Source organism: Epibacterium sp. Ofav1-8, assembly GCF_022348185.1.
Lineage (GTDB): Bacteria > Pseudomonadota > Alphaproteobacteria > Rhodobacterales > Rhodobacteraceae > Epibacterium.
This window is the reverse complement of sequence record NZ_JAKRFD010000003.1, coordinates 168528-224393: the sequence shown is the minus strand read 5'-3', so window position 1 is coordinate 224393 and position 55866 is coordinate 168528. Positions and strand designations below refer to the sequence as shown.

Annotated in this window: 56 protein-coding genes; 27 read left to right on the top strand and 29 right to left on the bottom strand. The window is 63.4% G+C overall.

Features of this window, described 5'->3' with window-relative positions; genetic code table 11:
- Positions 1–184: 184 nt before the first annotated feature.
- The 4 genes from MHM97_RS06325 to gor all read right to left on the bottom strand — a co-directional run bounded on the left by MHM97_RS06325 (position 185) and on the right by gor (position 4924).
- Entirely contained in the window at positions 185–1093 is a 909-nt protein-coding gene (locus MHM97_RS06325; protein ID WP_239320849.1) for a hypothetical protein, read from the bottom strand.
- 330 nt (positions 1094–1423) lie between these two features.
- On the bottom strand, positions 1424–2305 hold the full coding sequence (gene hflC / locus MHM97_RS06320; protein WP_239320846.1) for a protease modulator HflC: 882 nt from the start codon (positions 2303–2305) through the stop codon (positions 1424–1426).
- On the bottom strand, positions 2305–3459 hold the full coding sequence (gene hflK, locus MHM97_RS06315; protein WP_239320843.1) for an FtsH protease activity modulator HflK: 1155 nt from the start codon (positions 3457–3459) through the stop codon (positions 2305–2307). Before hflK ends, hflC begins: the two co-directional genes overlap by 1 nt.
- A gap of 109 nt (positions 3460–3568) precedes the next feature.
- Positions 3569–4924 carry a glutathione-disulfide reductase gene (gor, locus tag MHM97_RS06310; protein WP_239320840.1) on the bottom strand — a complete coding sequence of 452 codons (1356 nt, stop codon included), beginning with the start codon at positions 4922–4924 and terminating at the stop codon, positions 3569–3571.
- Between the two features lie 914 nt (positions 4925–5838).
- Here gor and MHM97_RS06305 point away from each other — a divergent pair.
- The gene (locus MHM97_RS06305) at positions 5839–6276 is read left to right on the top strand and encodes a PACE efflux transporter (protein ID WP_239320837.1); all 438 of its coding nucleotides are present in this window, start codon (positions 5839–5841) and stop codon (positions 6274–6276) included.
- A gap of 114 nt (positions 6277–6390) precedes the next feature.
- Here MHM97_RS06305 and rpiA read toward each other — a convergent pair whose 3' ends face one another.
- Entirely contained in the window at positions 6391–7179 is a 789-nt protein-coding gene (gene rpiA, locus MHM97_RS06300) for a ribose-5-phosphate isomerase RpiA (protein ID WP_239320834.1), read from the bottom strand.
- Positions 7180–7519: 340 nt separating this feature from the next.
- On the opposite strand from rpiA, the gene MHM97_RS06295 reads away from it, so the two are divergent.
- Together MHM97_RS06295 and MHM97_RS06290 are read left to right on the top strand one after the other, a co-directional pair.
- Positions 7520–8227, top strand: coding sequence for a glutathione S-transferase family protein (locus tag MHM97_RS06295; protein ID WP_239320831.1), 708 nt, complete (start codon positions 7520–7522; stop codon positions 8225–8227).
- The gene (locus tag MHM97_RS06290; protein ID WP_065322654.1) at positions 8228–9601 is read left to right on the top strand and encodes an L-serine ammonia-lyase; all 1374 of its coding nucleotides are present in this window, start codon (positions 8228–8230) and stop codon (positions 9599–9601) included.
- 60 nt (positions 9602–9661) lie between these two features.
- Here the strand turns inward: MHM97_RS06290 and MHM97_RS06285 are convergent, their stop codons facing one another.
- Positions 9662–10216 carry a TetR/AcrR family transcriptional regulator gene (locus tag MHM97_RS06285; RefSeq protein ID WP_239320828.1) on the bottom strand — a complete coding sequence of 185 codons (555 nt, stop codon included), beginning with the start codon at positions 10214–10216 and terminating at the stop codon, positions 9662–9664.
- Between the two features lie 99 nt (positions 10217–10315).
- On the opposite strand from MHM97_RS06285, the gene MHM97_RS06280 reads away from it, so the two are divergent.
- Positions 10316–11227, top strand: coding sequence for an alpha/beta hydrolase family protein (locus MHM97_RS06280; protein WP_239320825.1), 912 nt, complete (start codon positions 10316–10318; stop codon positions 11225–11227).
- 71 nt (positions 11228–11298) lie between these two features.
- Positions 11299–12282 (top strand): DMT family transporter, encoded by a 984-nt coding sequence (locus tag MHM97_RS06275; protein WP_239320823.1) that lies wholly within the window; start codon positions 11299–11301, stop codon positions 12280–12282.
- On the opposite strand, the gene MHM97_RS06270 is transcribed toward MHM97_RS06275, so the two are convergent.
- Positions 12254–12919, bottom strand: a complete 666-nt coding sequence (locus tag MHM97_RS06270; RefSeq protein WP_239320820.1) for a thiamine diphosphokinase — start codon at positions 12917–12919, stop codon at positions 12254–12256. The genes MHM97_RS06275 and MHM97_RS06270 overlap by 29 nt on opposite strands.
- A 138-nt stretch (positions 12920–13057) precedes the next feature.
- On the opposite strand from MHM97_RS06270, the gene MHM97_RS06265 reads away from it, so the two are divergent.
- Positions 13058–15280, top strand: coding sequence for a chemotaxis protein CheA (locus tag MHM97_RS06265; protein ID WP_239320817.1), 2223 nt, complete (start codon positions 13058–13060; stop codon positions 15278–15280).
- A 305-nt stretch (positions 15281–15585) separates the two neighbouring features.
- Here MHM97_RS06265 and MHM97_RS06260 read toward each other — a convergent pair whose 3' ends face one another.
- The 5 genes from MHM97_RS06260 to nthA form a co-directional block, all read right to left on the bottom strand.
- On the bottom strand, positions 15586–15831 hold the full coding sequence (locus MHM97_RS06260; RefSeq protein WP_239320815.1) for a DUF2842 domain-containing protein: 246 nt from the start codon (positions 15829–15831) through the stop codon (positions 15586–15588).
- Complete coding sequence (locus tag MHM97_RS06255) at positions 15831–17144, bottom strand: adenylosuccinate synthase (protein WP_239320812.1); 1314 nt, start codon at positions 17142–17144, stop codon at positions 15831–15833. Before MHM97_RS06255 ends, MHM97_RS06260 begins: the two co-directional genes overlap by 1 nt.
- Positions 17145–17283: 139 nt before the next feature.
- Positions 17284–17616 (bottom strand): nitrile hydratase accessory protein, encoded by a 333-nt coding sequence (locus tag MHM97_RS06250; protein WP_239320810.1) that lies wholly within the window; start codon positions 17614–17616, stop codon positions 17284–17286.
- Between the two features lie 2 nt (positions 17617–17618).
- The gene (gene nthB, locus MHM97_RS06245; protein ID WP_239320808.1) at positions 17619–18311 is read right to left on the bottom strand and encodes a nitrile hydratase subunit beta; all 693 of its coding nucleotides are present in this window, start codon (positions 18309–18311) and stop codon (positions 17619–17621) included.
- Positions 18308–18964: a nitrile hydratase subunit alpha gene (nthA, locus tag MHM97_RS06240; RefSeq protein ID WP_239320805.1), complete on the bottom strand. Its 657-nt coding sequence runs from the start codon at positions 18962–18964 to the stop codon at positions 18308–18310. Before nthA ends, nthB begins: the two co-directional genes overlap by 4 nt.
- Positions 18965–19125: 161 nt before the next feature.
- Between nthA and secG the strand changes: the two genes are divergently transcribed.
- From secG to MHM97_RS06215, 5 genes are all read left to right on the top strand, one after another.
- On the top strand, positions 19126–19491 hold the full coding sequence (secG, locus tag MHM97_RS06235; RefSeq protein WP_239320802.1) for a preprotein translocase subunit SecG: 366 nt from the start codon (positions 19126–19128) through the stop codon (positions 19489–19491).
- A gap of 223 nt (positions 19492–19714) precedes the next feature.
- Positions 19715–21358, top strand: coding sequence for a CTP synthase (locus tag MHM97_RS06230; RefSeq protein ID WP_005620851.1), 1644 nt, complete (start codon positions 19715–19717; stop codon positions 21356–21358).
- Between the two features lie 136 nt (positions 21359–21494).
- Positions 21495–21863 (top strand): VOC family protein, encoded by a 369-nt coding sequence (locus tag MHM97_RS06225; protein WP_239320799.1) that lies wholly within the window; start codon positions 21495–21497, stop codon positions 21861–21863.
- A 92-nt stretch (positions 21864–21955) separates the two neighbouring features.
- The gene (locus tag MHM97_RS06220) at positions 21956–22387 is read left to right on the top strand and encodes a hypothetical protein (RefSeq protein WP_239320796.1); all 432 of its coding nucleotides are present in this window, start codon (positions 21956–21958) and stop codon (positions 22385–22387) included.
- Positions 22388–22581: 194 nt separating this feature from the next.
- A complete protein-coding gene (locus tag MHM97_RS06215) occupies positions 22582–23484 on the top strand; it encodes a fructose bisphosphate aldolase (protein WP_239320793.1) in 903 nt (300 codons plus the stop codon).
- An 82-nt stretch (positions 23485–23566) separates the two neighbouring features.
- Here the strand turns inward: MHM97_RS06215 and MHM97_RS06210 are convergent, their stop codons facing one another.
- The 3 genes from MHM97_RS06210 to MHM97_RS06200 form a co-directional block, all read right to left on the bottom strand.
- Positions 23567–25033: a methyl-accepting chemotaxis protein gene (locus MHM97_RS06210; RefSeq protein ID WP_239320790.1), complete on the bottom strand. Its 1467-nt coding sequence runs from the start codon at positions 25031–25033 to the stop codon at positions 23567–23569.
- A 412-nt stretch (positions 25034–25445) separates the two neighbouring features.
- Positions 25446–26171 carry a sterol desaturase family protein gene (locus MHM97_RS06205; protein ID WP_239320787.1) on the bottom strand — a complete coding sequence of 242 codons (726 nt, stop codon included), beginning with the start codon at positions 26169–26171 and terminating at the stop codon, positions 25446–25448.
- A 49-nt stretch (positions 26172–26220) separates the two neighbouring features.
- Positions 26221–27018, bottom strand: coding sequence for a crotonase/enoyl-CoA hydratase family protein (locus MHM97_RS06200; RefSeq protein WP_239320785.1), 798 nt, complete (start codon positions 27016–27018; stop codon positions 26221–26223).
- 162 nt (positions 27019–27180) lie between these two features.
- Here MHM97_RS06200 and MHM97_RS06195 point away from each other — a divergent pair, with 162 nt between their 5' ends.
- Together MHM97_RS06195 and MHM97_RS06190 are read left to right on the top strand one after the other, a co-directional pair.
- A complete protein-coding gene (locus tag MHM97_RS06195) occupies positions 27181–28296 on the top strand; it encodes a pyridoxal phosphate-dependent aminotransferase (protein WP_239320783.1) in 1116 nt (371 codons plus the stop codon).
- A 126-nt stretch (positions 28297–28422) separates the two neighbouring features.
- Positions 28423–28659, top strand: coding sequence for a hypothetical protein (locus MHM97_RS06190; RefSeq protein WP_239320780.1), 237 nt, complete (start codon positions 28423–28425; stop codon positions 28657–28659).
- A gap of 39 nt (positions 28660–28698) precedes the next feature.
- On the opposite strand, the gene MHM97_RS06185 is transcribed toward MHM97_RS06190, so the two are convergent.
- On the bottom strand, positions 28699–29916 hold the full coding sequence (locus tag MHM97_RS06185) for a pyridoxal-phosphate-dependent aminotransferase family protein (RefSeq protein ID WP_239320777.1): 1218 nt from the start codon (positions 29914–29916) through the stop codon (positions 28699–28701).
- A 262-nt stretch (positions 29917–30178) separates the two neighbouring features.
- On the opposite strand from MHM97_RS06185, the gene MHM97_RS06180 reads away from it, so the two are divergent.
- The 3 genes from MHM97_RS06180 (at position 30179) to MHM97_RS06170 (ending at position 33200) form a co-directional block, all read left to right on the top strand.
- Positions 30179–32038: an ABC transporter ATP-binding protein gene (locus tag MHM97_RS06180; RefSeq protein WP_239320774.1), complete on the top strand. Its 1860-nt coding sequence runs from the start codon at positions 30179–30181 to the stop codon at positions 32036–32038.
- Positions 32039–32126: 88 nt separating this feature from the next.
- On the top strand, positions 32127–32873 hold the full coding sequence (gene ygfZ / locus MHM97_RS06175) for a CAF17-like 4Fe-4S cluster assembly/insertion protein YgfZ (RefSeq protein ID WP_239320771.1): 747 nt from the start codon (positions 32127–32129) through the stop codon (positions 32871–32873).
- A 180-nt stretch (positions 32874–33053) separates the two neighbouring features.
- Entirely contained in the window at positions 33054–33200 is a 147-nt protein-coding gene (locus MHM97_RS06170; RefSeq protein ID WP_239320768.1) for a hypothetical protein, read from the top strand.
- Between the two features lie 166 nt (positions 33201–33366).
- Here MHM97_RS06170 and efp read toward each other — a convergent pair whose 3' ends face one another.
- Positions 33367–33930 (bottom strand): elongation factor P, encoded by a 564-nt coding sequence (gene efp, locus MHM97_RS06165; protein WP_239320765.1) that lies wholly within the window; start codon positions 33928–33930, stop codon positions 33367–33369.
- Positions 33931–34157: 227 nt separating this feature from the next.
- Between efp and MHM97_RS06160 the strand changes: the two genes are divergently transcribed.
- Together MHM97_RS06160 and MHM97_RS06155 are read left to right on the top strand one after the other, a co-directional pair.
- Complete coding sequence (locus MHM97_RS06160) at positions 34158–34475, top strand: DUF6280 family protein (protein WP_011539313.1); 318 nt, start codon at positions 34158–34160, stop codon at positions 34473–34475.
- 194 nt (positions 34476–34669) lie between these two features.
- A complete protein-coding gene (locus tag MHM97_RS06155) occupies positions 34670–36136 on the top strand; it encodes a cobyric acid synthase (protein ID WP_239320762.1) in 1467 nt (488 codons plus the stop codon).
- Between the two features lie 184 nt (positions 36137–36320).
- Here the strand turns inward: MHM97_RS06155 and MHM97_RS06150 are convergent, their stop codons facing one another.
- The 4 genes from MHM97_RS06150 to MHM97_RS06135 form a co-directional block, all read right to left on the bottom strand.
- On the bottom strand, positions 36321–37502 hold the full coding sequence (locus MHM97_RS06150; RefSeq protein ID WP_239320759.1) for a hypothetical protein: 1182 nt from the start codon (positions 37500–37502) through the stop codon (positions 36321–36323).
- Positions 37503–37577: 75 nt separating this feature from the next.
- The gene (locus tag MHM97_RS06145) at positions 37578–38999 is read right to left on the bottom strand and encodes a TolC family outer membrane protein (RefSeq protein WP_239320756.1); all 1422 of its coding nucleotides are present in this window, start codon (positions 38997–38999) and stop codon (positions 37578–37580) included.
- 167 nt (positions 39000–39166) lie between these two features.
- A complete protein-coding gene (locus tag MHM97_RS06140) occupies positions 39167–39820 on the bottom strand; it encodes a protein-L-isoaspartate O-methyltransferase family protein (protein ID WP_239320753.1) in 654 nt (217 codons plus the stop codon).
- A 248-nt stretch (positions 39821–40068) separates the two neighbouring features.
- Entirely contained in the window at positions 40069–40353 is a 285-nt protein-coding gene (locus MHM97_RS06135) for a TraR/DksA family transcriptional regulator (RefSeq protein WP_239320751.1), read from the bottom strand.
- 318 nt (positions 40354–40671) lie between these two features.
- On the opposite strand from MHM97_RS06135, the gene MHM97_RS06130 reads away from it, so the two are divergent.
- Complete coding sequence (locus tag MHM97_RS06130) at positions 40672–40809, top strand: entericidin A/B family lipoprotein (protein WP_239320748.1); 138 nt, start codon at positions 40672–40674, stop codon at positions 40807–40809.
- A gap of 58 nt (positions 40810–40867) precedes the next feature.
- Here MHM97_RS06130 and MHM97_RS06125 read toward each other — a convergent pair whose 3' ends face one another.
- Together MHM97_RS06125 and lepA are read right to left on the bottom strand one after the other, a co-directional pair.
- Positions 40868–41050, bottom strand: a complete 183-nt coding sequence (locus MHM97_RS06125) for a CTP synthetase (RefSeq protein ID WP_239320745.1) — start codon at positions 41048–41050, stop codon at positions 40868–40870.
- 365 nt (positions 41051–41415) lie between these two features.
- Positions 41416–43215: a translation elongation factor 4 gene (gene lepA / locus MHM97_RS06120; protein WP_239320742.1), complete on the bottom strand. Its 1800-nt coding sequence runs from the start codon at positions 43213–43215 to the stop codon at positions 41416–41418.
- An 11-nt stretch (positions 43216–43226) separates the two neighbouring features.
- On the opposite strand from lepA, the gene MHM97_RS06115 reads away from it, so the two are divergent.
- The 3 genes from MHM97_RS06115 to MHM97_RS06105 all read left to right on the top strand — a co-directional run bounded on the left by MHM97_RS06115 (position 43227) and on the right by MHM97_RS06105 (position 44969).
- Positions 43227–43421: a hypothetical protein gene (locus MHM97_RS06115; protein WP_239320739.1), complete on the top strand. Its 195-nt coding sequence runs from the start codon at positions 43227–43229 to the stop codon at positions 43419–43421.
- Between the two features lie 5 nt (positions 43422–43426).
- A complete protein-coding gene (locus MHM97_RS06110; protein WP_370645679.1) occupies positions 43427–43744 on the top strand; it encodes a hypothetical protein in 318 nt (105 codons plus the stop codon).
- Positions 43745–44003: 259 nt separating this feature from the next.
- On the top strand, positions 44004–44969 hold the full coding sequence (locus tag MHM97_RS06105) for a LysR family transcriptional regulator (protein ID WP_239320735.1): 966 nt from the start codon (positions 44004–44006) through the stop codon (positions 44967–44969).
- 55 nt (positions 44970–45024) lie between these two features.
- On the opposite strand, the gene MHM97_RS06100 is transcribed toward MHM97_RS06105, so the two are convergent.
- Entirely contained in the window at positions 45025–45471 is a 447-nt protein-coding gene (locus MHM97_RS06100; RefSeq protein ID WP_239320732.1) for a low molecular weight protein-tyrosine-phosphatase, read from the bottom strand.
- Between the two features lie 126 nt (positions 45472–45597).
- Between MHM97_RS06100 and MHM97_RS06095 the strand changes: the two genes are divergently transcribed.
- Positions 45598–46299 (top strand): NAD-dependent deacylase, encoded by a 702-nt coding sequence (locus tag MHM97_RS06095; RefSeq protein WP_239320730.1) that lies wholly within the window; start codon positions 45598–45600, stop codon positions 46297–46299.
- Between the two features lie 51 nt (positions 46300–46350).
- Here the strand turns inward: MHM97_RS06095 and MHM97_RS06090 are convergent, their stop codons facing one another.
- From MHM97_RS06090 to meaB, 4 genes are all read right to left on the bottom strand, one after another.
- Positions 46351–46863, bottom strand: a complete 513-nt coding sequence (locus MHM97_RS06090; RefSeq protein ID WP_239320728.1) for a copper chaperone PCu(A)C — start codon at positions 46861–46863, stop codon at positions 46351–46353.
- A gap of 80 nt (positions 46864–46943) precedes the next feature.
- A complete protein-coding gene (locus MHM97_RS06085) occupies positions 46944–47288 on the bottom strand; it encodes a hypothetical protein (RefSeq protein ID WP_239320725.1) in 345 nt (114 codons plus the stop codon).
- A gap of 164 nt (positions 47289–47452) precedes the next feature.
- Positions 47453–47743, bottom strand: a complete 291-nt coding sequence (rpmB, locus tag MHM97_RS06080; protein WP_239320722.1) for a 50S ribosomal protein L28 — start codon at positions 47741–47743, stop codon at positions 47453–47455.
- A 297-nt stretch (positions 47744–48040) separates the two neighbouring features.
- Positions 48041–49042 carry a methylmalonyl Co-A mutase-associated GTPase MeaB gene (meaB, locus tag MHM97_RS06075; RefSeq protein WP_239320719.1) on the bottom strand — a complete coding sequence of 334 codons (1002 nt, stop codon included), beginning with the start codon at positions 49040–49042 and terminating at the stop codon, positions 48041–48043.
- Positions 49043–49166: 124 nt separating this feature from the next.
- Here meaB and MHM97_RS06070 point away from each other — a divergent pair, with 124 nt between their 5' ends.
- The 4 genes from MHM97_RS06070 (at position 49167) to MHM97_RS06055 (ending at position 54675) form a co-directional block, all read left to right on the top strand.
- Complete coding sequence (locus MHM97_RS06070) at positions 49167–49937, top strand: DUF3108 domain-containing protein (protein WP_239320716.1); 771 nt, start codon at positions 49167–49169, stop codon at positions 49935–49937.
- A gap of 26 nt (positions 49938–49963) precedes the next feature.
- Positions 49964–52459: an ATP-dependent helicase HrpB gene (hrpB, locus tag MHM97_RS06065; RefSeq protein ID WP_239320714.1), complete on the top strand. Its 2496-nt coding sequence runs from the start codon at positions 49964–49966 to the stop codon at positions 52457–52459.
- Between the two features lie 163 nt (positions 52460–52622).
- Complete coding sequence (locus tag MHM97_RS06060; RefSeq protein WP_239320712.1) at positions 52623–53081, top strand: NUDIX hydrolase; 459 nt, start codon at positions 52623–52625, stop codon at positions 53079–53081.
- A gap of 100 nt (positions 53082–53181) precedes the next feature.
- A complete protein-coding gene (locus MHM97_RS06055; protein ID WP_239320709.1) occupies positions 53182–54675 on the top strand; it encodes an inorganic phosphate transporter in 1494 nt (497 codons plus the stop codon).
- 97 nt (positions 54676–54772) lie between these two features.
- Here the strand turns inward: MHM97_RS06055 and MHM97_RS06050 are convergent, their stop codons facing one another.
- Positions 54773–55738 (bottom strand): hypothetical protein, encoded by a 966-nt coding sequence (locus MHM97_RS06050; RefSeq protein WP_239320706.1) that lies wholly within the window; start codon positions 55736–55738, stop codon positions 54773–54775.
- Between the last annotated feature and the right edge of the window lie 128 nt (positions 55739–55866).

The window sequence follows — 55866 nt, the reverse complement described above, 5'->3', positions numbered from 1 at the left end:
TCTTGGGCGTCGAAGGTGCGGACCAAACGGCCTTTCGCTGCGTCCATCCGCTATGACCGCTTTTGCTGTCGTGTCAAAGCGGATTGCTCTCACCGTCGAGAGAAAAGTGTCGTTTTTCAAAGGTATAAGTCAATGAAGCACAGCTATTTGTCGTCCCAAGAAATCACGGTCCTTAGGTATTCCGTTACATCTCTTCGAGGAGTTTTCGGGCTCGCTCTTCGAAAAGGGTGGATCGACGCGAACTGTCCAACCACATTGTGTACACAAGATCGAAACTCTCGTGTTTTGACAAGACTTCGACCGCTCGAGCCAAAACACCTTCGGCCCATTTTGGAGTCAAGGTTGAACGAATGAACTCAGTATTGGCTGATGGGGCTGTCTCCTTAGACAAGTGATCAATCCCGTTAGACAAGTGATCAATCCTGGTTAGGTTCGGCGCCCCCCCTCCTTCTAGCGAGTTCCAGGGTTCGAAGAACGGATTTTCATCTTCCTCGTAAAGCAGTGCTGACAACCATTGAACCGCGCACACAGCCATTCCAGGTGTTTTGAAGCTCCACCATTCGTCCCAGATTTGCTCTGCTACAGGAAACAGCCAGATTAATTCGTCATGCAATCTAATCCACTCGTAGGGGCTGGCTTCGCTTCCTCGAAACGACAAAAATTCCTCGCGTCCCATACGTACCAGCAGCACATGAACGAAGAAATCTGTCATTGCTCGATATTGCTGCTTGTTAAAAAATTCGGGATAGATCGGGCGATATGCTAGTGCATCCCACATACCCTCAAAATGCCAAGTGCCTTTGAAGCGCCTGGGGTCGGGGTGACTGAGCTCCTGTCGTGCCCAAGCTTCAAGCGCTTTAGGAAAACCAAACGCTAGTAGGTCTTCCTGAACCTCCATGTACTGGTAGTCGAGAAAGAAATCGCAGAAGTCAAAGAGGTCAGTCGGCTCCGTAGTGTTGGCTATCCGTTCACAGTGACCTCGAATGCGGTCAAATGGCTCCTGCCATATCTCGGAAGGAGCCTTGGGCCAGTTCAGCGTCTCGAGCAGTTTTTCGGGTTCGCACATTGCTAGCGCCACTTGATTTCCGCCCATAACCTTTCGCGCCTCGCTCTCAAATGAATTGTTACAACCTTTCCAGTTCTTGAACACGAAGGGAAGGCAGGCGCTTCAACCTCCACACAAACCGCTAGGTCGTGCGGTAGCCGTAATAGAGCAGAAGCAGACCTTCAAGCATGCTGCAGCATCCGGATCAATGCGCTCAAAGCCGACTATGACGGCAAAACGCAGTTTCTCTGATCGTGATCACATGGGAAAATGCGCCACAACCCTGATCGCAGCCACAGTGGCCTGCGCAAATAGCCGCTACAGAATGAAAAAGGCCACCTCCAGGGGTGGCCTTTTCGGGTCGGTTCGTTGCCGGAATTACTCTGCTGCGTTCGCGCCTTCGGAGGACTTCAGGTAGTTGAAGAACTCGTTATCGGGCGACAGCACCAGCGAGGAGTTCCCGCCTTGCAGCGAGCGCGCATAGGCGGTCAGGCTGCGGTAGAATTCAAAGAACTCCGGGTCCGCACCGTAAGCTTCGGCAAAGATGTTGTTGCGCTCGGCATCCGCTTCACCGCGGATAACCTCGGCTTCACGCTCGGCCTCGGAGACCAGCTCGACCTCGGTCCGGTCCGCCTGCGCACGCACGCGCTGCGCGGCTTCTTCACCGCGGGCGATCTCGTCTGCAGCTTCGCGTTCGCGCTCGGCCCGCATCCGGGCAAAGGTCGCCTCGAGGTTGGCCTGCGGCAGGTCGGTGCGCTTCAGACGCACGTCGATCACCTCAAGACCCAGCGCCTGCGCCTGGGCGATCGCCCCGTTGCGGATCCGCAGCATCAGCGCGGCCCGGTCCGACGACAGAATGTCGTTGGAGCTGACGGTACCCAGAACCTCGCGGGTCTGGTCGCGCATGATGTTGTCGAGACGGCTTTCGGCGGCGCCGATATTGCCAATACCCACCGCCTCGCGGAAGCGACGCACATCGGTGATGCGGTAGCGGGCAAAGGCGTCGACCACCAGACGGCGGTCATCCAGCGGGGTGACTTCGAGCGGCCCGACCTCAAGGCTGAGGATCCGGTCGTCGTATTTCACCACATCGTCGACAAAGGGCAGCTTGAACGCCAGGCCCGGGTCTTCCTGCACGTTGACGACACGGCCAAACCGCATCACCAGCGCCTTTTCACGTTCGTCCACGATGAAGAAGGCCGACAGTGCACTGACGCCGAGAATGCCGAGAACAACCAGAAGAATGATAGAGCGGTTCATCAGTTATTCCCTCCCGAGCGACGGATTTCATTGAGCGGCAGATAGGGCACGACACCCTGTGCATTCTGGCCACCGGCGTTGTCGTCGAGGATGATCTTGTCGACGCGGCTCAGCACGTCCTCCATGGTTTCCAGATAGAGACGCTTGCGCGTGACCTCCGGCGCCTTCTCGTATTCTGCAAGCACGGCGCTGAAGCGCGACGCCTCACCCTGCGCCTGGTTCACCACCTGCGCGCGGTAGGCTTCGGCTTCTTCCAGCGTCTGGGCCGCCTGCCCCCGGGCGGAGGCCAGCTTGCGGTTGGCATAGGCGTCAGCCTGTTTTTCCAGACGGTCGCGTTCCTGACCGGCAGACTGAACCTCGCGGAAGGCGTCCTTGACCGGCTCCGGCGGGTCGGCCCCGTCAAAGTTGATCCGGACGATGTTCACGCCCGCGTCGTAGCTGTCCAGCGTCGCCTGGATCAGTTCTTCGAGGCGCTGCGAAATGATACCACGGTCGCGGTTCAGGATCGGCGCCAGTTGCGACTGGGCGATGATCTCGCGCATCGCAGATTCCGACACCGCCTGGATGGTCGCCTTGGGATCACGCAGGTTGAACAGATACTTGTCGGGTTCGTTGATGTTCCAGACCACCTGGAAATCGACGTCGATGATGTTCTCATCCCCCGTCAGCATCAGCCCGGCATCAGAACCGCGGGCGCCTGCACCGATGCTCTCGGTCTGTTCGACACTGACCGGGACCACCTCATAGGTGACCACGGGCCAGGGCGCGAAGTTCAGGCCCGGATTGCCGACAGAGGAGAACTCGCCGAGAAACAGCTCGACGGATTTTTCCTCGGTCTTCACGGTGTAGAAGCTGTTGTAGCCCCACAGGAAAACCGCGGCGACCGCGCCGATCATGATGCCGGCCTTGGAAAACAGCGGGCTGCCGCCAGAGCCGCCACCGCGTGGCCCCTGACCGCCGCCTGAACCGCCGCGCCCGCCCATGAGCACGCGCAACTGTTCCTGACCCTTTTTCACCAGCTCGTCGATCTCGGGGATCTGGTTATCCTCGGGACGGCGACCACCGCCGCCTCCGCCACCACCATTGTTTCCCCGGTTGCCTCCGCCGCCGGAGGAACCGCCGCCCCCCCAGGGGCCACCACTGTTCCCAGCCATAAGTCTCCTATCCATCTCTCCCCGCCGAACTGGCGGATATTGCCCTCTAACCTGTGCGCGCGGCGCGGAAATTCAAGCTCCCGCCCGCCACTCAGGCGTACCGGTCGCCTCAGACCGTCCGTACCGGGGTTTTCAGCGTTACCAATTCTTCCGACATGGTCGGGTGAACTGCAACAGTACGATCAAAATCTTCTTTGGTTGCCCCCATTTTTACGGCAATCCCGGCCAGCTGGATCATCTCGCCCGCGCCGGGTGCGACAATATGACAACCCAGCACCTTGCGGCTGGCCTGGCTGACCACAAGCTTCATCAGCACCTTTTGCGCACGTCCGGCAAAGCTTTGCTGCATCGGCTTGAAGGAGGTCGAATAGATCTCGACCGTTTCTTGCTTGGCGGCGTCTTCCTCGCTGAGGCCAACTGTGCCCATTTCCGGCTGCGTAAAGATCGCGGTCGGGATCAGGTCGTGATCGGGGCTGGTGGGATTGCCGTTGAACACGGTTTCCACAAAGGCCATGCCCTCACGGATCGCCACCGGCGTCAGGTTCACCCGGTCGGTGACATCGCCGATCGCATAGACCGAGGGCACGCCGGTCTGGCTGTAGTGATCCACCTTGATCTCGCCGCCCTTGCCACGCGCGATGCCCAGCTCCTCGAGCCCGAGGTTGTCGGCATTGGGCTTGCGACCGGTGGCAAACATCACCTGATCAAACAGGGTCTCATCGCCATTGGTGGCGGTCACGCGGATCTTGTCGCCCTCGCGGCGCATCTCGGCCACGTTGTTGCCGAGCTGCAAGTCGATGCCCGACTGGATCATCTCCTCAGCCACCAAACCGCGCGCCTCATTGTCAAAGCCGCGCAGGATCTGCTCGCCGCGATAGTACTGCGTGGTTTTGACGCCGAGCCCGTTCATGATGCCCGCAAACTCGGAGGCGATGTAACCGCCGCCCACGATCAGGATGCTCTCGGGGAGCTTGTCCAGATGGAACATCTCGTTCGAGGTGATCGCAAGTTCCGAGCCCGGAATTTCCGGCACCCAAGGGCGGCCACCGGTGGCGATCAGGATGTGTTTTGCGGTTTTTGTGGTGCCATCCGAGAGCGCAACCGTGTGGGCATCCGCCAGTTTCGCCCGCGCATCAAAGCTCTCAACGCCGGAGTTTTTCAACAGGTTGCGATAGATCCCTTCCAACCGGTCCAGCTCCGCATTGAGCTTGCCCTTGAAGTGGTCCCAGCTGAACCCCTTGTTGTCCAGATCCCAGCCGTAGGCGCGGCCATCTTCGACCATGCCGGAATACTCGGAGGCAAAGACCATCAGCTTTTTCGGCACGCAGCCCCGGATGACGCAGGTCCCGCCATAGCGGTCCTCTTCGGCGAGCGCCACCGATGCCCCGCCTGCCGCTGCAACACGCGCCGCGCGCACCCCGCCGGAGCCACCTCCGATGACAAATAGATCGTAGTCAAAGCTCATATTCGTCGCCCTTCTTATGACTTGCGCGAGGTATCCCACAGCGCGCGGTGAATTGCCAGACTCGCAAGTGGGGGTGCAAGGCGGCATTTCAAACACATACGGGCGTTCTTGTCGCGAAACCGTGAAAGAGGCGTGAACGCGCGCCCGCCTGCTATGTCCCCCTGCGCCACTCTGGCCAATAGCGATCCAGAGCCGCCTGCGCCCGTGCGACCTCAGGGTCGGCAGGGTTTGAACACTTCGGATCAAGGGACACAGTTTTGAACGTCAGATCGTAGCGCGCCCCCAGCGGCACCTGTGCCCGGACACGCAGCCGCGCATAGCCGGTGAGCACACGCTTTGGGATATACGCGACAGACACAACATCCGCCCAACGCAGTGCGTTGATTGTCCCTTTCTTCCTCCCGTAATGTAGGCCCCAGGCGTTCACCCGCAAAAAGCGATCGTCCCGCATGGTGTGAATACTCAGCGCCAAGACCGCCACAACGCTGCAGGCTTTCCAGATATCAAGCAGGTATTCAGGTCCGGAGAACCGCGCCAGGATACTCTCGGGCAGAAGGAAGGTCACAACCGGCGGAGATGTGAGCACCAAAAACAGCGTGGCCCAATAGGGGAGCCGATCCCTCACCGGGACATCTGCGGTGGGTGATCCATCGTACCGATCAGGCTTCGCAGAAAACATCGGCGTCAAATCCACATTGCAAACAGTATCAATTCAATAAGCACCCCCTGCGAGTTTTCCCATCACCCTGTTAAGACGCATAGCTGACATGCAACGTCACAGCGGGGCTTGAAAATTACCCGCCGCTCTCCCAGATTGCGGCTCGTTGGGGACGACCCCGCCAATGGCGCAGCCACGCAGGCCACGCCGTTGCCTATCCCTCGGGACGACCCGACTGCAAAGTATGAGGTTGCCCATGCGCTCCCCCCTTGATCGTATCCGTCACGCTCTGAGTTTCGAGATCATAGCGCTGCTGTTGGTTATACCGCTTGGCGCATTGGTGTTTCACTTTCCGATGCACGATATCGGTGCGGTTGGCGTCGTCAGTGCCACCCTCGCCACCCTGTGGAACCTGATCTACAATTACGGCTTTGACGCGCTGTTGCAGCACTGGCGCGGCAGCACGCTAAAGACCCCCAAACTCCGCGTCCTGCATGCGGTTCTATTCGAGGGCGGGCTGCTCATTGTGCTGATGCCCTTCATCGCGTGGTATCTGCAGATCTCGCTCTGGCAGGCCTTTGTGATGGATGTGTCTTTTGCCCTGTTTTACATGGTCTACGCCTATGGCTTTAATTGGGCCTATGATCGGCTGTTCCCTCTGCCGGAATGGCAAAAGGCGGCGCAAAGCCACTGACCTAATGACGCCTCGACCTATGCCTCCCGGCATCTGGGTCGGATAGGCTCAGAAATTCTCATACAAAAGCCGCCCCAAACAGGGCGGCTGTTACGAAAGTGCCGTAAGTGGGGGTTACTCCCCCAAATCCGCAAACAGATTGTCCGTCTCGACAAAATCAATCCGGTCGGTCTCGATTGTGCCTTCATTGATGTCGCGCACCTCGACCTTGCCGTCACCATAGCCGATCACCACCGTGTCGCAGATGTCGATGAACAGCCCGTTCTCAACAACTCCCGGTATCTGATTGAGAACCAACGCCAATTGCCGCGGATTCCCAATGCGGTTGAGGTGCAGATCAAGGATATGGTTGCCTTCATCGGTCACATAGGGGCTGGCCCCATTCATCCGAAGCGTCGAGCTGCGCCCCATCACATCCATCGAGATCAGCGTCTCCTCGACCAGGGCCTGCGAGGTCTGCCAGCCAAAGGGGATCACCTCGATGGGCAGCGGAAACGCCCCGAGCATCTCCACTTCCTTGGCCTTATCGGCAATCACCACCATCTGATCGGACGCGGTGGCAACGATCTTTTCCTGCAACAGCGCGCCGCCGCCGCCTTTAATGAGGTTCAGATCACCGTCGAACTCATCCGCACCGTCGATGGTCAGATCCAGCCAACGCGCCTCGTCGAGGGTAATCACCTCGATCCCCACTTCGCGCGCCAGTTCCGCCGTGCGGGCAGAGGTGGGCACGCCGGTGATCTTCAACCCGTCCTCGCGCACCATCTCACCCAGACAGCGCACCAGCCATGCGGCGGTGGACCCGGTGCCAAGCCCGACCCGCATCCCGTCCTCGACCATTTCGGCCGCCCGTTTTGCCGCGACAAACTTGGCCTTGTCTATGGGGGATAGCTCTCCGGTCATAGGGCATGGACCTCCGCATCTGTAGTGGTGTTGCGGGCCATGGATCACGCAGCGCCGCCCGCTCCTTATAGGCGGTTTATGCCGCCCGCGCGAGGGGCGATCTGTGCGCGCCCTGTGCGCGCCGCGCCTGCCGACAGGCAGGCGCGGCGCTGGTCGCTTCGGAGAATCCGAAGCGAAACACCTCGCGCCCCAACACTGCCCTGCAAAATCGGTGACGTCCCCCATCACAACTCATCAATTGCATCCGGTCGCCAAATTCATAGCTTGCACGAGCGCGTTTCCTATCGGAAACGTCGGTTTCAATCGCTCCAACCCTCCGAAGCAGACCTAGGATCGCCTCATGACCACACCGCTTCGCCTTCACTATGCGCCCGACAATGCCTCGCTCATCGTGCGACTGGCGCTGGAAGAGCTTGGCCTGCCCTATGAGACACTCCTGGTGGACCGCAGCCAACAGGCCCAGCGCGCACCGGAGTATCTGCGCCTCAACCCCAATGGCACCATCCCGGTTCTGGAAACACCGGATGGAGCGCTGTTTGAAACCGCGGCCATCCTGCTGTGGCTCTCGGATCAGGCCGCGCGTCTCGCCCCCGGACCCGGATCTGCCGAACGCGGGCGCTTTTTGACGTGGCTGTTTTGGTGCTCGAACACCTTGCACGTCGATTTGCGCCAGTATTTCTACCCGGAGAAATATGTCGGCCCCGATCCGTCGCATCACGCGCAGCTGCGTCAGATGCTCCGTCTGCGCTTGCAGGATCACCTGCGCATGGTTGACGCCGCGCTGGCAGTTACCCCGGCCCTTACCGGCAAAGACCAGCCGACGCTCCTTGACCTTTACCTGCCCTGTCTGTTGCGGTGGACCAAGCTCTACGCAGAGACCGCGCAAACCCCATGGTTTGACCTCTCCGCCTACCCAGCGCTTTCTGAGATGTGCCGCCGGGCCGAGGCGCGCAACAGCACAAAGGCCGCACAAATCGCCGAAGGGCTCGGACCGACGCCCTTCACCGCCCCAACATTCGCCATCCCTCCAGAAGGATCAGCCACCTAAATGTTCCTCTCCGTTTTTGACATGTTCAAGGTCGGCATCGGCCCGTCCTCCTCGCACACCATGGGCCCGATGGTGGCCGCCGCGCGCTTTCTTGACATGATGCGCGCCTCGCCGTTTGAGTTTCGCGGCCTGCGCGCCTCGCTGCACGGCTCGCTCGCCTTCACCGGGGTGGGTCACGCCACGGACCGCGCCACCATTCTCGGGCTCGCGGGCTTTCTGCCCGACACCTATGATAACGACAAAGCCGAAGACACGCTTGCGGCAATCAATGCCACCAAGACCATTGTGCTTGATGATCTTGGCACCCTGCAGTTTGATCCCAAGGCGGACATGATCTTTGATTATGATCACGCGTTGCCCGGCCACGCCAATGGCATGGTGCTGATGGCGACCGACGCGCAGGGTGATGTGACACTGCGGCAGGTGTATTACTCGGTCGGCGGAGGCTTTGTGCTCACCGAGGAAGAACTGGCCCAGGGCAAGGCCACGGATGAGGGCGACCCGATCCCCTACCCGTTCAAATCCGCCGTCGAGATGCTTGAGATGGCGAAAACCTCCCGCCTCACGATCGCCCAGATGAAACGCGCCAACGAGGTCTCGCGCGGCTGCGAGGAAAGTCTCGCAAAGGGCACCCAGCGCCTGTGGCAGGTGATGAACGATTGCATCAACCGCGGGCTGGAACGCGACGGCATCCTGCCCGGTGGCCTGAGCGTGCGTCGCCGCGCCAAGGGCATCTATGATTCCCTGATGGCCGAGCGTGGCATGAACCTGACCGCGCCCCACACCATCAACGACTGGATGAGCGTCTACGCCATGGCGGTGAACGAGGAAAACGCCGCCGGGGGTCAGGTGGTGACCGCCCCCACCAATGGCGCGGCGGGTGTGCTGCCTGCGGTGCTGCGCTACTACCTCGATCATGTCCCCGGCGCGTCGGAAAAACACATCGAGGATTTCCTGCTGACCGCCGCCGCCATCGGCGGGCTGGTCAAATACAACGCCTCGATTTCCGGGGCCGAGGCGGGCTGTCAGGCCGAGGTCGGATCCGCCTCTGCCATGGCGGCGGCGGGGCTCTGCGCGGTGATGGGCGGCACGCCGGAACAGGTGGAAAACGCGGCCGAAATTGCGCTCGAACACCATCTCGGCATGACCTGCGATCCGGTCAAAGGTCTGGTGCAGGTGCCCTGCATCGAGCGCAACGGCCTTGGCGCGATCAAGGCGGTTTCGGCGGCCTCCCTGGCGCTGCGCGGCGACGGGCAGCACTTTGTGCCGCTGGATGCGGTGATTGAGACCATGCGCCAGACCGGGGCCGACATGCATGAAAAGTACAAGGAAACCTCGCTCGGTGGCCTTGCAGTGAACGTGCCCAACTGCTGAACCCGCAAACAGGCGCGCCATCCGTCCGGCGGGTGGCGCAGCCCCTTTGCTGGCGTTCACTCAGCCAATGCCCGCGCCGATCTCATCCGCCAGTCGCAACAGCGGCTGCTGTGATTGCTGCGCATAGGCCATCACCCACGCCCCTTGCAGGCGGATATGCAGCGCATAGGCCGCCGAATCCGGATCTGTTCGATTGAGCCGCCGCGCCTCGCGCGCCAGACCCTCCGTCCAGCTGGCATAGACCTCCTGCACCGCTTCCTGCAGCAAAGGCGTGTCCGAGGCCGCCTGCAACACGCTCAGCACCGGGCAGGCCTCGATGTGGTCGACCTGCGCCAATGTGGCCGCCAGATCCCGGCAGGCCGCCTGTGCGCCCTCTTCGAACGTCTTTGCCCCTTCAAAGGACCGCTGCACCAACGCCTCGATCCAGGCCCCTGCCCAGCGCGTGGCCGCCGCCGCCAATTCGGGTTTGCCGCCGGGAAAGTGATAATAAAGCGACCCTTTGGGCAGACCGGCCTCGGTCAGGATCTCGGTCAGCCCCACCCCGGAATAGCCCTTCCTGCGAAAGAGCCGTGAGGCGGTCTTGATCAGTGTGATGCGGGTGTCTGGCGCGGTCATAAAAAAGCAATAGCCTCATTGGACCGATTGGTCTACACATGTGATTAGACCGACTGGTCTACACACAGTCAGACTACACACAGTCAGAGGTGATCCCCCATGTCCCCCACGCCCGAAACGATTTCCTTTGGCCCCAGTAGCAACCCTCTTGTGGGCCAGTGGTATCCGGCGCAGGGGCACATGCAGGCGGCCATGGTTCTGCATGGGGCAACCGGTGTGCCGCAGCGGTTTTACCGTCATTTTGCGACATGGGCCGCAGAGCGGGGCATTGGCACCCTGACCTATGACTACCGGGATTTTGGCGACTCGTTGCGTGGCCCGATCCGCAACAGCCCCGCCTCCATGGCGGATTGGGCGGTTGCCGATCAGGACGCGGCACAACGTAAATTGGCCGAGCTTGCCCCCACCGGGCCGCTTTGGGTGCTTGGGCATTCGCTGGGCGGGTTGGGCGTTGCGTTTCACACCTATCCCGCGCGGGTCTCACGCATCATCACGCTGGGGTCCGGGATGACACATCACTGGGATCACCCCTGGAGCTACCTGCCCAAGGTTCTGGCGTTCTGGTTCCTGCTTGGCCCGCTTGCAACGGCGGCGACGGGATATCTGCCGGGACGGCGGCTCGGGCTTGGCGCGGATCTGCCTGCCGGGGTCTACTGGCAATGGCGCCGCTGGTGCACACGACGGGATTTCTTTGCCAGCGACATTGGCCGGTCTCTGCCACAGCCCGATTTCGACGTGCCCCATCCGCCACTGGAGCTGTGCGTGGCGACGGATGATGTCGTCGTGCCCCCCGTCGCGGTTCAGCGGTATGCGGCGCATTTTGCGCCCAGCCGCACCCAATTGCGCATGTTTGATCCCGGCCCCTATGGGCTGAAGCACCTGGGCCATGTGAGCTTTCTCGGTGCAGGTCTCGGAGCGGGTCTCGGTGCGGGCAACGAGGCCGCCTGGGACGACCTCCTGCTGCACCAGACCGCGCAGGTCGACGCAACGCCTATCCGGCAGGCGTTATAGCGTCTGTGGCCCACAACTCCTGAACATATTCACCACTTGCCAAGCCCCGCCGCCGCCCCTAGCGTCGCCGGATGAGCCAAACAACATCTGCCACGCCTGACACAATGGATCGCCCGCTACTGGGCATTGCCCTGATGCTGGGCTTTTGCGCCGTCATTCCATTGGGCGATGCGGTGGCAAAGATTCTGTCAACGCGCATTCCGGTGGGGCAGATCGTCTTTGTCCGCTTTGCGGCACAGGGGATCATCCTCGCACCGGTGGCGTTGATGCTGGGGATCTCTCTGCGCCTGCCTGCGCGCATCATGCCCATCGTGCTGCTGCGCACGGTGCTACAGATGGCGGGCATCACGGCCATGTTCATGGCGCTGCGGTTCCTGCCACTTGCGGATGCGGTGGCGATCGCCTTTGTGATGCCCTTCATCATGTTGCTCTTGGGCAAATACGTCCTCAAGGAAGAGGTCGGCCTGCGCCGGCTCGCCGCCTGCGTCGTCGGCTTCTGCGGCACGCTTCTGGTGATCCAGCCCAGCTTTGCCGAAGTCGGCCTCAATGCCTGCTGGCCACTGGCCGTTGCGCTGATCTTCTCTCTCTTCATGATGGTCACCCGCCGCATCGCGCGGGAAACCGATCCGATCGCCATCCAGGCGGTCTCTGGCGGTATTGCCTGCGGGCTGATGGCTGTGCTGTTTCTGCTTGGTCGCGTGTTCGAGGTGGCGGAGCTGGACATCACCCTGCCCGCCCGGCCTGAGATCAATCTGCTGCTGCTCGCAGGCGTGCTTGGTACCATCGCACACCTCATGATGACCTGGTCGCTGCGCTATGCGCCAACCAGCACGCTGGCTTCCATGCAATATCTCGAAATCCCGATGGCGGTCCTGGTGGGATGGCTGTTCTTTGCCGAGTTGCCAAACGCCATGGCCGCCTGCGGCATCCTCCTGACCATGGCGGCGGGGCTTTATGCGGTGATGCGGGAAAGAAAGGTCAGCCGAGCGGCGCGCCTCAGTGCCGCGCAGCAGGCGCAATCAGCCGCTACCGGGTTGCCGGCATCGCCGGAATAACCGCCCCGAGAGAGCCCCGCGGCAGGATCGCAAGCAAGCCCGGCCCATCGGCCTCGATACGTACCGGTCCGGTGGCGCGGTTCGACGTGCCGATACGGGTCATCGGCGACAGCTGCAATCCGTCCAGCGGCCATTCCAGCCCGACAGACCGCGCCGTGACCGGTGCCAGCGGGAACAGCGACACCACATCCCCCGCCGTCAGCGCCATATCCAGAGGCGCCGTGATATGCAGGACGATCTCATGAGCCCCGATCAGAATGCATCGTGCCGCATGCGGTTGCGTCAGAACATGCAGCGCTGCCAGTTGATGATCGACGCGCGCCCCCAGGAACCCGACCGCCAGCACCAGCGGTGCGCTGACCGCGCGCAGGGCCTTGTCAAAATCCGTGGTCTCCTGCTCCGCGACAAGATGCAGTAGACTGTCGGAGAGAGCCGCCCGGGCGGCCTCGGAGACCGAGTCGAAATCTCCGATCACCGCGCTAGGCTTATATCCAAGAGCAAGTGCGGTGTCCGCGCCCCCATCCGCGGCGACGAGCACCGGCGCCAGCGCAAGGGCCGCCTCCAGGTCAGCCGCCGTGACCTCCCCGCCGCCGATCAGGGTCACCGGGGCAGCCTGATGAACAATCACCTCTGTCATGCGGGTATCTCTCGCAGAAATGGAAACAAGCCACAATCTAAACACAAAATTATACGAACAATTGCTAGGATTCGGGCCGAATTTGACCCGAGCATGAATAGGGTGGACGATGCGACTTTGCTGAGGACGAACCGACCGATGGTACAGAATAACAAAGTATTGACCGTTTCCTACGGAACGTTTTCATGCACGCTCGAAGGGTTCGAGGACTCGTTCGACACCATGAAGGCGATTGCCGAGTATTTTCGCGACCTCGCCGCAGACGACCGCTATTTCGGGGCGGAACCACCGCAGCCGGACGCGGATATGCTGGCCCGGATTGCCCAACGGGAAATTGCCCGCCAGGTCGAAGCCCGCAGCAGCGAAGGCGGCATCCACCTGCGTGCCGCAACGGCCGAAACCACCGCATCCGCGCTGTCGCCTGCCGTGGACACGCCTGCGCCTGCCGCGCACCGGGCGCCAGAGGAATCCCGAGCGCCAGAGGAGCCCCGAGCGCCAGAGGAAACCGCCGCTGATCCGAAAACGCCGTCGCGTCCGCTCATTGCAACGTCTGGATCGGTCGAGGAGACCGCACCCGCACAGGATCATACCGCTGCGGAAGACGATCCTGCTGATCTGTCCGCCGACACCGCCGACGCGGTTGCGGAAACAGCAGCGGAGGATCACCCCGATGCGTCCTCGGATTCCGACGCAGTTCTGTGGGGCGTGAATACCACGCTCACCGCCTCCGACGACGAAGAAGAAGATCAGGACGCGGAGATGAGCGCCCCGCAGCGTCGTGACGAGGACACCGTCCCCGCCCATGACAGCATCGCCGCAAAATTGCAGCGCATTCGTGCGGTGGTCGCCAAGGCGCCGGCAGAAGAAGATTTCACCGAAGACGAGCACGCAGAGAGCCTTCAGGCGGATCAGCACAACGAACTGGAGCATGTGCTCTCCCATGTGGAGCCCTCTGAAGAGGCGTCCGAGGGGCAGGCACGGGACGTAACTGCGGACCTGGACCTGGACGCCTTCACCGAGGAGGAGGAATCCGTCAGCGATGTCCTCGACCGTCTGAACCTGACCGGTTCGGATCAGGATGAGGATGCCGATGAGGACCCGATCCAGCCGGCCGCCTCTGATGCCGATGAGGAACCGGCTGAACCAACTGCAGCGCCGCCTGCACAATCGGATGCAGCGGAGCAAGCGGCACCGTCCGAGGTGGCCGACGCCCCTGCGGCCGACACCCCGTCCGCGCAGCCCGCGCCCGGCCCGGTCACGCCACGCCGCCCGGCGCGCGGACGTGTGATCCGCGTCAAACGCGCGCAGGTGGATGCAAACCTGATCGATTCCACCGCAGAGGACCTCTCGGACGCGCCGGCGCCCGCCGCAGCTGCCCCGGCTGAAACACCGTCGCGACCTGCCGCCCTCCCCGCAAGCAGCCTTTCGGATGACGATGAAGCGGAGCTGATGGCGGAACTCGCTGCCGTCGAAGCGGAACTGGTCGCCTCCTCCGGCGACGAGACCGACGCAAATGCGGCACACGAGGACGACGACGCAGATGATCCGCGGTCTGGTGATGCGCAGGCAGCGTCGGAGTCCCCAGCCTCCCCCGCACGCCCCGCGCGCGACATTCTCACCGCAAGCGACCGGTCGCCGGACGGTGATGTGTCACGGCTGATGGCTGCGGCCGATGACCGCCTGAGCCATGAGGACGCCACGACATCGCGGGAAACCTACAATCAGCTGCGTGCAGCGGTTGCGGCCGCGCAAGCCGATAGTGACGGATCGGACGACGCCCGCCGCGAGGCGCGCACGCAAGCGTTCCGCGCTGATCTGGCCAGTGTCGTGCGGCCGTCCCGCGGTGGCACCGGCGCGGACGGCCGCCCTCAGGAGAGCGCGCGCCCTGCGCCGCTGAAACTGGTGGCGGAACAACGCATCGATGCCGCCTCCGCCCCGGAGCAGCCTGCCACCGACGCCACCCGCCCCGCAGAGCGCAAACCGACGGCCGCAGCCGCCCCCGTCCGCCCGCGTCGCGTCTCCAGCGCGCTGCTGCAGGCCGATGACGAGGACACACCGCCCCGTGCCGAAGACAGCGCCTTTGCCACCTTCGCGGCAGAGAAGGGCGCGGTGGAACTGCACGAATTGCTGGAAGCCGCAGCCTCCTATATGAGCTTTGTCGAAGGCCGCGAGAGCTTCTCGCGCCCGCAGCTGATCAACAAGGTGCGCATGCTCGATGGTCAGGACGACTTCAACCGCGAGGACAGCCTGCGCTCCTTCGGGCAGCTTTTGCGCGAGGGCAAGCTGAAGAAGGCCTCGAACGGGCGGTTCTCCGTGTCGTCGCAAATCGGCTTTCGTCCAGGAGATCGCGCTGCCGGTTGAGCAAGCCTGCTTCTGGTACGAGACACCCCAAACACCGCCCAACCCGGGCGGTGTTTTTGTATCTGCGGAACGGTCTCGCGTGCCGCGCTTTCTTCTCGATCAAACGGCGCGACGTACAAGTGGAGTCAATATCACCGGACTGGAGAAAGCTGTTTCGCTTCGGGCAAAGCCCGAAGCGACCGGCGCCGCGCTCCCCTGCGGGGAGCGCGGCGCCGGGCCCAACTGGGCGATGGGTCCCGCAAGGGGCACGGAGCACGGGCGGGAGCTCCCCGCCCTCACATCATGTGCGCCGATACGGAGCGGTGTTACTTTGGATGTTCGTCGTGGAGCGCGTCGGGGTCTTCCTTGCCGACACCTTTGAAGACGAACTTGAACGGCAGAACCCAGGCCACGCCCAGCGCGACATAGACCAGCAGTTCCAGCCAGAGCGGCGGACGATCCAGCAGATTGAGGATCGTCACCGCCAGCACGATATAGACCGGCATCCCCACAAGCAGGATCACCAGCGCCCAGATCCTCCGGGCGCGATAGCTGAGACCATCCTTTGCCATCAGTCAGCGAAGGGATCGGTCACCAGGATGGTGTCGTCCCGCTCCGGGCTGGTGGACAGCAACGCGACGGGGCATTGGATCAGCTCCTCAACCCGGCGCACGTATTTGATCGCGTTGGCGGGCAGATCCGCCCAGCTGCGCGCGCCCTCGGTGGACTCGCTCCAGCCGTCCATCTCCTCATAGATTGGCGTGCAGCGCGCCTGCTGATCGGCGGCGGTCGGCAGATAATCCAGACGGGTGCCGTCCAGATCATAGCCCACACAGATCTTCAGCGTCTCAAACCCGTCCAGAACATCAAGCTTGGTGAGGGAGATCCCGTTAATGCCGGAGGTTGCGCAGGTCTGGCGCACGAGACAGGCATCAAACCAGCCGCAGCGGCGCTGACGGCCGGTGGTGGTGCCGAACTCATGGCCACGGGTGCCGAGCCGGTCGCCATCTGCGTCGGGCTTGCCGTCCGCGCCCAGCAGTTCCGTCGGGAACGGACCTTCGCCGACGCGGGTGGTATAGGCTTTGACGATGCCCAGCACATAGTCGATGGAATTGGGGCCAATGCCAACACCGGTTGCCGCCTGACCGGCGATCACATTCGATGAGGTCACAAAGGGATAGGTGCCGAAATCAATGTCCAGAAGCGCGCCCTGAGCACCCTCAAACAGGATGCGTTTGCCCGCTTTGCGCTTCTCGTTCATCACCTTCCAGACCGGCGCCGCGAAAGGCAGAATCTCGCCCGCGATCTCTTTCAGCAAGTCGACCAATGCGTCACGGTCGATCGGCTCCACGCCGAGGCCCTTGCGCAGTGGGTCATGGTGCTGAAGTGCCCGGTCCACGCGCGCCTCAAGCGTCGCATGATCGGCCAGATCGGCCACGCGAATGGCGCGGCGGCCCACTTTGTCCTCATAGGCCGGGCCGATACCGCGACCGGTGGTGCCGATCTTGGTGCCCTTGGAGGCCGCCTCTTCGCGGGCGCGGTCCAATTCACCGTGGAAAGGCATGATCAGCGGCGTGTTTTCCGCGATCATCAGCGTCTCCGGCGTGATGTCCACACCCTGGGCGCGCACGGTCTCGATCTCTTTGATCAGGTGCCACGGGTCGAGCACGACGCCATTGCCGATGACAGAGAGCTTGCCACCGCGCACCACGCCCGAAGGCAGCGCGTGCAGCTTGTAGACCTTCTTGTCGATGACCAGCGTGTGACCGGCATTGTGACCGCCCTGAAAACGCGCGATCACATCGGCGCGTTCGCTGAGCCAGTCAACGATCTTGCCCTTCCCTTCATCGCCCCACTGGGCGCCGACTACCACGACATTGGCCATCTCAGGTCCTTTGCATGCTGGTTGAAACCGACGCCCCGTATAGCGAGGCAGCGCGGGCGAGGAAACCGGAATCTCGTCGCAGCGCCGTTACAAAGCCCCGTCCGCATCGCTATCCGCCCCCGAAACGCCTTCAAGGACCTCAGGACGGGTCCTCAAGATGCACGGGGTCGCCATGCGGCGTCTGCACATAGGCCCGCTCCCAGGCGCGTTTCATGTCGGTGAGGTCCTCCACCCCGGCGAGACCCTGCTCAAGCATCACCTGCTCCAGCGTGTCCAGCCAGACGGCAAAATAATCATCGCCACCATTCAGGGCCTGCGACAGTCCCGCCTGCCGCAGCGCCGAGGAAAACCGCGCCACCCAGTCCGGCCAGGTGAACAGACCGCGCTCGTTGAGGTGCACGACAAGGGCAAAGACCTGCGCGTGCCAGGGGCTGTCAAACACGGGGTCCGGACGGTGCGAGGGGTCTTCCATGGTCAGGCAGGCTCCAGATAACTTTGCCAGAGATCAAGGACCACCTCGTCGCGCGGATGTTCGGCATGCGCCCAGAGGCTCTGCGCAGCAAAAGACACCGCATAGAGCGGCTCCGGGGCCTCGCCGCGGTCGTGGGCGTTGCTGTCGGGAAAGACATGGCTGCCATGCAGGCGCAGAACCTGCCCCTCGGCGCAGCCGGCATAGGCCGGAAGACGGGTATGCCCGCCGTTTACAAGGGTATTGGCCGGGCGCCGGGTGCGCACCCTGTCGCCGGGTCTGAACTGCGGGGCAACCTGGCTGTCGCGCACAGCGGGTCCCCCCGCGGCCAGAACCTGCGCGACGGCCTCCGGGTGCAGACAGCGCGCCGCCAGCGGATGCTGGGGCAGCGCCGGGGTTTCCTCAGTGGCGAAAGGCTGGGCGAGATCTTCTTCGCGCAGGACACCCTGTTCAACGAGGAGATTGGCCAGCGCCGCCATCCATTTCTCGTAGTAGGACAACCGGGTGTAATCCGCCGCACTCAGCCGCTCACGCGCGTGGCGCGACCCGTCGATGTTCCATTGCCCCAGCGCACCGCAGGCCAACGTGACCGCCAGCGCCCGGGCATGCCAGTCCGTGGAAAACACCGGTGCGCCCTCGGCCTCGGGCGTGATCCGGCCCTCGCCGAAACGTCCGCCCATGTCATGCACTCGAGTCATTCAGCCCCCTCCTGCCCCGCCACGCCCCCTGTATCCGGCCGACGCGCCAGGGCTGTTCCGATCATCGAATCGCGGCTGACCAATCGCATCAGCTGATCCTCGCTCCAGTGGTCGGTGCCCGCAGGGCGCATGGGCAAAACCAGATAGCGGACCTCGGCCGTGGAATCCCACACCCGGACAGCGGTGCCCTCTGGCAGCGCCACGCCGAACTCAGACAGAACTTTGCGCGGCTCTCGCACCGCGCGGGCCCGATAGGCATCGGATTTGTACCACCCCGGCGGAATCCCCAGCAGCGGCCACGGGTAGCAACTGCACAGGGTGCACACGACCATATTGTGCCGCTCCGGGGTGTTTTCGACCACAACCACATGTTCGCCCTGACGTCCGTTGAACCCCATCTGCGCCAGGACGGGATCGGCGTCTTCCAGCAAGGCGGTCCGAAACGCCGCATCGGCCCAGGCGCGGGCCACCACGCGCGCGCCGTTCTGCGGACCGATCCTGTTTTCATAGGTGTCGATGATTTCATCCAGCGCCGCCGGGTCGATCAGCCCCTTGCGAGTCAGAATCGTTTCCAGCGCCTTGACCCGCAGGGACGGATCGGAGGGCAAATGCGAATGCGGCGGCTGTTGCGGATCGGAGGTATCATGCGGCATGCCCCGAGAGTGCCTGCCCCACCCGCCCCTGTCCAGCCTGAGCGACCGCTGCGGCGCAGTAATCCGGCCCAACGGCGGAACCGGCTGGAACTCGCCCCTTGCCCCGACCGGCAATCTTCCCTATGAACCGCCCGATACTCAGCCAACAGCCGCAGGGTCCTATGGAAAACGTCGTTCTCATCATCCATCTTCTTCTGGCGCTCGGCCTCATTGCCGTTGTTCTTCTGCAACGGTCGGAGGGCGGTGGCCTTGGCATGGGTGGCGGTGGTGGCGGTGGCGCCATGACCGGCCGCGCGGCAGCAACGGCGCTGAGCAAGATCACCTGGGTGCTCGCGATCGCGTTCATCGCCACGTCGATCACCCTGACCGTGCTTGCAGCACAGAAATCCGCAGGCAGCTCGATCACCGACAGCCTGAGCGCACCGGCCGATGGTGAGGCACCTTCCGCACCCGCCACGCCGCTGGGCAACGACCTGTTGCCACCCACCCAGGGTGAAAACGCGCCGCTGGTGCCAAGCGCCGACTGACATACAAAACCTAGACAGACTTAAGGGAACCGTAACAGCATCTTGCGGTTCCCTTGCGCATGCTTTGCGAATCTGATAACTGTTAAGTCCCGTGATGCTGCGGTTTTTGAGGCGTGAACGTCGCGCTTAAATCACCGCCGGGCAGCAAGAGATGCGGGGTCTTCCCCGGATCACGACTGAACCGATTTGGACCTGACACGATCTCACGGGGGCAGCCGAAAACATGGCGCGTTTCATCTTTATTACTGGCGGTGTCGTCTCTTCTCTGGGCAAGGGACTGGCCTCTGCTGCGCTGGGTGCGCTGCTGCAAGCGCGGGGCTATTCCGTCCGCCTGCGCAAACTCGACCCCTATCTGAACGTCGATCCGGGCACCATGAGCCCGTTTGAACACGGCGAGGTCTTTGTGACCGACGACGGGGCCGAAACCGACCTCGATCTGGGCCATTACGAGCGGTTCACGGGTGTACCCGCCCGCAAGACCGACTCGATCTCCTCCGGGCGGATCTACACCAACGTGCTCGAGAAAGAGCGCCGCGGCGACTACCTCGGCAAGACCATTCAGGTGATTCCGCATGTCACCAACGAGATCAAGGACTTCATCTCCATCGGAGAGGATGAGGTTGATTTCATGCTCTGCGAGATTGGCGGCACCGTAGGCGACATCGAAGGGCTGCCCTTCTTTGAGGCCATCCGCCAGTTCAGCCAGGATAAGCCGCGCGGTCAGTGTATCTTCATGCACCTGACGCTGCTGCCCTACATCAAGGCCTCTGGCGAGTTGAAAACCAAACCGACCCAGCACTCCGTGAAGGAGCTGCGCTCCATCGGTCTGGCCCCCGATATTCTGGTCTGCCGTTCCGAGGGGCCGATCCCGGTGAAGGAACGCGAAAAGCTGGCGCTCTTTTGCAACGTGCGCGCTGACAGCGTGATCGCGGCGCAGGATCTGAAATCCATCTACGAGGCGCCGCTGGCCTATCACCGCGAAGGGCTCGATCAGGCGGTTCTGGACGCCTTTGGCATCGCCCCTGCCCCGCGCCCGACGCTGGACACATGGGAAGACGTGGCCGACCGCATCTACAACCCCGAGGGTGAGGTCAAAGTCGCCATCGTCGGCAAATACACCCAGCTTGAGGACGCCTATAAATCCATCGCCGAGGCGCTCACCCATGGTGGCATGGCGAACCGGGTGAAGGTGCGTATCGAGTGGGTCGACGCAGAGCTTTTCGACAAGGAAGACGCAACGCCATACCTGCAGGGCTTCCATGCGATCCTCGTGCCCGGCGGCTTTGGCGAGCGCGGCACCGAAGGCAAGATCAAGGCGGCGCAATATGCCCGCGAGCATAAAGTGCCCTACCTCGGCATCTGTCTCGGCATGCAGATGGCGGTGATCGAGGCCGCCCGTAACGTGGCCGGTATCGAGGAAGCAGGCTCCGAGGAATTCGACCATGAAGCGGGTAAAAAGCGTTTTGAACCCGTGGTTTACCACCTCAAGGAATGGGTGCAGGGCAACCACAAGGTGAGCCGCAGCGCCGATGACGACAAAGGGGGCACCATGCGCCTGGGTGCCTATGACGCGTCCCTCTCCGATGGGTCCAAAGTGGCCGAGGTCTATGGCTCCACCTCCATCGAGGAACGCCACCGTCACCGCTATGAGGTCGACATCAAATACCGCGAAAAACTCGAGGCCTGCGGTTTGAAGTTCACCGGCATGAGCCCCGATGGCCGCCTGCCCGAGATCGTTGAATGGAGCGATCATCCGTGGTTCATCGGCGTGCAGTTCCACCCGGAACTCAAATCGAAGCCCTTCGATCCGCACCCGCTGTTCAAGGATTTCGTCCGCGCAGCCAAGGAAACCTCGCGTCTGGTCTGAGACCTGCGCAACGTCACGATAACGGAACAAAGGGCATCTCTATCGGGGGTGCCCTTTTTGCATGCGCTCCTTGTTCATGCGCATTTGGCGGCGCGATGAGCTGCTGCCACACTCCGAACCTACCGGCGGGGAAGACATGCAAACATGTTTGGGGCGCATCCTCATCTATACAAAACGCATCGATGACATGGTGGCGTTTTACACCGCCCTTTTTGGCTACACCCGCCACGACCTCCCCGGCGACCGGATCGTCGAACTGCGTCCCCCTGCCGCCGGTGCAGCCCTGCTCTTGCATCCCGCCGCCCGCAGTCAGAAGATCGGTCAATCCAGCGTAAAACTGGTCTTTGACGTCGAGGATGTGGCCGGGTTCTGCGCCGCTGCATCAAAGGCCGGCTTTGCCTTTGGCAGCCTCCACCAGGCGGACGGCTACCACTTTGCCAATCGCAAGGACCCGGACGGCAATTCGGTCTCTGTCTCAAGCCGTATTTTTGCGCCCGACAGGTGAGCCCCGTTAGCAATTTGGAAGCCCCCATCTCGTATGGTCCTGAGTCGAAGTGACGACCCAAGCGCGGCCGAGAATGGCCGCTGGAGACAGCGATGCCAGAAACAGGCACCATAACGAGCAAGGAACCCCGAGAGGAGTTCCCGGTGATCGGAACCGACGAGGTTCCCGCGGTCTTTTTCGACGGCGACAAGCTGCTCTTATGTTACGAGGTGGCGCCCATTGCAGGCGGCGGGCTCGCCATTCTGGAGTTTGACGATGTGCTGGATTTCCGAGTTGATCCCATGAATGTGGATGAACTCTCGGATTCGCCCTACCCGGTCTCAGCATGGAATATCACCGAAATCTGCGGCAGCGAAAAAGCCGCCCGCTGGGCCGCGATGGATGCCCGCTACTGGAGCCTGTCTTTCACCGACATGACCCTCACGGTGCTGTTTGACACCGTGCGTCTGGCCGGACGCAGCCGCGAAAAATGCCTGCCGCACACGGCGCTGAAACACTTCATCGGGTCCTCGCTTGCGGCGTGATGCTGCGTGGTCCGTGCCTGCACATCCGCCGGCTGAACCCCATGATGCGCGCCCTGCTACGCGCCAAGTGTTTTTTCGCTGATACGGCATGGCGTTAGCGCAACCAACGCAAAGCATTTGTTGTCTCTGTCTCGGCCCCCGGTATAGAAGTGGCAGCAACAGTATCCGTGCATTTCCCAAGGAGGCCGCGCGTCATGGCGACAGACCCCGCAACCCATCAGCAACAGTTTGACCGCATTGCAACTGGCAAGGGCTTCATCGCCGCGCTGGACCAGTCTGGCGGCTCCACCCCCAAGGCGCTGGCGCTTTATGGCGTAATGGAAGACGCCTATTCCAATGACGAGGAAATGTTCGGAGAAATCCAGAAGATGCGCGCCCGCATCATCACCGCACCGGATTTCAACAGCGATAAGATCCTTGGCGCGATCCTGTTTGAAAAGACCATGGACAATGCCATCGACGGCACGCCGGTCCCCACCTACCTCTGGGAAAAATGCGGCGTTGTGCCCTTCCTGAAGGTCGACAAGGGTCTTGCGGATGAGGCCGACGGCGTCCAGCTGATGAAGCCGATGCCCGATCTCGACGCGCTGTTGGAACGCGCGGTTGCCGCTGGTATCTTTGGCACCAAGATGCGCTCCGTCGTCAAGGAGGCCAACGAGGTCGGCATCAAATCCGTGGTGGCGCAGCAGTTCGAGGTCGGCCTCCAGATCGCCCGCGCCGGTCTGGTTCCGATCATCGAACCCGAGGTGGACATCAACTCCGCCACCAAATCCGAGGCCGAAGCCCTGCTGAAGGCCGAGATCGCGGCCCAGCTTGACGCCCTGCCCGAAGGCACCAAGGTCGCGCTCAAACTCACCATTCCTGATGAGGCAGGTCTCTATGACAGCCTCGCGGATCACTCCGCCGTGGTGCGTGTGGTGGCGCTGTCTGGTGGCTACACCACCGATGATGCCTGCGCGCGGCTGTCGCAAAACAGCAAGATGATCGCCTCGTTCTCGCGCGCCCTCACCGAGGGGCTGAATGTGGCGATGTCGGATGCGGATTATAACGCCGCCCTTGGCTCAAACATCGACAAGATCTACAAAGCCTCGCTCTGAGACACGTCGTATTCAGACCGTTGTTTGAAACAGAAACGGCCGCAGCACCCGCTGCGGCCTTTTTTGCTTTTTACATCACAGGTTAGCCCGCGCGGCGGAAGGCTGCGTCCTGCCCGCCCTCAGCACCGACGCTCTGCGTGCCTGCGTCCAGTTGGAACACGGAGACCAGCCCCGAGAGGGTGGATGCCTCGTTGCGCATCTCCATCAGGGCGGCCGTGCTTTGTTCGACCATGGCCGCGTTTTGCTGGGTCACACTATCAAGCTGCGACACGCCGATGTTGATCTCGCCAAAGGCCGTGGATTGCTGATCCGCCGAGCTTGCCACCTGCTCGGTCAGCTCCGCCGCTTCGTTGATCTGGCTCACGATGCTCTCCAGCACGTCCCCCGCGTTGCCCACGAGTTCGACACCGCTTTCCACATGCTTGCTGCTGATGGCGATCAGCTCTTTGATTTCGCCAGCAGAATCCGCCGTGCGTTGAGCAAGATTGCGCACCTCGGAGGCCACCACGGCAAATCCGCGCCCGCTCTCGCCAGCGCGGGCGGCCTCCACGCCCGCATTCAGCGCCAACAGGTTGGTCTGAAAGGAGATGTCGTCGATCACCGAGATGATTTTGGAAATCTGCGCCGAGGAGTCGGCAATCTCGTTCATTTTCTCAACTGCATTGCGCACCACCACGCTGCCCTCTTCGGCGCGTTGGCGGGTGGTGCCGACGGTGAGGCTTGTTTTCTGCGTGGCCTCCGCCGACGAGCGCATGCTGGCGCTGATCTCTTCCACCGCGGCCGCTGTTTCCTCCAGCGTGGCTGCCTGGGATTCGGTACGTTGTGACAGATCCTGGGAGGCTTGCGAGACCTCCAGCGCACCGCTGTCCAATTGTTGTGCCGAGCTGCGAATGCCCGCGATCACCTGCCGCAGGGCCCCGAGCGCCGCATTGAAGCTCTCTCTGATCCCATTGAACTGCTCCGGAAAATCGCTGTCCTGCGGAGACGGGATGTCATGGCTCAGATCCTGAGCCGCCAACGCCTCGATCGCCTCGGTCATATAGCGGAACCCCCGGTTCTGCTCTTCCTGAACGGCCTCGGCATGGGCATCAAAAATCAACTGGATATCCAGCGCCATCGCGCGGGACAGGATGCCCAGCAACTGATGCGTTTCCTTGGCGGGGCGCAGGAACCGCCGCGCCCCCTGTTTCAGGACCAACGCCTGAATATGGGCGGTCGCATGGGCATAGCCCGCATTGAAGAAGGAGAACGGCAGCCCGATCCGGGTGTGAACGCGGCCGATGTTCTGTGCCGAGGCCAGATACTCCGCACTGAAATCACCGGAAAACAGGCGCGACCAGTGTTTCAGCTGTTCCGCCTTTGCGCGCTCCATCATGGCATCACTTTTGAAGAAGGCGGCCATTTCCGGTTCGCGCCCGACCCGGTCGTAAAAATGAGCCAGGACCTCGGGCAACAGCGCCATCACCATCGGCGCCGCGCGTTGCAGACGGGCCCTGTTCTCCCCGTCAAGATCGTAAGTCGCCAACAGCGCGTTTATGTCAATCGTCACAGGACTACTCCTCCGCATTCCCTAAAAAGCAGCGAGCGCCGTGAGTGTATCGTAAAAAAGAGCGCCGCAAGACCCGAAGAGGATTATGGAGGATTTGCGAACGAATGCTGAATGTTTAAAAGTTTATGGTTTACGCGTGTAAAACACTGAATTTTCATTGCTTCAGCTGTCGCACCGCACGGATACGACGCCATCACGTGGCGGCAGACACACATACATCTGACAGTCATGTTTCTGACATGATTCGGTTGATGATGTCGCCCAAGCGGCCTCAGTCCGCCGATGTCAAATCCAGCGCGGGCCTCAACATGGCCCATTCCGCGCGATTTCAGACAGTCACCGGTGCCAGAGGTCGGGGGCAAATCATGCGCCGCGCCGCTGTGTGATCAGCGCAGTGGCGATATGGGCGTGTTTACGCGCGACAAGCGCGGGCGATCTCTTCGGCACTCAACTGGTAACGATTTGCAAACCGTTTCCGCGCGGCCACCAGCCTCGGGTCGTCCGGTGTCATGCCAAGGGTGCGGATAAACTCGACCCGCTGCTGGCTCTTCAGCGCCTCGCGGTCGATGGCCGTGCCCATCGCGCGGTCGATCACCTCACCGCCGGGCGAGACATGGAACCATTTGGAGAAATCGCGGAAATGGTGCTGGTTGTGAAGCTGGGTCACATGCCGCTCCACCCGTGTTTTGGACACTGTCAGATGCGCGGTCATGTGAAACCATTCATACCCCAGAAAGGTCGCTACCCCGCCCACCAGCACGATCGCCGCCGCAAGCGTCAGCGCATGCAGCGGCAGGACCAGCCACACCAGCCCGTAGATCAGCGCAAAATTCACCGCCAGCATCGGCAGCGCCACCCAGATCGGCGCAAAGAACAGCCGGTGATTGGTCGGAAAATCATGGTGGCCGTAATGGGCCTGATAGAGCAGATCAAAGGCCCACTGTCGGCGCGGCGGCTTCAGGTGGAAGATATACCGGTGCAGCCCGTATTCATTGAGCATCTGCAAGCCGACCCCCAGCACCACAAAGCCCCATTGCCATGTCGCCCCCTGCATCAGCAGGATCGCCACACCCAGCGCCACCGCCGCCAGCATCACCGGCACCGACGGGTGCGACAGCAAGAGTTTCAACCGCATCATGTCCGCTCCTCCCCGAATGGACCTGCCCAGCCTGCGCGCCCTGGCGGCGCTACTTAAAGACCGGCGGGCGTTTTTGCATGTTTGCCATCACCACTTCCATCTGTTCGGGCTTGCCGATCAGTGCCGCCTGTTCTTCGCTTTCGCGCAACAGCACCTCTGCGGCATTGGCACCGCTTTCGGCATAGGCGATCAGGCGCTTGGCGGCGCGGATGGCATTGGGGCCCTTGCCTGCGATCTCTGCCGCAAGCGCCTGCGCGCGGGCCAACGGATCATCCGCGACCTCGGTGATCAGCCCCCAGCGCTCGGCCTGCTCGGCCTCCACCGGCGTTGCCGTATAGGTCAGCATGCGCAACACATCCGAACGCACCAGTTGCGGCAGGAGCGCCATGCCTCCCATATCCGGGATCAGGCCCCACTTCATTTCCATCACCGCGAGCTTTGCATCCGGGGCAGCAATGCGCATATCCGCCCCCATCGCAATCTGAAGCCCTGCGCCAAAGGTTGCCCCCTGCAAGGCCGCGATCACCGGAATATCCAAGGCGCGCCACATCATGGCGACGGCCTGAAAATCATTGGCGTCCCCCTCGGTACGATCCATGATCCAGCCGGTGTCCTGCATCTGCCCCATCGCGGCAAAGCTCATGACATCAAGGCCCGCGCAGAAACTCTTACCCTCGCCCGACAAAACCACCGCCCGCGCGTCAGAGGCCGCAACCTCCCTGGCCGCCTGGATCACCGCCGCCAGCATGTGTTTGTCGACCGCGTTCATCTTGTCGGCGCGGGTCAGGGTGACATGGGCCACGTGGTCGCGGATCTCGACGGATACACGCGCGTTTTCCTCAGCCATCACAGGCTCCTCCTCTGGTCGTCTCGCGTGCCGTCGCTGTGGCACCCTCGTTGGTTGCACCCAGCTTGCCGCGCTTCGCCCGCGCTTTCCAGCCTGACGCCGGGGCACCGGATCACGCCTGGCCCCTTGCCCGTCTGCGTCCACCCGGCTAGGTCTTGGCGCATGACAGACAGCCGCCAAACCCCGCTCGCCCAGTCCCTGCCCGCTTCGGTCCCTTTTGTGGGGCCCGAAACCCATGAACGCCAGCGCGGCGCGCCTTTTGTGGCGCGGCTCGGCGCGAATGAGAATCTCTTTGGCCCCTCGCCCAAGGCCGTCGCTGCCATGCAGGCCTCGGCGGCAGAGATCTGGAAATACGGCGACGCCGAAAGCTATGAGTTGCGTCAGGCCCTTTCTGATCTGCACGGCGTTGCCCCCGAACACATCATGGTTGGTGAGGGGATCGACGGGCTTCTGGGCAATCTGGTGCGGCTTTATGTGGGCGCTGGGGATGCGGTGGTCACGTCGCTTGGGGCCTATCCCACGTTCAACTACCATGTGGCAGGGTTTGGCGGTGTCCTGCACACCGTCCCCTACAAGGACGACCACGAGGACATCGCCGCATTGATGGCCAAGGCCCATGAGGTCAACGCCAAGATCGTCTACCTCGCCAACCCCGATAACCCGATGGGCAGCTGGCATCGCGGCGCGGATATCGTCGCCGCTTTGGATGATCTGCCCGAGGGCAGCCTCTTGCTGCTGGATGAGGCTTACGTGGAATGCGCCCCCGCAGGCACCGCCGCACCGGTGGATGTGACCGACCCGCGCGTGATCCGCATGCGCACCCTCTCAAAGGCCTATGGCATGGCAGGCGCGCGCGTCGGCTATGCGATGGGCGCGGTCGAGGTGATTTCCGCCTTTCACAAGGTGCGCAATCATTTTGGCATGAACCGTTGTGCCCAGATTGGCGCAACCGAGGCAATCAAGGATCAGGACTGGCTGGCCCATGTGCAGGCAGAGATTGCCACCGCCCGTGATGAGATTTCCCGCATTGCGCGCGACAATGGCCTGACGCCGCTGCCCTCTGCCACCAATTTCGTCGCCATCGACTGTGGCCACGACGGGGATTTTGCCAAGGCGGTCCTGGAGGCGCTGGTGGCGCGCGACATCTTTGTGCGCATGCCTTTTGCAGCACCGCAAAACCGCTGCATCCGCGTCAGCTGCGGCCCCGAGGCCGAGCGCGCCGCCTTTGCTGCCGCTCTGCCTCTCGCGCTGGAAGAGGCGCGCCGCAAACGCGGCTGACCCAGCGGCGCGGTCGCGCATAGCGCAAGCGAACCGGTAAAACCTCCCGTCGGTGCGGGCGCTTTACCCGGGGTTTACCCCTTTAGGGCTAGGCTGTTCGGACAGTGCCTGCCTGGAGGGGTAATCATGAAACGCCAAGATATGCACCATGACAGCACGGATCTTCTGTCCACCACGCTCAGTTTTCTGGCCGTGAACCTGCTGTGGATCTTCATTGCGCTCTGGCTTCTCTATGGAATGGTGCCGGTGCTGTTGCTGGCGGTTGCGATGAACCACATGATCAACCGGCTTGAGGTGCGCATGATCCGTGCCGAGCAACGCGCAGACACCCGCGGCGCGCCTCCCCTCAACCGGCGCATCTGATCCCGCAAGAGGCGGACCACAGCGGCCCGCCATCTGATCTCAGCCCGTCTGCGCTCCGGCGAGCACCTGAGCCGCCGCCTCCAGCGCGCCAGAGCCATGCGGGATATCCAGTGCACTCAGACCCGTTTCAATTCCGCCCAGCAGCCCCATGATCATATGGCCGTTGACGTGCCCCATATGGCCGAGACGGAAAAACCCGTGCCACTCTGCGCTGTCGGGCGGCGCCATGCCAAGCCCGATCCCCAGCGTGAGGCCAAGGTTCTCCTCCAGCCACATCCGCAGATCCGTGGCCCGTGGTGAGGGCAGCCTGAGCGCCGTCACCGCATGCGAGCGCAACGCAGGATCCGCCACATTCATCGCCAGCGCGCCGCCTTCGCTCCAGCGATCACAGGCCGCCCAGATCGCCCGCGCCAATGTCTCATGACGATCCCAGATCTGCTCGATCCCCTCTGCGTGGATCAAATCCAATGCCGCGCGCAGACCATAAAGATGATGCGTCGGCGCGGTGCCGCCAAAGAACTGATAGAAATATTCCGGGTTGGCGCGCGGCGACCAATCCCAGTAGCGGCTGACCCGAGGCAGACGCGCGCGGGCCTCTGCGGCCTTGTCGTTAAAGAACACAAACGACATCCCCGCAGGCACCATCAGCCCCTTCTGGCTGCCGGTGACCATCACATCAACGCCCCAGGCGTCCATCTCGAACCGGTCGCACCCGAGTGAGGCAATGCAATCCGCCATCAACAACGCCGGGTGGTTCGCTGCGTCCAGTGCCCCGCGCAAGCCCTTGATATCATTCCGGATCGACGTGGAGGTATCGGTATGAACGCCCAGCACCGCCTTGATCTCATGCGCCGTGTCTGCGGCCAGCCGCTCCGCCACGCGCGCCAGATCAAAGGCGGCCTGCATGCCGAAATCCACCACCTCGATCTGCAAGCCGATCGCTTCGGCCATCTCGCTCCAGCCATAGGCAAAGCGCCCGGAGGCCGGAACCAGAACCTTATCGCCCTCCTGCAAGGTGTTTGACAGCGCCGCCTCCCACGCGCCGTGGCCGTTGGCGATATAGATCGCCACATGATGCTCGGTGCGGGCCACTTTGCGCAGATCGGGGGGCAGCGTATCGGTCATCTCGACCAACTCACCGGCGTAGATATTGGGAGAGGCGCGATGCATCGCCTGCAACACCTGATCCGGCATCACCGAAGGCCCCGGGATCGCCAGATAGGACCGACCGGAGGAAAGTTTCACAGAATCGCGCATATTCAAATGTCCTGCTGGGGGCTGGTACGGACCTGTCCTGAAGCCAGGCCGTGCCGCTTCATTGCAAACTGGGCGCAGCCTAGCGCGGCTTTCTGCGAGGTCAATCGCGGTCTTGCCACTGCGATGCCCCGTACCGGCAGGTGGCTTGCACCCTGATCCTGAGCTGCTTAAATGGCGGGGCTTGTCGCAAAATTTGCGATCAGTCCAAAACCAGAGACAGGTGGCGACAGCACTTGGCACATCGGGCAGGGAAACGTCTGGAATGAGCACTCAATACATGTCCTCGCGCGAATTGCTGCGTTGGCTCTGGCGCGGATACCTGCGCCACCACGTTGGCCTGCTTGCCATTGCCGTTTTCTTCATGCTGCTCGAAGGGGCCTCTGTCGGGGGGCTCAGCTACATGATGCAGCCGATGTTCGACCTGGTCTTTGTGGATGGCAGCGAGAATGCCCTGGTCTGGGTCAGTATCGCCTTTTTCTGCATCTTTCTGCTGCGCGGGTTCAGCTCGGTGACGCAGAAGGTGATCCTCGCCACCATCAACCAGCGGTCCGAGGCGCATATGCGCACCGATATGCTGGACCGGCTGATCCATCAGGACGCCAGTTTCCACCAGAACCACCCGCCCGGTTTCCTGATCCAGCGGGTGCAATCGGATGTGGCGGCGATCAACCAGGTCTGGCAGGCGATCATCACCGGGTCGGGCCGGGACGTGGCGCAGTTGATTGCCGTGCTGGGGGTGGCCATCAGCGTCGATTGGCGCTGGACGCTGATCATGCTGATCGGCGTGCCGCTGCTGGTGCTGCCGCTGTCGATCGTGCAGCGCTACGTGCGCAAAAAAGCCAGCATGGCCCGTGACCTTGGCGCGGTGCAGGCTACCCGTCTTGACGAGGTGTTCCACGGCATCGTCCCGATCAAGCTGAACCGGCTGGAAGACTATCAAAGCGGCCGCTACCGCACCGCGACCGCCGCCTTTGTCCGCGCCCAGATCAAGGCCGCGCTCGGCGCGTCGTCCACCACCGGCATGGTTGATATGATGGCCGGGCTTGGGGTGATGTGTGTGATCCTGTTTGGCGGGCGCGAGATCATTGATGGCGACAAGACGGTCGGCGAATTCATGAGCTTTTTCACTGCGATTGGCCTCGCCTTTGACCCGATGCGCCGCCTCGCCGCCATTATGGGCATCTGGCAGGGGGCCGCCGCCGCGATGGAGCGCATCAAGGAGCTGATGGATGCCCCGATCACGCTGGTTTCGCCGGAAGAGCCCAAACCTGCGCCCAAGGGGCTGCCTGAAATTCGCCTCGACAATGTGAACCTCTATTATGGCGAGGCGCATATCCTCCGCGATCTGTCACTGGTAGCCGAGGCCGGTAAGACCACCGCATTGGTGGGCGCATCGGGCGCCGGGAAATCCACGATTTTCAACATTCTGACACGTCTGGTTGATCCGCAGAGCGGCTCTGTCACCCTGGATGGAACCGAGGTGCGCGATCTCGACCTTGGCGATCTGCGGGACCTGTTCTCCGTGGTGACACAGGACGCGCTGCTGTTTGATGAAACGCTCAAGGAAAACATCCTGCTGGGCCGCACCGACGTCAGTGACGAACGTCTCTCGGAGGTACTGGACGCCGCCCATGTTTCGGATTTCCTGCACAAGCTGCCGGATGGTCTGGAAACACGGGTCGGGCCGCGTGGCTCTGCGCTGTCGGGCGGGCAGCGCCAGCGTGTGGTGATTGCACGCGCATTGCTGCGCGACACGCCGCTGCTGCTCTTGGATGAGGCGACATCGGCGCTGGATGCCCAGTCCGAGAAAGTGGTGCAAAAGGCGCTGGAGAAGCTCTCTGGCGGGCGCACCACGATCGTGATCGCGCACCGCCTTTCGACCATTCGCTCGGCCGACAAGATCGTGGTGATGGAGCGCGGCCGTGTCATGGACGAGGGCCGACACGAGGATCTGCTCGCGCGGGGCGGCATCTATGCCGATCTCTATCGCCTGCAATTCCAGGACGGTAAAACGGTGATCGATACCGATGGGGTCACCGCACAGCTGTCCCGCAACGCCAATCGCAACGAGGGAGAGCGTGCAGGCCTGCTGCGCCGCTTTGCCCGTCGTCTGTTTGGCTGACCCACGGCGAGCCAGACCCGCTTGAACTCCGGCGCGTTCGGGGGCACATCTTTTGCAGACCGCGCAAACAGCCCAATGGGAGACGTACATGGCCGACCGCCGCATCTTTCGCCTGCATGGACCGGACACGCACAGCTTCTTGCAAGGATTGGTCACCAGTGACGTTGACCGCCTCTCCGAGGGGCTGGTCTATACGGCGATCCTGACCCCGCAGGGCAAATACCTCGCGGATTTCTTTCTCGTCTCCGAAGGCGAGGCGGTGCTGCTGGATGTGGCCGATGATCTGGCAGATGACCTTCTGAAACGGCTCAAGATGTACAAGCTGCGCGCCAATGTCACCATCGACGAGACCGAGCTGAAGGTGCAGCGCGGCACTGGGGACGCCCCCGAAGGCGCCCTGACGGACCCGCGCCACCCGGCCCTCGGCTGGCGTCTTTATGGCGATGCCACGGGCGATGACGGCAGCGACTGGGATGCAATCCGGGTGGCGCATGTGATCCCGGAAACCGGCATTGAGCTCACGCCCGACAGCTATATCCTTGAGGTCGGCTTTGAGCGCCTCAACGGCGTTGATTTCCGCAAGGGCTGCTATGTCGGCCAGGAGGTCACCGCCCGTATGAAACACAAGACCGAGCTGCGCAAAGGTCTGGCACAGGTTGAGATCGACGGCGCAGTTCCGGTGGGCGCGCAGATCACCGCAGCGGGCAAACCGGTGGGTCAGGTCCTGACCCAATCCGGCGGCAAGGCGATTGCCTATCTGCGCTTTGATCGTGCCAAGGGCGCGCTGGAGGCCGAGGGCACCGCGCTGCGCTGGCCGGAGGCCCCGGCAGACTGAGGCAATCGTTTACCCCTTGGCCGTTACCCTTGCGCGCACTGGCGGTCGACGCACAAGACTGGCGCGCGTTCAGAGCCGCGAATAGGTTCGCGCACCGGGCCAGGAACAGGGCCGGGCAGACAACGTGGGACATGGGATGACACGCCACGCTGGCAGGATGTAAAAAACGCGCTCCTGTGGATGAAAGCGGCCTCTCATTTGGAGCTGCGCGCCTTGGACGCCTGTCGCGCCAGCACCCAGACCTATGTGGCCTCGATGAACGGGGTCACCGCCGCCTATGGCAAGATGATGGACAGCTGCGGCCATTCCGTCGAGATCCCGCGCTGATCCAGATCCGGGGGCGCTCCCGCCCGTCTCGGGGGCATTGAAATGCCCCCTCCCCCGTTGGGCCCGGCGCCGCTGCGCGGCGCGGACCTGCCCCTCAGTGCGCAGAAAAAAGCCCCGGCCCCGCAGGATGCAGGACCGAGGCTTTAAAAACATAATTCCGCGCGGTTCAGGCGCGTTCGGAATATTCCATGGTCTCGGTGTTGACGACGATCATCTCGTCCTGGCCCACGAAGGGCGGCACCATGACCTTGACGCCGTTATCAAGGATCGCCGGCTTGAAGGAGTTCGCAGCCGTCTGGCCTTTGACCACCGGCTCGGTCTCGACAATCTTGCAGGTCACTTTCTGCGGCACGGTCGCGTTCAGCGCCTCGGAGTCGTAGAACTCCACCACGATGGTCATACCGTCCTGCAGGAACGGGCGGCGATCACCCAACAGCTCTGCCGGCAGTTCGATCTGCTCGTAGGTTTCGGTGTCCATGAACACTAGCATCCCGTCTGTCTCATAGAGGAACTGCTGGTCCTTTTGCTCCAGACGCACGCGCTCGACCTTGTCGGCAGACCGGAACCGCTCGTTCAGTTTGGAGCCGTTGCGCAGGTTGCGCAGCTCGACCTGAGCAAACGCGCCGCCCTTGCCCGGTTTCACGTGATCGACTTTGACCGCAGCCCAGAGGCCGCCGTTATGCTCCAGAACGTTGCCGGGGCGGATTTCATTGCCGTTGATCTTGGGCATGGAAAACTCTTTCAGGTGGTTGATGACAGCTTGGACACCCCTATATCCGGCAGGTGGAAGGCTGACAAGATGACGATATGTCGTGTTTCAGGGCAGGCGTGACCGCGAAATAGGCATGCACATGATGCATAAAAGATATGCATCTTTGGGGTACCCGAATCGTCACAATTCCGCCATAAGGAGCGTCACGCCGAAAATGCAATAGCAAGAACAACAAAGGAAACGAGATGCGAGATTTCGTTGACGGCACCGCATACAATAACGAACAGGGCAACCGGGCACGCAAGCTGTTTGCGGCGGTTGTGCTGGCTGCGCTGGATGATGCCATTGCCGACGACAAGAAATACGGCAACGGTCCCGAGCAGATCGCCCGCTGGGCACGGTCGCGCGATGGGCGCGAAGTACTGACCTGCGCAGGTATCGACCCCAACGAACGTGTGGTCGAAGGCCTGATGGAATTCGTTGGTCGCGGTGTACGGACCTCTGTCGCGCTGTCGCGCGAAGAGAGTGAACGTCGGAACGCAGCGCAGGCCGAAGCGGCCTGAACGCTGGAATAAGCTGCCATGCTTGAACGAAAAGCGCGTCCCTGGGGGGCGCGTTTTTCTTTTTGGGGGTGTGCTTTCTGCATATGCCCTGCCCCGACGGCGCCGACAGATCCCCCCGCGCCAACCTGCGCGATTGACCTTTGAGCACGGGCGTTGCAACCCTGCGCGGACGGACAGCAGAAAAAGACGCCAGAATGACCACCAAGGCCCTCATGATCCAAGGCACCGGCAGCAATGTCGGGAAATCCATGCTGGTGGCGGGGCTGGCGCGCGCCTTGCGCCTGCGCGGCCTCTCGGTCGCGCCGTTCAAGCCGCAGAATATGTCCAACAACGCCGCCGTGACCGCTGACGGGGGTGAGATTGGCCGGGCGCAGGCGCTCCAGGCCCGCGCGGCGGGGCTCGCGCCGCATACGGATATGAACCCGGTGCTCCTGAAGCCGGAAACCGACACGGGCGCGCAGGTGATCGTGCAGGGCAAACGGCGCGGCACCCGCGCGGCGGGGTCGTTTATGCGCGACAAGGCGGGTCTGCTGGAGGCCACACTGGAGAGTTTTCACCGCCTCGCCGCCCAGCATGACATTATCCTCATTGAGGGCGCAGGCTCCCCGGCAGAAACCAATCTGCGCAAGGGTGACATCGCCAATATGGGCTTTGCCGAGGCCGCAGGCGTGCCGGTGGTCCTGGTCGGTGACATCCACCGGGGCGGCGTGATCGCGCAGATCGTCGGCACCCATACGGTGCTGGACGCACACGACCGCGCCCGTATCAAAGCCTTCGCCGTCAATCGCTTTCGCGGCGACCTCAGCCTCTTTGATGGCGGACGCGATGACATTGCGCGCTGGACCGGCTGGCCCTCGGTGGGCGTGGTGCCGTGGTTCTGGGATGCGTGGAAACTGCCGGCCGAGGATATGATGGACATCGCCTCACACGCGGGCGGAGCCTGCAAGGTGGTGGTGCCGCAACTGGAACGGATGGCGAATTTCGACGACCTCGACCCGCTCGCCGCTGAGCCCTCCGTCACCGTTGAGATCATCCCCCCCGGCCGCGCCCTGCCCGGCGATGCGGATCTGGTGCTGATCCCCGGCTCCAAATCCACCATCGGTGATCTGGCCTATCTGCGCGCGCAGGGTTGGGACATCGACATCCTCGCCCATCACCGGCGCGGCGGTCATGTGCTGGGGCTGTGCGGCGGCTATCAGATGCTCGGCCAGACCATCGACGACCCCGACGGCGTCGATGGGCAGCCGGGCAAGGTCGCGGGGCTGGGCCTTCTGGATGTGCATACGGTGATGGCTGGCGACAAACGCGTGACCCTGAGCGACGCGCGCACGCTTGCGGGCGATCTGCCCGTGTCTGGCTATGAGATCCACATGGGCCGCACCACCGGGCCGGATTGCGCCCGCGCGTGGCTGACGCTGGAAGGGCGCGCAGAGGGTGCGACCTCCGCCGATGGCCGCGTGCGCGGCTCCTACCTGCACGGGCTGTTCACCTCGGATGCGTTTCGCACCCGCTTCCTCGCCGACCTCGGCCACCAGTCCGACGTTGGCTATGACGCAGGTGTGGAGGCCACGCTGGATGCGCTTGCCGCCCATCTGGAGCGCTACATGGATATCGACCGCCTGCAGGAACTCGCGGAACCGATCCCCGCCCGCGCGCTCTAAGCACCCTGCCTGCGTTTACCACTGCGTCTGCGCCAAGGCGCGCCCGCAGCGGGCGCCAGCCCGCTGCCCGGCCCAACCAGACGGCGGGTTTTCGCAGAAAACATGATGGATGGGCGGGAGCGCCCCCGGCCCCGCACTCCGTCAGCGTCCTGATGCCCGGCGACAAGCAGCCAGGCAAGGTGCCTCAGAGCAGCTCTTGTGACGCCAAGGCGCGCTGGATCTCACGGCGGACCAGTTTGCGCACGTTGCGGGTGATCCGCTCCCCCAACGCTCCCTGCAGCTCTTCGCGCACGATATCGGACACAAGCTCCCGCAGGCTTTCCTCGTCGAGAAACTCTTCGCTTGCCGACACCGCCGCCATGGCGGTTTCCTCGGCGGCATCCTGCGTCAGCCTGCGCGCGGCATCTTCAGTGGCCTCGCGGCTGGAAGAGAACGACGGGCGCGCAGGAGCCGCATCCAGGTGATCTTCCCACTGAATGGTTTCCACCGACGGGCCGCTTGCCGGCACGGCCTCGATCTCATCCTCGTTCAGGTCCGGCACAGGCACGCCGTTGCGGCTGGCGGGCGCCTCTCCGGCGCCGTGCCCTGCGGTTTCGAGTTCGGCAATCCGGCGGACCACTGCGGCCACCCGGGCGCTCTGCTCGCGCGGAGGCTGGGAGGTGGCGCTGTCCAGTGCCGGGGCGCTGGTTTCGCTGCGCAACGCCTGCTCGCTCACCACGTCAAACAACTTGGCGTTCGGGTCGCGCCACGGCGCCTGCTCCGGTTCGGATTCGGCGTCCGGTTCCGGAGCGATCTCCTCTGCCGACGGATCTGTCACCGCCTCGATCACGCCACCGGCGTCACGCGCTTCCGCAGGCGCGTCCTGCGTCTCGCGCAGCTCCGCGTGATGGGTCATGTGCAACGAAGCTGTTGTGCCGTTCGGAGTGCCGAGATCCGCCGCCTCATCGTCTTCCACGGCCAAAAAAGGCGCTTCTTCGGCGTATTCCGCAGCCTCTGCGCCGCTCTCCTCCGCCTTACGATCCGGGGCCCCATCCGCGTTCGGTCCGGCCGACAGCTGATCGGCCAGCACCCGGGACACATTGCCCTGCGCTTCATACGGCTCTGTCCCGTCGGGCGCGGCATGTTTGGGTTCGGGATCGGCAGAAACAGTGTCGGCGCGGCTGATTTCATCGTCCGGCACCCGCAGGGCGGGTGTCAGAACCAGACGTGTTGCAGGCCGGCTCGCAGGCTCCGCCGGCCCGGTTGCAACTGCCGCAGCGGCGGACTCACCGCCGGAACCGCCCTCGTTCCGCCCGGTTTCGCGAACCAGACGGCGGATGGAGGACAGGACATCTTCGATTTCAGCGTGCGTAACGGGTTCAGACATTTTTGTTGGCCAAGCTCACCTCTTGAGACAAGTCTAGCCAGCTTGCCCGCATCACACAACAGCAACCTCGGATTCTCAGTTCTTTCTCAGAGCCTTGAGCACGCGATCCAGATCCTGCCCCCGCTTGGTCACAAAGGCCGGCGCAGATCGCACCTGATTGTGATAGATCTCGGGATCATAGCGCTCCACCGCGAGGTTGAGGTTCTCGGCCGTCAGCAGCCCCTGGGCCTGAAGGAGGTCATATGCGGCCAGAGCCTGGGTGGCCCGGGCTTGCAGACGTGCGGTCTGCGCATCCAGAAGCTCCTGCTCGGCCTGCAAGACATCCAGCGTTGTCCGCGACCCCAGTGTTGCCTCCTCGCGAATCCCGTCAAAGGCGACCTGCGCCGCCCGCACCCGCTCGGTCGAGGACACCAGGCTGGCCGCTGCGGTCTCAAACGAGGTATAGGCGCTGGCGGCGTTCGACGTGATGCTGCGCTGCGTCGACAACAGCGCGCCGCGCTCCGCATCCAGCCGCGCCAGATCCGCGCGACGGGCCGATGCCAGCGCGCCGCCGGCATAGATGGTCTGCGACAACGACAGCCCCAGATCGAAATTGTCAGAGCTGTTGTCGGTGCTGTGCAACTCGCCATGCGAGGCGGTGGCGCTGAAGTTGAGGCTCGGCCCCATGTCGCGCAGGGAGCTGTCCGCCGTCAGCTGGGCCGCCTTCACCGCGTGCTGCTGCGACCGCAGGCTGGGGTGGTTGCGCAGTGCCAGCGCTTGGGCCGCGTCCAGGCTGTTCGCCCGGCGCGGCAACGGTGGATAGGTGGAGACGGTGCCCGGGGCACGTCCCACGACCTCCTCGTATGTGGCCCGCGCGGTCAGCAAGGCGCCCCGGGCGTCGGTCAGATTGGCGCGCGCCTCGGCGACCTGGCTTTCCGCCAGTGCCACATCCGTGCGGGTCACCTCGCCGACCTCGAACCGATCATTGGCGGCGCGCAATTCTTCCTGAAGCAAACGCAGGTTGTTGCGGCGCAGCGCGACAATATCCTGTTGCGTCAACACGTTGACATAGGCCTGCACCGCCGCGAACAGCACCTGCTGCTCCACATCCACCAGAGTCTGGCGCGTGGCCAGAACCGTTTCCTGTGCGGCGGCGGTGTCCAGACGGGTTGCGCCATTGTCAAACAACAGCCAGTTGAGGCTGACACTGACGGACGCGCCGGTGCTGTGGCTCGACCGCGCGCCCGCGGCGCCAAGCCCGGTGCGATTGTAATCCCGTGCGATGTTCAGAGCGGTGGAGATCACCGGACGCAAGCCCGATACCGATGCGGCAACGCCTTCGTCCGCAACGCGCAGCAATGCACGGTTCTGTTCCAGCAAGCCGCTGCTGGTATAGGCGCCGATCATTGCATCGGTGAGATTGTCCGCACGCGCCTGCGGCACCAGGGCCGCAGCCGTTGCAACGGCGCTAACAGAGACCAGAGCCCTGACCCGCCGTATGTTGAAAAATCCTCGCATCCTGTCGCCTCGATCCGCTTGTTGGGGGCTACCCCGTTACACTCGATTTGCGCCCGACTTACGCAGGCGTCAGTTTACCAGAAACATAGGCGAGGCTCACCACAAGTTGAAGAGGCGCAACATGAATTTCCGGCGATCGTGTCAAGATCGAGACAGACGGCGGAGGATCAGAGCGCGAACTCCGGCGCCTTGGCAAAGCCGGGCAGTACCGGCGCGCCCGCGTTGAATTCGAACCGCCAGGAGATGCGATCACCGCTTTTGTAGCCGATTTTGACCTCGCCCAGGGCCCCGTCCATGAACAGGGCCGCAATGCGCCCGCCATCCTTGAGCTGCGCCAGGATCTCCGCGGGCAGCACCTCGATACCGCCCTGGATCAGGATCACATCGTAGGGGCCATGCTCTGCGGCACCTGCGGCAAGCGTGCCCTCATGCACGATGGCATTGTCGGCATTGCTCTCGCTCAACAGGTCCTGCGCCTCGGATGCCAGCTGCTCGTCTTCTTCGACGCCGATTACCATCTGCGCCAGGCGGGCCACAACTGCGGTCGAGTATCCCAATCCACAGCCGACATCGAGCACCAGCTCATCCTCGCGCACATCCAGCGCGTCCAGCATCTTGGCCAGCGTGCGCGGCTCCGGCACCACGCGCTGCGCGCCCAGCGGCACGTTCTGATCTGCATAGGCGACCTCGGTCTGGGCGTCCGGCACGAAGGTCTCGCGCGGGACAGCCAGCATGGCTTCGATGATCGGGTATTTGGTCACGTCCGACGGGCGGATCTGCGTGTCCACCATCATGCGGCGGAGTGCGGAGAAATCTGTCATCTGCAAAACTCATGTGGTCAGCCGGTTGCTGGTCTTCTGCCACATTGCCGGCGTCGCGGCAACGGTCCCTTTTTCCGCATTGCAAGGATCGCCCCCTGCCCGGCTCGGGTCACTCACTCTTTGGACGCAGTCCGCAGCGGCATGGCGCCCTCACGCCACCTGTGCATTGGCTGCGCCTGTGACTTGCCGCACGCGGGGCCAGGCCAGACGTGCGTCCCGGTCTGGACTGGCCCCGCGTCCAGCAGAGTTCACGCGGAGCAGGACTCGCAAAAGGGGGTCTCGGGATGCTGGCGCAATTGATCGTGGGTCAGATCAGCGCCGCAAATCCTGCAATAGCCATATTCGCCGGCCTTCAACCGATCCAGCGCCGTCAGGATCTCGGTGATCTGGGTGGTCTTGCCCGCGCGACTGTGCGCGGCCCGGGTTGTCTTGGCGTTCTGTGTCAGCGCCGACAACCCCTGCCCGGCCAGCATCCCTGCCGACAACGCGCTGAGCCGGGTTTCAAGACGCTCTTTCTGAGCCGAAAAATCCATGATGTAACCTCCCGAAACAGGTATGATCCGATCTGTGTCACACGCGGTGACATTCAAGTCTCTGCCTGGCTGCTGCCTTGCCCCGGGCGAATTTGCGCCCGTTTTGCACATCTTCAGGTGGGTGCTCGCTGGGATCAGCCTAGGCCAAGATTACAACCTTTGCGCGATAAAGCACCGCCAAATCGTTTCTGCATCTGCGAAAGAGACACGGCGCACGGCCCCAATCGCACTCTTGCCATTTGCGCGGGGATCGGGGAATTTTCCCTATGCTGAACAGGTTCCGAATTTGAACCAAACTCATGAGAAAGACACGCCGCCATGATCCGCCCGCTGCTATTTGGCCTCCTGATCCTCAGCCTCGCCGCCTGCGAAACCACCAAAGGTGCCGGGCGCGACCTGCAGAAGGCCGGACAGGCCATCTCGAACACCGCACGAAACGTGCAGGACGCGCTCTGAGTCGCGCGCCGGATCGCCCGCGGTATCACCAGCCCCTCAGTGCCCGCTCTCGGGCCCGTCATCCGACATAGAGCTTGCGGGCGACCCAGGCGCTGACCGGGATCGCGACCAAAAAACCCACCAGCGCTGCAAACAGGATCCCCCACAGCGAGGACTGCCCCAGCACCAGCGCTGCGATGACCGCGCTGCCCGCAAGGGTGGAGCCGATGAAGATGTGCAAGATCAACGCAAGGCGAAACATGTTTACCCTCCTGGTCACAAGTCGACGTTTGCGCGAAATATAACAGAGGCTTTCGGCCCGTGAATTGACATGGATCATCTATACGAAAGTATAGGCTTCGCTGTTTCCAGAAATCGAAAATTCCCAATATTTTATATTGCGTATATCTCTGCCTAAAGGAACTCCCGCACAGGCTGTCGCCAGCGTATCGCAGGGAAAAGATCACTGGGCGGCGTTTCGACGCGGGGGATCTACCCGTGATTTCGCCGCCCTTGCCTCTTGGTATGGCCTTAAAAAGGGGCCACTGCGTTCAAACGCGGCGCAGCGAACAGCAAAAAACCCGGCTTGCACCGGGTTTCCTATTTCGCATTTCTCAGGTCACGGGATCAATCGTCCATCTTGAGAGCCGAGATAAAGGCCTCCTGCGGAATTTCCACGCGGCCAAATTGACGCATCTTTTTCTTACCCGCCTTCTGCTTTTCCAGCAGCTTGCGTTTCCGGGTCGCGTCGCCGCCGTAGCATTTTGCGGTCACGTCCTTGCGCAGCGCCGACAGGGTTTCACGCGCGATCACCTTGCCGCCGATGGCCGCCTGAATCGGGATCTTGAACATGTGACGCGGGATCAGATCCTTGAGCTTTTCGCACATGGCGCGCCCCCGCATTTCGGCACGATCCCGATGCACCATGGTCGACAGCGCGTCGACGGGCTCATCGTTCACCAGAATCGCCATCTTCACCAAGGTGTCTTCGCGGTAGCCGGTCATGTGATAGTCGAAGGAGGCATAGCCCTTGGTCACCGACTTCAACCGGTCGTAGAAGTCAAACACCACCTCGTTCAGCGGCAGGTCATACACAACCATGGCGCGAGACCCCGCGTAAGAGAGGTCCTCCTGAATACCACGGCGGTCCTGGCAGAGCTTCAGCACATCGCCGAGGAATTCATCCGGCACCAGAATGGTCGCCTTGATGCGCGGCTCTTCGATGTGATCGACATAGGTCAGGTCGGGCATGTCGGCGGGGTTGTGAAGCTCGCGCATCTCCCCGTCCTTCATGAACACGTGATAGACCACCGACGGCGCGGTGGTAATCAGTTCGATATTGTATTCGCGCTCGATCCGGTCCCGGATCACCTCAAGGTGCAGCAGGCCCAGGAACCCGCAGCGGAAGCCGAAGCCAAGCGCGGCGGAGGTTTCCATCTCATACGAGAACGACGCATCGTTCAGCGCCAGCTTCTCGATCGCGTTGCGCAGATCCTCGAACTCGGAACTGTCCACGGGGAACAGACCACAGAACACCACCGGCACGGACGGCTTAAAGCCCGGCAAAGGTATTTCTGCACCTTTCTTGTCGTGGGTGATGGTGTCGCCCACCTTGGTGTCGCGCACCTGTTTGATCGAGGCGGTGATAAAGCCGATCTCGCCGGGGCCCAGTTCATCCACCACTTGCATGGCAGGACGGAAAACACCAATCCGGTCAACGCCATAGCGCGCGCCGGTCTGCATCATCTTGATCTGGTCGCTTTTCTTCAGGACCCCGTCCATGATCCGCACCAGCACGATGACGCCGAGATAGGCATCATACCAGCTGTCCACCAGCATCGCCTTCAGCGGTGCATCCCGATCCCCGGTGGGCGCAGGCAGCCGCTGCACAATGGCCTCAAGCGTTTCCTTGATGCCGATGCCGGTCTTGGCGGAGACATGGATCGCGTCGGTGGCGTCAATCCCGATCACATCCTCGATCTGCTCTGCCACCCGATCACAATCGGAGGCCGGCAGGTCGATCTTGTTGAGCACCGGGACAATCTCGTGATCCGCGTCGATCGCCTGGTAGACATTGGCCAGCGTCTGCGCCTCGACCCCCTGGGTCGAGTCGACCACCAGCAGCGAGCCTTCGACCGCGCGCATGGAGCGGGAGACCTCATAGGCAAAATCGACGTGGCCGGGGGTGTCGATCAGGTTCAGCACATAGCGTTCGCCATCGTCTGCCTCATAGTCGATACGGACGGTGTTGGCCTTGATGGTGATGCCACGTTCACGCTCGATGTCCATGGCGTCGAGCAGCTGCTCTTTCATGTCACGATCCTGCACCGTCCCCGTCGATTGGATGAGGCGGTCAGCAAGCGTGGACTTGCCGTGGTCGATATGAGCGACAATGGAGAAGTTGCGGATTTTCGAGAGCTCTGTCATGACAAGCGCATATGATTGGGATTTCGCCTTTGGTCAAGGTGGATCATGCGTCCGAGCCGCACCATCTGCAGGCGCCGGACCGCTTTCACCGCAACAGCGCCGCGTCTGGTGCCGATCCGGCGCATCCGCCATTGAAAACCGGCCGCGAGCTATGGAATATGCGCGGCGACATCGGTCAGCGTCCTTTCGCACAAACAGGAGATTGATACACGTGTTCCGACTTCTATCCGTCACCGCGCTCTGCGCGACCACGCTGAGTTTTGTGCCCGTCGCGCCACAGGCCACCGCCGGCACCATCGAACGCGCCTGCCGCAGCTCCGATCGCGGCGCGGCACAGGCGTCGCTGTGCCATTGCATCCAGCAGGTTGCCGAACGCCGATTGACCCGATCCGAACAGCGCACGGTTTCAAAATGGTTCTCGGATCCGCATCGCGCACAAGAAGTGCGCCAATCCGCGAAGAGCAGCGACTCCCGGTTGTGGAAGAAATACCAGCTGTTCGGAACCGACGCCGAACGAATCTGCGGCTGAAATGGTGGCGGCAGGCACCATTCAAAATGGTTAATTCCGCCAGCCGCCGCGCCAATTACATTTGAGATTCCACTAAAACCGCCATAAATTACCCGAAAGGATAATTTTACTCTTCCCAAACTATTCAAATGAAAATAAAAACGGCATATATTTTTGTGTGTATGCAGGAAAAGCCTGCACTGTGCAGTGGTCAGACGCTCCCCCGGCAGAAGCATCGCGTGACGGAGTTATCAGAGTTTGGATTTTTTGGAGCGAATATATGCTGATGAAAGGCGTCACACTTCGGGGGTTGGAAGTTTTTGAAGCATTGGCAAAGTCCGGATCGGTCGCGCAGGCCGCCGATATTACCGGATTGAGCCAACCGGCCGTGAGCCAACAACTTCGCAATCTTGAAAAAGCGCTTGGATCGGATCTTGTCGATCACGGTCGCCGCCCCATGGTTCTGACACCCGCCGGGCGCAGCTTCCTTTCCCGCACCCAGGCTGTCCTGAGCGAATTGCGGCTGGCCCAGAGCGAGCTGACGGTGATGGATCTGTCACACCTGCCGGCGCTATCGCTCGGGTTGATCGACGATTTCGACAACGACCTCACGCCGCGGCTCGCCACCATTCTTGCCGACAGCCTGACCCAGTGCCGGTTCAAGATGGTGACCGCATCCAGCCATGACATCATCCGCGCCATGGACGCAAAGGAACTGCACATCGGCATCGCCGCCTCCACCGGCGAGCTGCGCCCGGGCGTGACCGAATATCCGCTGGTCGAGGAACCCTTCATCCTGGTGGCCCCCCGTGGCGCGGTCACCGACCCCGATGACGTCGGCAATCAGCTCAACCACCTGCCCTTGCTGCGCTACGCCCGCGACCAGCTGATCTCGCAACAGATCGAGTCGCACCTCAGCCGCAGCAAGCTGGAATTCGAGGACCGGTTTGAAATCGGGTCTCATCTGGCGCTGATGGCCATGGTGGCGCGCCGCATCGGCTGGGCGATCACCACCCCGCTGGGCTATATGCGGGCCGCGCGTTTCCATGACGAGATCGACGCCTTTGCCCTGCCCCTGACCGAATTCACCCGGCGCATTTCGCTGTTTTCACAGTCCGACTGGCCCGACACCGTGCCGCTCGAAGTGGCCGGAACCATGCGTCGCCTGGTGCAGAGCCAGATGATTGCCCCGGCCGTGAACCGGCTGCCCTGGCTCGCTGGGCAATTGCGGGTGCTGGAGGCCTAGGACCGCCTGCCCGACACGCGCCCCACGCACCCCTTCCGCGAACCGGGGGCGCGCGTCAGTCCGACAGCGCCACATGACGCTGCAATCCCGCCGCCGCGGCCTCAAGCAGATCCAGACAGCCGTCAAAATCCCGCGTGTAGTACGGATCGGGGACCTCCTGCACCGCGGCCGCCCCGGCCATGGGCGCAAACAGCATCACCGGTGTGGTGGAGCCCGACGGGCGCAGGGCTTCGACGTCATGCCGGTTTGCATGATCCATCACGACAATCAGGTCGAAGGCTGCAAAATCCCCAGCCGAGAACTGCCGCGCCCTCAGATCGGACATATCAACGCCCCGTGCCAGCGCCGCCGCCTGCATCGGCCCATAGGGCGGATCACCGATATGATAGTCCGAGGTGCCGGCACTGTCGGTGGCAATCTGCGGGCAGCGGGCGCGAAACAGCGCCTCCGCCGCCGGAGAGCGACAGATATTGCCAAGGCAGACAAACAGGATTTTACGCATCGATACTCTCTCAGGTCAGAAGAAACGGGGACGGTGGTCCGTGTTTACGCGCCCCGCTCTCTATGTCAGGTTTTGCACTGACAGGCCACGCCCCCGCTAGCAGATGCCCGGACAGGAGATCCCGCCATGACCAAAATCGCAATCCTGACTGGCGCGGGCATTTCCGCCGAAAGCGGGCTTGGCACCTTTCGCGACGCAAAAGGCCTGTGGTCGCAACACCGGATCGAAGATGTCGCCACCCCCGAGGGCTTTGCCCGGGATCCCGCGCGCGTGCATCGGTTCTACAGCGCGCGCCGCCAGCAAGCCGCCCGCGCGACGCCAAACGCCGCCCACCGCGCCCTGGCGGAGCTGGAACAGCGGTGGCCCGGCGAGGTGGTCATTGTCACTCAGAACGTCGATCCGCTGCATGAGGCGGCCGGATCGCGCAACGTGCTGCACATGCATGGAACGCTTGCCGGTGCCCTCTGCGCCGCTTGCGATCATCGCTGGCCTGCACCGCAGGAGATGACCACCGACACCACCTGCCCCGCCTGCCATGCGCTCCGCAGCCGCCCTGACGTGGTCTGGTTCGGCGAGGTCCCCTATCACCTGGACGAGATCGGCGACCACCTGACGGAGGCCAGCCTGTTTGCCGCGATCGGGACTTCCGGTCAGGTCCAGCCAGCTGCGTCCTTTGTGCAGGAGGCGGCCTACGGCGGGGCACGGACGGTCGAGCTCAATCTTGCCCCCTCGGACATCAGTGACGCCTTTGACGAGCGCCGATTTGGCCCGGCCACCGAGGTGGTGCCCGATTGGGTCCGGGCGCTGCTGTCTCACGGCCCTGAATGACGAAGCCCCGGCGTCAACCGGGGCTTGTCAGATCTGTCGCGAGGAAAGGTGTTAGTGGGAGTGGTCGCCGTGATCGTCGCCGTGACCCGAATGATCGCCGTGGCCGCCATGTCCGCCCTCGGGCATGCGCGCCATGTCGACGGGGACCTCGATCGCCACTTCACCGGCCTTTTCAAAGTCGAGGATGACGTCGATTGTGTCGCCGTCCGCCAGTTCCCGGTTCAGCCCCATGAACATCACATGGTCACCGCCGCGCTGGAGCAGATGGGTCGCGCCGGCCGGGATGGCAAAGCCGTCTTCGACATGGGTCATCTTCATCACGCCATTGGCGTCTTCGGTGTGGGTGTGGAGCTGCACCCGCTTGGCCACATCGGAGCGCGCCCCGATCAGGCGGTCATCTGCGTCACCTTCGTTGATGATCTCCATAAAGGCGGCGCCGGCCATCTTGTTGGAAGCACGGGCATAGGCGTCATGCACAACCATCTGCGCCGAGGCGGAGGTGGCGACGGCAGCGGCTGCAAGCGCGGAGAAAACGGCAGAAAGGCCGAGGGATTTCAGGGTCATGATTGGTCTCCTTGAGACGGGAACAGGGGGTATCCGGGCGCAGGCGCTGCGACCGGTCTGACTTCGCACGTGTGGGTGTGTCAGACCAGCGGCGGCGCGCGCGCTCGGGCCGTGCGTTCAGGTGCAGCGTCGCGTTGCGCGCGCGACGGCAGCCGGGGCGCCTGTCGCGCCGTTGCAACCGGTGCCAGCAGCGCCGGAGCGCCCTGAACCAGATCAAGGAGATGGGTAATGCAATCCGGGCAGATATGCGGCGCGCCCGTTGGTTCGCCGTTTTCGTCGACATAGACGGTGACCGGACCGGAGCCGGTACACAGGATCACCTGGCCCGTGGCATCACGGTCAAAGCGGCTGGCGGCGGCACTATGGCCGGTCAGCAGCAGGGCCGCAGTCAGCAGCAGGGTGATATACCGTCCGAACACTGTCATTGGCGTCGTCATATCTCAGGAAGAGGCCTCCGGCTCAAGCCCCTTGCGCAAGACGCGGGCAAAGAGTCGCGCCTCCCCCTCCACGCAAATGCAAAAAGACCGCTGGCGCCGGGCCAACGGTCTTTCAGATAAATCCGGGCAGGATCACAAGAGGGGCGGGCCGATCAGGCCTGCGCAGCTTGTGCCTTTGCGATCTCTTTCTTCACCTTCAGAGCGGCATCGGACAGCTCTTCGTCCTTGGCTTTGGCCAGGAAGGCGTCCAGACCACCGCGGTGGTCAACGGAACGCAGGGCGGCTGCGGAGATGCGCAGCTTCACACCGCGGCCGAGGGTCTCGGACTGCAGGGTGACGTCGTTCAGGTTCGGCAGAAACCGGCGACGGGTTTTGTTGTTGGCGTGGCTGACATTGTTGCCAGTCATCGGGCCTTTTCCGGTCAGTTCGCAACGGCGCGACATGGTGTTATCCTTCGTATCTGCGGCGTCCCGACCCGTGTGCGGCCTGCCCGGCCTTTGGGAATCAGTCGCCAAATTACAAGGGCGCTGCCATTGGCTGCGCCCGAAAACTGGTTGAATGCGTTTAGGAGGAATCGCAAAGATGGTCAAGCCATATGCAACGCTTTTATGGCACTCCAGCCGACATTCTCGCGTCATCCCCTCCAGCGCTGGCGGGCTTTTACAATTTCGGGGCCAAGATGCAAGCTTATGCACGCCATACTAGGCCGTCCCCCAACCTTCGCACCTCAGTCGCAGGCCCTAGCCCACGCGCGACGGATCAAGGTCCGCGACACCCAACCCCGTCAGCAGATCGCGCGCAGCCTCTTGTGGGGTTTGCGCGCCCTCGGCCACCTTTTTCGACAGTTCCGTCATGCGCGACTTTGCCCAAGAGGTCTGAAGCCGCGCCAGAAGCGCCTGCCGCACCTCCTCAGAGAACCAATACTGCGCCTGCTGCGCCCGGTTCTGATCCCAAAACCCGTTGTCGCGCCGCCACCCGGCCAGCGCCTGCACCTCTGCCCACGCCTTGTCCAGCCCGGCGGCCTCGATCGCCGAGACGGTCAACGCCTTGGGAAAGCCATCGGGATCTTGCGGACGTTTGCGCAACAGCCGCAGCGCCCCGGCATAATCGGCGCAGGTGCGAGTCGCCGTCGCCTTCAGATCACCATCGGCCTTGTTGATCAGAATCATGTCGGCGATCTCCATGATGCCGCGCTTCACGCCCTGAAGCTCATCGCCACCCGCCGGCGCCAGCAGCAGCAGGAACAGATCGGACAGTTCCGCCACAACGGTTTCCGATTGCCCCACCCCCACGGTTTCGATCAGCACCACGTCAAACCCCGCCGCCTCGCACAGCGCCACCGCATCGCGGGTGCGGCGTGCGACACCGCCAAGGTGGCTCTGGCTGGGACTGGGGCGAATGAAGGCCGCGCGTTCACGACTGAGCCGCTCCATCCGGGTCTTGTCCCCCAGAATTGATCCACCAGACCGCGCCGAGCTGGGATCAACCGCCAGCACCGCAACCCGCAGCCCCTGCCCGATGAGCATCATGCCAAAGGCCTCGATAAAGGTGGATTTCCCCACCCCGGGCGTGCCCGACAATCCGATCCTGAGTGCCTGACGGTCGCTTTTGGCCAAGTGCGACAGCAACTCATCCGCCTGCGCGCGGTGATCCGGACGGGCGCTTTCCACCAATGTGATGGCGCGGGCGAGCGCCCGACGGTCCGCGTTTAAGATCCTGTCACTCAGCTGTGCGATGTCCATGGCGCGCCTCTCGTCCTTGCCGCGCATTGATGGCGCAGCCGAGGCGCGCTTGTCCAGTGGCGCGGCTGCAAAACCCCGATGCCGCTTTGAAACACGGGCTTGAGATCGGAAAGGAAGTGCCTTGATGCGCCGCTACCTTGTCCTCGGATGGGTTATCCTGCTCGCGGCCTTCATCTCGCCCGTGGCTATATTCGCAAATGACCCCAGCACGAGCGATCAACAGCACTATATTGTGCGGGGCCTCGGCGTCAAACTTGGCACTTTCACTCTTGCCAGCCAGCGCAGCGGCGGCACCTATGGCGTGCGCAGTCGCTTTACCTCGACCGGTGCGATGGCACTGCTGGCGCGGGTTCACTTTGAGATGCAGGCGACCGGGCGCTGGACCTCCGCAGGCCCTCAGCCCGCGTGGTTCCTGGAAAGCGTCGACACGGGGCGGCGGCAATCGACGGCCCACCTCGATTATGCAAGTGGCGTGCCCCGCGTCACGGGTGGACGTCTTGGCTCTGACACCCCGCCTCTTCGCCCGGAGCATCAGCGCGACACGGTTGATCCGGCGACCGCCATTTTTGATCCGGCGACCGCCATTTTTCGCGCAGTGGCACCGCAGGCCCCAGATGATCTCTGCGCTCTCGATCAGCCGATCTTTGATGGGGCACGGCGCACGCGGCTGGTGCTGGACCCGCCACGTCCAAAGGGAGCGGGGTTTGTCTGCTGGAGCACATTGCAACGCGAAGACGGCTACAGCGCGCGAGAACTGGCGCGGGCAAAGTCCTTTGACCTCGAACTCAGCTACGAGGCCGGGCCGGATGGGCGTTTCCACATGTCCACCGCCAAAGTCGCCACGGTTTTTGGCACTGTCACGCTGCAAGGTGGGCTGACGCAGGCTGGACGTTAAGCCCGCAATTGGCGATAAGCGCCGCCATGATACGGCTCCCGATTGATGACGCGCTCCCCGACCTGATTGATGCTCTGCGCGCGCGGGGCCGCGCGGTGCTGCAAGCGCCCCCCGGTGCGGGCAAAACCACCAAGGTGCCGCTTGCGATCCTTGAGGCAGGCTTGACCACCGGGCGCATCCTGATGCTGGAGCCCCGCCGCCTCGCCGCCCGCACCGCGGCAGAGCGCATGGCGTCAACCTTGGGGGAAAGCCCCGGTCAGACCGTCGGCTACCGGGTGCGCGGCGAGGCCAAGATCTCAAAATCCACCCGCATCGAGGTTGTCACCGAGGGCATCCTGACCCGGATGCTGCAATCGGACCCGGACCTGCCGGGCGTCGGCGCGGTGATCTTCGACGAATTCCACGAACGCTCCCTCAATGGCGACCTGGGGCTCGCCTTCTGCCTTGAGGTCGCAGGCGCTCTACGCGACGACCTCTTGCTGCTGGCGATGTCCGCCACGCTGGACGCAGGGCCGGTGGCGGCCCTGATGGATGCGCCCATTGTGACCTCCGAGGGCCGCAGCTACCCGGTCGAAACCCGCTGGCTCGACAGCCCCCTGCCCGCCAAGGCACGCAAGCTGGACGCGCTGGTGGATCTGGTTGCCCGCGCCGAAGGGGAGACCCGCGAGACCGGCGGTGGCCTTTTGGTGTTCCTGCCCGGCGAGGGCGAAATCCGCCGCGCCGCCAGCGCGCTGGAGGCCCATCTGCCCGGCCACTGCCAGATCCGCCCGCTGTTTGGCGCCCTCCCCTTTGCCGAGCAACGCGCCGCCATCGCCCCCGTGTCCGAGGGGCGCAAGGTGGTGCTGGCGACCTCCATCGCCGAAACCTCCCTGACGATCGAGGACATCCGCGTCGTGGTGGATATGGGACAGGCCCGGCGCGCCCGGTTCGATCCCGGTGCAGGCATGTCGCGGCTGGTGACAGAACGCGTGACCCGCGCCGAAGCCACCCAGCGACAGGGCCGCGCCGGTCGCGTGGCCGAGGGCACCTGCTATCGGCTCTGGTCCAAGGGCGAAGAGGGCGCGCTGATGGCCTATCCCCCGGCCGAGATCGAGGCCGCAGACCTCACCGGTCTGGCGCTGGAACTGGCACTTTGGGGCGCGGAGCCCGCGGATCTGCCGCTGCTGACCCAACCGCCTTCCGGCAGTCTCGCTGAGGCCCGCACCCTGTTGCAGATGCTCGGCGCGCTGGATGGGCAGATGCGGATCACCGACCATGGCCGCGCTCTGGCCCGTCTTCCCCTGCACCCGCGTCTGGCGCATATGCTGGCGGTGGCGGGACCGGAGAGCGCCACACTGGCGGCGCTGATGGCGGACCGCGACCCGTTGCGCGGCGCGCCGGTGGATCTGGCGCTGCGTCTTGAGGCCCTGCGGGATCTGCGCCGTTTCCGCGACCGCCGCCCCTATCAGGTCAAGACCCCCGCTCTGCAGGCGATCACCAGTGAGGCAAAGCGCCTGCGCCGGCAACGCGGCGGGCAGAGCGACACTACGCCCCGCGCCGCGGGCCAACCCGCCGCCCCCGCCACATCAGAGCCGCTCTCTCCGGCGGCCATGGCCGCGCTGGCCTACCCGGATCGGGTGGCGCAGCGCCGCAAGGGTGATGATGCCCGCTATGTGCTCTCTGGTGGCAAGGGCGCGGTGCTGGAAAACTCCGACCCGCTGGCCGCGGCTCCTTACCTTGTCGTCACAGACAGCGACGGCAATCCGCGCGAGGCCAAGATCCGCCTTGCGGCGCAGATCACCCTGGCCGAAATCCGCACGTTGTTCGCAGATCAGATCCACTGGCAGGATCTCTGCAGCTGGTCCAAACGCGACCGCCGCGTGGTGGCGCGCAAACAGGAACGCTTTGGCGCGCTGGTACTGGACGACCGCATCTGGAAGGATGTCCCGCCCGAGGCCACAGCCACCGCCATGCTCGACGGTGTGCGTGACCTCGGCCTGCGCCTGTCGCCCGCCGCCGCGCGGCTTGCCACCCGTGTCGAACTGCTGCGCGCCGAAGGCCACGACCTGCCGGATTTCTCCGAGGCGGGCCTGATGGCAAGCCTCGAGGACTGGCTGCTGCCCATGCTCACGGGCGTGCGCACGGACGCCGACTGGAAGGGGTTCGACGCGCTCCCAGCCCTGCGCGCCGCGCTGACATGGGAACAGACCCAGCTCCTTGACCGCGAGGTTCCGGGCAGTTTCATCACGCCGCTCGGGCGCAAGATCCCCATTGATTACGCGGGCGACACACCGGGGATCGAGGTCCGCCTGCAGGAGATGTTCGGCGTCACCCGCCATCCCACAGTGGCGGGTGTGGCGCTCAAGGTCACGCTCTTGTCGCCCGCCCGGCGCCCGATCCAGATCACCCGCGATTTGCCGGGCTTCTGGTCCGGCTCCTACGCCGATGTGCGCAAGGACATGCGCGCGCAGTACCCCAAACACCCCTGGCCCGAGGACCCGACCCAGGCTGAAGCGACCCTGCGTGCCCGCCCGCGCGGCTGAAACGTGCGTTTTCCCACACATCAAGGGCTGATTTCGGGCAATTTCAAACACCCCTGTCATTTAATCGTTGCAAACAGGGTCGGTTTTGCATAGGTGCCGTCGGTCAATCGCCACATGCAACCAACAAGGCCGCCCGGACACCTCCGGACCATGACCGCTACCCATGCTGAACGCCCTCAACAAGCTCTGGTCCCAGACCCTCCTGCCGATGCTGTCGCGCCCGCGACGGCTGCAGGTGGCGGCGTTGTGCTATCGCCAGACCGATACCGGGCGTGAGGTCCTGCTGATCACCAGCCGCGACACCGGTCGCTGGGTGCTGCCAAAGGGCTGGCCGATGGCGGGCAAGACCAGCGCCGAAAGCGCCGTTCAGGAAGCCTGGGAAGAGGCCGGCGTTGCCAAAAGCCGCTTCGACGAGACGCCCCTGGGCTGCTACAGTTACGACAAGCGTCTCGACAATGGCGCTGTTGAGCCGCTGGAAACGCTGGTCTACGCGGTGGAGGTGCAGGAGCTTCAGGAGTGCTTTCCCGAAGCCCACGAACGGAGCCGCAGCTGGATGTCGCCGGCCGAGGCCGCAACCCGTGTTGACGAGCCGGAGCTGCGCGATTTGTTGAACAATTTCTGATCGCCGTGATGCAGGTGTCACATTCCGATCTCAGCCTGTGCCTGCGCCAGGGTCCCCCGCGCACCCTGGGCCTGCAGACATGCGCAAGGAAGGCAACCCCATGACGACCCGCCCCGACTGGCGATCCCTGGACAAGGATCTTGCCCGCCTGAACCAGGTGGAGCGGGTGACCGGCTATGTGGTGCGTCCGCTGCTGGGGCTGGGGCTGGCGCTGGCGTTCATGGCCTTGGCCGGGCTGGAGGCCGCACTGGTGCTGGGCACCTCGCCCACCACGATCATGGCCATGGTGGCGGCGGTCTTTGGCGCTTATCTGGCGCTCAACATCGGCGCCAACGACGTGGCAAACAACATGGGCCCCGCGGTGGGCGCCAAGGCCCTGCCGATGACGGCCGCCCTGATCGCCGCCGCGCTGGCAGAGGTCACCGGCGCGCTTCTGGGAGGCAGCGAGGTGGTCGCTACGGTGTCCCGCCGCCTGATCGACCCCTCGGCCGTGAGCGCGCCCCAGATCATGGTGCAGGCGATGATGTCGGCCATGATCGCCTCGGCGCTCTGGGTCAATCTGGCCACCTGGCTGGGGGCGCCGGTCTCCACCACCCAGAGCATCATCGGCGCCATCCTCGGCGCCACCACCGCTGCCGCCGGGTTTGCCGCCGTGGACTGGCTGACCTTCGGTGGCATCGCTACCAGCTGGATGCTGTCGCCGCTGATCGGCGCGGCGCTGGCAATGGCGCTGCTGGCGCTGATCCAGCGCTTGATCAGCAACCGCCCGGACAAGATGGCCGCCGCGCGCCGCTGGGTGCCGGTGCTGCTGGCCGGCATGGGCGGAGCTTTTGCCGTGTTCTTCGCGCTCAAGCTGCCAGAGCGCATCGCCAGCCCCACGCCCGACCAGGCCGCACTGGCCGGGCTGGTCGCCGGTGCCCTGTCCTATCTGGTCGCCCGCCCGGTGGTGCTGCGCCGCGCGGCCCAGCTGGAACACCAGAAAGGCGCGATCAAGGCGCTGTTCCGCCTGCCGCTGGTGATCGCCGCGGTGCTGATGTCCTTTGCCCATGGCGCCAATGACGTCGCCAATGCGATCGGGCCACTGGCCACGATCATGCAGGTCATGACCAACAGCGGCGGCGGCACCCACCCGGCTGAAATCAACGCCTTTGCCCCAATCCCGGTGCCGCTCTGGGTGCTGGTGATCGGAGCCCTCGGCATGGCAATGGGGGTGTTGTTGTTTGGCCCCCGGCTGGTGAACATGGTCGGCAGCCAGATCACCAAGCTCAACCCGATCCGCGCCTATTGTGTCTCCACCTCCGCCGCGCTGACCGTGATCGTGGCCAGCTGGCTCGGCATGCCGGTGTCCTCGACCCATGTCGCGGTCGGTGCGGTGTTTGGCGTCGGCTTCTACCGCGAGCACATGGCCGCCCGCGCCCGCCGCATCGGCGCCCGCGCGGCGCGTCCCGGCCTGCCGCGCGAGGACCGCAGCCGCCGGCGTCTGGTCCGCCGCAGCCATGTGCTGACCATTCTCGCCGCCTGGCTGATCACCGTGCCGCTGTCGGCCGCCCTGTCGGCGGGGATCTATACGCTGTTGCATCTGCTCGGCCGCTGAGCGCCCCGCCTGCCTGCCCACCCCGGCCCGCCTACCGCCCGCCTGTCAGTGCGCCCTGGACAGCGCGTCGCGAACGACTGTGCGTGGTGGGCCGGGATCAGCGCTCCGCCGCCAGCGGCGCGCTTTGCCTGCGACGGTCGATCCAGGCAGAGGTCTCCGGCATCTCGACCCCATGCCGCCGCCCCATCCGGAGAAGCTGCGCCAACATGGTCTCGATTGCAGCGGCGCGCTGGTGCCCCAGCGGCCCCGGCCAGTGCGGTCTTGCCAGCCCGCCGCGCCATGAGGCTGGCAACAGGCGTGACCGCCACAGCCCAACCCGCAGGGCAAAGGGCACGCCGCCGGGCAAACAGGGCCGTATGCCCGCCTGTGCCAGAGTGCCTAGCGCCTCTTGCAACAGGGCCTGCGGGTGTTCCGGCAGATCCGGCGCCTCCGCCTCGCCTGCATTGATACGCAACAGCTCCGCCAGTCGCAGCCCCCACAGGAGGCCGGGAATATCCCGGTGGGTGGTGGTTTCGAGGCAAGGCACATCAAGCTCCCGGGCCATTGCCCCGGCCGCCTCTGACACCAAGAGCGGTCCGCTCCCACAGCGGTGCAGCCGACGCGGTCCCGCCTGCTGCCGCACCTCCACCTGCCAGGGCAGCACCCCTTCGACCGACGGCGCAGAGGAAGGCCGCGGATCGGAGGGGCCGTCGGGCATCGATACCGCAGGCCCGGCGTGAAACAGCAGCACGGGTGCCGCAGCAGCGCCGCGGGACGCCGGCGCCGTCCCCGGTTTGGTGTCGGCCGCGCGCAGCAGGGCGCACGCCTCCGGTGTGGCGGCCAGCACCACGATCATCGCAGCCTGGCTCAGTGTCTCGGGACTGGTGGTGCAGGCCAGCGTGTCGGCGCCCACACGCGCATCAAGGCCGCTGTGATCGGTCAGATGCACCCCGTCGCGCAGATGGGCCGCATGCCAGTCCGGTGGCGCAATCCAGGTGACCATATGCCCGGCCGCAGCCCAGAGCGCAGCGCAGAACCCGGCCGGTGCCGGGGCGCCCAGAACCACGATATGTCCTTCCGCCATGATACCCGTCCTTTCGGATGCGTGTTTCGCCGCCACCCTGTCAGAGGCGCAGACGGCTGACCAGAGGCACTGCCGCGCCCCACACGCAACGCGCCGGGCCGCTAGGCCCGGCGCCACGCCCAACGGGC

Bases quoted from the DNA above. Each gene is read 5' to 3' on its own strand.
- nthA (WP_239320805.1), bottom strand. From the start codon at position 18,964: ATGCCGCATGATACCTCCGATCCGCAACAGCCGCCGCATTCGCATTTG.
- MHM97_RS06135 (WP_239320751.1), bottom strand. From the start codon at position 40,353: ATGGATTTTTCGGCTCAGAAAGAGCGTCTTGAAACCCGGCTCAGCGCG.
- rpmB (WP_239320722.1), bottom strand. From the start codon at position 47,743: ATGTCGCGCCGTTGCGAACTGACCGGAAAAGGCCCGATGACTGGCAAC.
- MHM97_RS06140 (WP_239320753.1), bottom strand. From the start codon at position 39,820: ATGACAGATTTCTCCGCACTCCGCCGCATGATGGTGGACACGCAGATC.
- MHM97_RS06250 (WP_239320810.1), bottom strand. From the start codon at position 17,616: ATGGAAGACCCCTCGCACCGTCCGGACCCCGTGTTTGACAGCCCCTGG.
- MHM97_RS06325 (WP_239320849.1), bottom strand. From the start codon at position 1,093: ATGGGCGGAAATCAAGTGGCGCTAGCAATGTGCGAACCCGAAAAACTG.
- MHM97_RS06290 (WP_065322654.1), top strand. From the start codon at position 8,228: ATGTTCCTCTCCGTTTTTGACATGTTCAAGGTCGGCATCGGCCCGTCC.
- hrpB (WP_239320714.1), top strand. From the start codon at position 49,964: ATGATACGGCTCCCGATTGATGACGCGCTCCCCGACCTGATTGATGCT.
- MHM97_RS06205 (WP_239320787.1), bottom strand. From the start codon at position 26,171: ATGATGCGGTTGAAACTCTTGCTGTCGCACCCGTCGGTGCCGGTGATG.
- MHM97_RS06295 (WP_239320831.1), top strand. From the start codon at position 7,520: ATGACCACACCGCTTCGCCTTCACTATGCGCCCGACAATGCCTCGCTC.
- MHM97_RS06275 (WP_239320823.1), top strand. From the start codon at position 11,299: ATGAGCCAAACAACATCTGCCACGCCTGACACAATGGATCGCCCGCTA.
- MHM97_RS06260 (WP_239320815.1), bottom strand. From the start codon at position 15,831: ATGGCAAAGGATGGTCTCAGCTATCGCGCCCGGAGGATCTGGGCGCTG.
- MHM97_RS06180 (WP_239320774.1), top strand. From the start codon at position 30,179: ATGAGCACTCAATACATGTCCTCGCGCGAATTGCTGCGTTGGCTCTGG.
- MHM97_RS06195 (WP_239320783.1), top strand. From the start codon at position 27,181: ATGACAGACAGCCGCCAAACCCCGCTCGCCCAGTCCCTGCCCGCTTCG.
- nthB (WP_239320808.1), bottom strand. From the start codon at position 18,311: ATGACTCGAGTGCATGACATGGGCGGACGTTTCGGCGAGGGCCGGATC.
- MHM97_RS06255 (WP_239320812.1), bottom strand. From the start codon at position 17,144: ATGGCCAATGTCGTGGTAGTCGGCGCCCAGTGGGGCGATGAAGGGAAG.
- MHM97_RS06215 (WP_239320793.1), top strand. From the start codon at position 22,582: ATGGCGACAGACCCCGCAACCCATCAGCAACAGTTTGACCGCATTGCA.
- MHM97_RS06125 (WP_239320745.1), bottom strand. From the start codon at position 41,050: ATGTTTCGCCTTGCGTTGATCTTGCACATCTTCATCGGCTCCACCCTT.
- MHM97_RS06145 (WP_239320756.1), bottom strand. From the start codon at position 38,999: ATGCGAGGATTTTTCAACATACGGCGGGTCAGGGCTCTGGTCTCTGTT.
- MHM97_RS06220 (WP_239320796.1), top strand. From the start codon at position 21,956: ATGCCAGAAACAGGCACCATAACGAGCAAGGAACCCCGAGAGGAGTTC.
- gor (WP_239320840.1), bottom strand. From the start codon at position 4,924: ATGAGCTTTGACTACGATCTATTTGTCATCGGAGGTGGCTCCGGCGGG.
- MHM97_RS06265 (WP_239320817.1), top strand. From the start codon at position 13,058: ATGGTACAGAATAACAAAGTATTGACCGTTTCCTACGGAACGTTTTCA.
- MHM97_RS06200 (WP_239320785.1), bottom strand. From the start codon at position 27,018: ATGGCTGAGGAAAACGCGCGTGTATCCGTCGAGATCCGCGACCACGTG.
- MHM97_RS06185 (WP_239320777.1), bottom strand. From the start codon at position 29,916: ATGCGCGATTCTGTGAAACTTTCCTCCGGTCGGTCCTATCTGGCGATC.
- MHM97_RS06170 (WP_239320768.1), top strand. From the start codon at position 33,054: ATGAAAGCGGCCTCTCATTTGGAGCTGCGCGCCTTGGACGCCTGTCGC.
- MHM97_RS06150 (WP_239320759.1), bottom strand. From the start codon at position 37,502: ATGTCTGAACCCGTTACGCACGCTGAAATCGAAGATGTCCTGTCCTCC.
- MHM97_RS06155 (WP_239320762.1), top strand. From the start codon at position 34,670: ATGACCACCAAGGCCCTCATGATCCAAGGCACCGGCAGCAATGTCGGG.
- hflC (WP_239320846.1), bottom strand. From the start codon at position 2,305: ATGAACCGCTCTATCATTCTTCTGGTTGTTCTCGGCATTCTCGGCGTC.
- MHM97_RS06070 (WP_239320716.1), top strand. From the start codon at position 49,167: ATGCGCCGCTACCTTGTCCTCGGATGGGTTATCCTGCTCGCGGCCTTC.
- MHM97_RS06095 (WP_239320730.1), top strand. From the start codon at position 45,598: ATGACCAAAATCGCAATCCTGACTGGCGCGGGCATTTCCGCCGAAAGC.
- MHM97_RS06105 (WP_239320735.1), top strand. From the start codon at position 44,004: ATGCTGATGAAAGGCGTCACACTTCGGGGGTTGGAAGTTTTTGAAGCA.
- secG (WP_239320802.1), top strand. From the start codon at position 19,126: ATGGAAAACGTCGTTCTCATCATCCATCTTCTTCTGGCGCTCGGCCTC.
- MHM97_RS06225 (WP_239320799.1), top strand. From the start codon at position 21,495: ATGCAAACATGTTTGGGGCGCATCCTCATCTATACAAAACGCATCGAT.
- MHM97_RS06190 (WP_239320780.1), top strand. From the start codon at position 28,423: ATGAAACGCCAAGATATGCACCATGACAGCACGGATCTTCTGTCCACC.
- MHM97_RS06305 (WP_239320837.1), top strand. From the start codon at position 5,839: ATGCGCTCCCCCCTTGATCGTATCCGTCACGCTCTGAGTTTCGAGATC.
- ygfZ (WP_239320771.1), top strand. From the start codon at position 32,127: ATGGCCGACCGCCGCATCTTTCGCCTGCATGGACCGGACACGCACAGC.
- efp (WP_239320765.1), bottom strand. From the start codon at position 33,930: ATGCCCAAGATCAACGGCAATGAAATCCGCCCCGGCAACGTTCTGGAG.
- meaB (WP_239320719.1), bottom strand. From the start codon at position 49,042: ATGGACATCGCACAGCTGAGTGACAGGATCTTAAACGCGGACCGTCGG.
- MHM97_RS06130 (WP_239320748.1), top strand. From the start codon at position 40,672: ATGATCCGCCCGCTGCTATTTGGCCTCCTGATCCTCAGCCTCGCCGCC.
- MHM97_RS06160 (WP_011539313.1), top strand. From the start codon at position 34,158: ATGCGAGATTTCGTTGACGGCACCGCATACAATAACGAACAGGGCAAC.
- MHM97_RS06050 (WP_239320706.1), bottom strand. From the start codon at position 55,738: ATGGCGGAAGGACATATCGTGGTTCTGGGCGCCCCGGCACCGGCCGGG.
- MHM97_RS06085 (WP_239320725.1), bottom strand. From the start codon at position 47,288: ATGACAGTGTTCGGACGGTATATCACCCTGCTGCTGACTGCGGCCCTG.
- MHM97_RS06055 (WP_239320709.1), top strand. From the start codon at position 53,182: ATGACGACCCGCCCCGACTGGCGATCCCTGGACAAGGATCTTGCCCGC.
- MHM97_RS06090 (WP_239320728.1), bottom strand. From the start codon at position 46,863: ATGACCCTGAAATCCCTCGGCCTTTCTGCCGTTTTCTCCGCGCTTGCA.
- MHM97_RS06230 (WP_005620851.1), top strand. From the start codon at position 19,715: ATGGCGCGTTTCATCTTTATTACTGGCGGTGTCGTCTCTTCTCTGGGC.
- MHM97_RS06285 (WP_239320828.1), bottom strand. From the start codon at position 10,216: ATGACCGCGCCAGACACCCGCATCACACTGATCAAGACCGCCTCACGG.
- rpiA (WP_239320834.1), bottom strand. From the start codon at position 7,179: ATGACCGGAGAGCTATCCCCCATAGACAAGGCCAAGTTTGTCGCGGCA.
- lepA (WP_239320742.1), bottom strand. From the start codon at position 43,215: ATGACAGAGCTCTCGAAAATCCGCAACTTCTCCATTGTCGCTCATATC.
- MHM97_RS06100 (WP_239320732.1), bottom strand. From the start codon at position 45,471: ATGCGTAAAATCCTGTTTGTCTGCCTTGGCAATATCTGTCGCTCTCCG.
- hflK (WP_239320843.1), bottom strand. From the start codon at position 3,459: ATGGCTGGGAACAGTGGTGGCCCCTGGGGGGGCGGCGGTTCCTCCGGC.
- MHM97_RS06280 (WP_239320825.1), top strand. From the start codon at position 10,316: ATGTCCCCCACGCCCGAAACGATTTCCTTTGGCCCCAGTAGCAACCCT.
- MHM97_RS06115 (WP_239320739.1), top strand. From the start codon at position 43,227: ATGATTGGGATTTCGCCTTTGGTCAAGGTGGATCATGCGTCCGAGCCG.
- MHM97_RS06060 (WP_239320712.1), top strand. From the start codon at position 52,623: ATGCTGAACGCCCTCAACAAGCTCTGGTCCCAGACCCTCCTGCCGATG.
- MHM97_RS06270 (WP_239320820.1), bottom strand. From the start codon at position 12,919: ATGACAGAGGTGATTGTTCATCAGGCTGCCCCGGTGACCCTGATCGGC.